The organism is Nocardioides pyridinolyticus, assembly GCF_054653575.1.
Genome location: NZ_BAAIFY010000004.1, coordinates 171,502 through 227,224, shown reverse-complemented (window position 1 = coordinate 227,224; position 55,723 = coordinate 171,502). Strand labels below are relative to the sequence as shown.

Annotated in this window: 56 protein-coding genes and 1 pseudogene (2 of these 57 running past the window's edge); 18 read left to right on the top strand and 39 right to left on the bottom strand. The window is 72.2% G+C overall.

The features are described from left to right. Both ACYQ0U_RS05880 and ACYQ0U_RS05875 read left to right on the top strand, forming a co-directional pair. Positions 1-1,183 carry the 3' portion of a M14 family zinc carboxypeptidase gene (locus tag ACYQ0U_RS05880; RefSeq protein ID WP_459970429.1) on the top strand. It extends 941 nt beyond the left edge of the window, so 1,183 of the gene's 2,124 nt are visible here — the last part of the coding sequence; its start codon lies off the left edge, out of view; it ends in the stop codon at positions 1,181-1,183. Between the two features lie 72 nt (positions 1,184-1,255). Then, a complete protein-coding gene (locus ACYQ0U_RS05875) occupies positions 1,256-1,705 on the top strand; it encodes a hypothetical protein (RefSeq protein ID WP_459970427.1) in 450 nt (149 codons plus the stop codon). Positions 1,706-1,731: 26 nt separating this feature from the next. Here ACYQ0U_RS05875 and ACYQ0U_RS05870 read toward each other — a convergent pair whose 3' ends face one another. Continuing rightward, entirely contained in the window at positions 1,732-2,373 is a 642-nt protein-coding gene (locus ACYQ0U_RS05870) for a TrmH family RNA methyltransferase (RefSeq protein WP_459970454.1), read from the bottom strand. A 94-nt stretch (positions 2,374-2,467) separates the two neighbouring features. On the opposite strand from ACYQ0U_RS05870, the gene ACYQ0U_RS05865 reads away from it, so the two are divergent. Continuing rightward, positions 2,468-3,220 (top strand): DedA family protein, encoded by a 753-nt coding sequence (locus ACYQ0U_RS05865; RefSeq protein WP_459970424.1) that lies wholly within the window; start codon positions 2,468-2,470, stop codon positions 3,218-3,220. Here the strand turns inward: ACYQ0U_RS05865 and ACYQ0U_RS05860 are convergent. Together ACYQ0U_RS05860 and pyrE are read right to left on the bottom strand one after the other, a co-directional pair. Continuing rightward, the gene (locus ACYQ0U_RS05860; RefSeq protein ID WP_459970422.1) at positions 3,180-3,836 is read right to left on the bottom strand and encodes a DedA family protein; all 657 of its coding nucleotides are present in this window, start codon (positions 3,834-3,836) and stop codon (positions 3,180-3,182) included. The genes ACYQ0U_RS05865 and ACYQ0U_RS05860 overlap by 41 nt on opposite strands. Positions 3,837-3,840: 4 nt before the next feature. Next, the gene (pyrE, locus tag ACYQ0U_RS05855) at positions 3,841-4,377 is read right to left on the bottom strand and encodes an orotate phosphoribosyltransferase (protein ID WP_459970420.1); all 537 of its coding nucleotides are present in this window, start codon (positions 4,375-4,377) and stop codon (positions 3,841-3,843) included. A 33-nt stretch (positions 4,378-4,410) separates the two neighbouring features. On the opposite strand from pyrE, the gene ACYQ0U_RS05850 reads away from it, so the two are divergent. Next, positions 4,411-5,568: a pyridoxal phosphate-dependent aminotransferase gene (locus ACYQ0U_RS05850; RefSeq protein ID WP_459970418.1), complete on the top strand. Its 1,158-nt coding sequence runs from the start codon at positions 4,411-4,413 to the stop codon at positions 5,566-5,568. A gap of 21 nt (positions 5,569-5,589) precedes the next feature. Here ACYQ0U_RS05850 and ACYQ0U_RS05845 read toward each other — a convergent pair whose 3' ends face one another. After that, a complete protein-coding gene (locus ACYQ0U_RS05845; protein ID WP_459970416.1) occupies positions 5,590-6,555 on the bottom strand; it encodes a hypothetical protein in 966 nt (321 codons plus the stop codon). Between the two features lie 13 nt (positions 6,556-6,568). Then, on the bottom strand, positions 6,569-9,163 hold the full coding sequence (gene clpB, locus ACYQ0U_RS05840) for an ATP-dependent chaperone ClpB (RefSeq protein WP_459970414.1): 2,595 nt from the start codon (positions 9,161-9,163) through the stop codon (positions 6,569-6,571). Between the two features lie 138 nt (positions 9,164-9,301). On the opposite strand from clpB, the gene ACYQ0U_RS05835 reads away from it, so the two are divergent. The 3 genes from ACYQ0U_RS05835 to ACYQ0U_RS05825 are packed head-to-tail and all read left to right on the top strand — an operon-like array spanning position 9,302 to position 11,901. Beyond that, complete coding sequence (locus tag ACYQ0U_RS05835) at positions 9,302-9,967, top strand: hypothetical protein (RefSeq protein ID WP_459970412.1); 666 nt, start codon at positions 9,302-9,304, stop codon at positions 9,965-9,967. Next, positions 9,968-10,558 carry a hypothetical protein gene (locus tag ACYQ0U_RS05830; RefSeq protein ID WP_459970410.1) on the top strand — a complete coding sequence of 197 codons (591 nt, stop codon included), beginning with the start codon at positions 9,968-9,970 and terminating at the stop codon, positions 10,556-10,558. After that, positions 10,555-11,901 (top strand): response regulator, encoded by a 1,347-nt coding sequence (locus ACYQ0U_RS05825; RefSeq protein ID WP_459970408.1) that lies wholly within the window; start codon positions 10,555-10,557, stop codon positions 11,899-11,901. Before ACYQ0U_RS05830 ends, ACYQ0U_RS05825 begins: the two co-directional genes overlap by 4 nt. Positions 11,902-11,916: 15 nt before the next feature. Here the strand turns inward: ACYQ0U_RS05825 and ACYQ0U_RS05820 are convergent, their stop codons facing one another. The 4 genes from ACYQ0U_RS05820 to dnaK form a co-directional block, all read right to left on the bottom strand. Beyond that, the gene (locus ACYQ0U_RS05820) at positions 11,917-12,345 is read right to left on the bottom strand and encodes a heat shock protein transcriptional repressor HspR (protein WP_459970406.1); all 429 of its coding nucleotides are present in this window, start codon (positions 12,343-12,345) and stop codon (positions 11,917-11,919) included. A 162-nt stretch (positions 12,346-12,507) separates the two neighbouring features. Beyond that, positions 12,508-13,689: a molecular chaperone DnaJ gene (dnaJ, locus tag ACYQ0U_RS05815; RefSeq protein ID WP_459970404.1), complete on the bottom strand. Its 1,182-nt coding sequence runs from the start codon at positions 13,687-13,689 to the stop codon at positions 12,508-12,510. Between the two features lie 20 nt (positions 13,690-13,709). Beyond that, positions 13,710-14,267 (bottom strand): nucleotide exchange factor GrpE, encoded by a 558-nt coding sequence (gene grpE, locus ACYQ0U_RS05810; RefSeq protein ID WP_459970402.1) that lies wholly within the window; start codon positions 14,265-14,267, stop codon positions 13,710-13,712. Further along, entirely contained in the window at positions 14,264-16,126 is a 1,863-nt protein-coding gene (gene dnaK, locus ACYQ0U_RS05805) for a molecular chaperone DnaK (RefSeq protein ID WP_459970400.1), read from the bottom strand. The genes grpE and dnaK overlap by 4 nt, the downstream gene beginning before the upstream one ends. Before the next feature lie 200 nt (positions 16,127-16,326). Between dnaK and ACYQ0U_RS05800 the strand changes: the two genes are divergently transcribed. Beyond that, a complete protein-coding gene (locus tag ACYQ0U_RS05800) occupies positions 16,327-17,172 on the top strand; it encodes an aldo/keto reductase (RefSeq protein WP_459970398.1) in 846 nt (281 codons plus the stop codon). Positions 17,173-17,274: 102 nt separating this feature from the next. Here the strand turns inward: ACYQ0U_RS05800 and ACYQ0U_RS05795 are convergent, their stop codons facing one another. After that, complete coding sequence (locus ACYQ0U_RS05795) at positions 17,275-17,769, bottom strand: MarR family winged helix-turn-helix transcriptional regulator (RefSeq protein WP_459970395.1); 495 nt, start codon at positions 17,767-17,769, stop codon at positions 17,275-17,277. 39 nt (positions 17,770-17,808) lie between these two features. Here ACYQ0U_RS05795 and ACYQ0U_RS05790 point away from each other — a divergent pair, with 39 nt between their 5' ends. Next, positions 17,809-18,726, top strand: coding sequence for an EamA family transporter (locus tag ACYQ0U_RS05790; protein ID WP_459970393.1), 918 nt, complete (start codon positions 17,809-17,811; stop codon positions 18,724-18,726). An 85-nt stretch (positions 18,727-18,811) separates the two neighbouring features. Here the strand turns inward: ACYQ0U_RS05790 and ACYQ0U_RS05785 are convergent, their stop codons facing one another. Beyond that, positions 18,812-19,390, bottom strand: coding sequence for a hypothetical protein (locus ACYQ0U_RS05785; protein WP_459970390.1), 579 nt, complete (start codon positions 19,388-19,390; stop codon positions 18,812-18,814). 179 nt (positions 19,391-19,569) lie between these two features. Between ACYQ0U_RS05785 and ACYQ0U_RS05780 the strand changes: the two genes are divergently transcribed. The 4 genes from ACYQ0U_RS05780 (at position 19,570) to ACYQ0U_RS05765 (ending at position 21,452) form a co-directional block, all read left to right on the top strand. After that, on the top strand, positions 19,570-19,947 hold the full coding sequence (locus tag ACYQ0U_RS05780; protein ID WP_459970387.1) for a sulfotransferase: 378 nt from the start codon (positions 19,570-19,572) through the stop codon (positions 19,945-19,947). A 41-nt stretch (positions 19,948-19,988) separates the two neighbouring features. Beyond that, the gene (locus ACYQ0U_RS05775; protein WP_459970385.1) at positions 19,989-20,750 is read left to right on the top strand and encodes a tyrosine-protein phosphatase; all 762 of its coding nucleotides are present in this window, start codon (positions 19,989-19,991) and stop codon (positions 20,748-20,750) included. 175 nt (positions 20,751-20,925) lie between these two features. Next, positions 20,926-21,129 carry a cold-shock protein gene (locus ACYQ0U_RS05770; protein WP_459970382.1) on the top strand — a complete coding sequence of 68 codons (204 nt, stop codon included), beginning with the start codon at positions 20,926-20,928 and terminating at the stop codon, positions 21,127-21,129. An 89-nt stretch (positions 21,130-21,218) separates the two neighbouring features. Further along, on the top strand, positions 21,219-21,452 hold the full coding sequence (locus ACYQ0U_RS05765) for a hypothetical protein (RefSeq protein ID WP_459970380.1): 234 nt from the start codon (positions 21,219-21,221) through the stop codon (positions 21,450-21,452). Between the two features lie 15 nt (positions 21,453-21,467). On the opposite strand, the gene ACYQ0U_RS05760 is transcribed toward ACYQ0U_RS05765, so the two are convergent. After that, positions 21,468-21,830, bottom strand: coding sequence for a YciI family protein (locus ACYQ0U_RS05760; RefSeq protein ID WP_459970378.1), 363 nt, complete (start codon positions 21,828-21,830; stop codon positions 21,468-21,470). Between the two features lie 111 nt (positions 21,831-21,941). Between ACYQ0U_RS05760 and ACYQ0U_RS05755 the strand changes: the two genes are divergently transcribed. Then, complete coding sequence (locus tag ACYQ0U_RS05755; protein ID WP_459970375.1) at positions 21,942-22,199, top strand: hypothetical protein; 258 nt, start codon at positions 21,942-21,944, stop codon at positions 22,197-22,199. On the opposite strand, the gene ACYQ0U_RS05750 is transcribed toward ACYQ0U_RS05755, so the two are convergent. From ACYQ0U_RS05750 to ACYQ0U_RS05650, 21 genes and pseudogenes are all read right to left on the bottom strand, one after another. Next, the gene (locus tag ACYQ0U_RS05750; protein ID WP_459970373.1) at positions 22,189-23,742 is read right to left on the bottom strand and encodes a SpoIIE family protein phosphatase; all 1,554 of its coding nucleotides are present in this window, start codon (positions 23,740-23,742) and stop codon (positions 22,189-22,191) included. The genes ACYQ0U_RS05755 and ACYQ0U_RS05750 overlap by 11 nt on opposite strands. Next, entirely contained in the window at positions 23,739-25,079 is a 1,341-nt protein-coding gene (locus tag ACYQ0U_RS05745) for an ATP-binding protein (protein WP_459970371.1), read from the bottom strand. Before ACYQ0U_RS05745 ends, ACYQ0U_RS05750 begins: the two co-directional genes overlap by 4 nt. Continuing rightward, a complete protein-coding gene (locus tag ACYQ0U_RS05740) occupies positions 25,076-26,089 on the bottom strand; it encodes an ATP-binding protein (protein ID WP_459970369.1) in 1,014 nt (337 codons plus the stop codon). The genes ACYQ0U_RS05745 and ACYQ0U_RS05740 overlap by 4 nt, the downstream gene beginning before the upstream one ends. Continuing rightward, positions 26,086-26,499, bottom strand: coding sequence for an anti-sigma regulatory factor (locus ACYQ0U_RS05735; protein ID WP_459970367.1), 414 nt, complete (start codon positions 26,497-26,499; stop codon positions 26,086-26,088). The genes ACYQ0U_RS05740 and ACYQ0U_RS05735 overlap by 4 nt, the downstream gene beginning before the upstream one ends. Continuing rightward, entirely contained in the window at positions 26,480-26,875 is a 396-nt protein-coding gene (locus ACYQ0U_RS05730) for an STAS domain-containing protein (protein ID WP_459970365.1), read from the bottom strand. The genes ACYQ0U_RS05735 and ACYQ0U_RS05730 overlap by 20 nt, the downstream gene beginning before the upstream one ends. Then, positions 26,875-27,726 (bottom strand): STAS domain-containing protein, encoded by an 852-nt coding sequence (locus tag ACYQ0U_RS05725; RefSeq protein WP_459970363.1) that lies wholly within the window; start codon positions 27,724-27,726, stop codon positions 26,875-26,877. Before ACYQ0U_RS05725 ends, ACYQ0U_RS05730 begins: the two co-directional genes overlap by 1 nt. A 162-nt stretch (positions 27,727-27,888) precedes the next feature. Continuing rightward, on the bottom strand, positions 27,889-29,352 hold the full coding sequence (locus ACYQ0U_RS05720) for a protein adenylyltransferase SelO (RefSeq protein ID WP_459970361.1): 1,464 nt from the start codon (positions 29,350-29,352) through the stop codon (positions 27,889-27,891). A 27-nt stretch (positions 29,353-29,379) separates the two neighbouring features. After that, on the bottom strand, positions 29,380-30,405 hold the full coding sequence (locus tag ACYQ0U_RS05715) for a YihY/virulence factor BrkB family protein (protein WP_459970359.1): 1,026 nt from the start codon (positions 30,403-30,405) through the stop codon (positions 29,380-29,382). Between the two features lie 35 nt (positions 30,406-30,440). Continuing rightward, entirely contained in the window at positions 30,441-31,673 is a 1,233-nt protein-coding gene (gene dinB, locus ACYQ0U_RS05710; RefSeq protein WP_459970356.1) for a DNA polymerase IV, read from the bottom strand. 323 nt (positions 31,674-31,996) lie between these two features. Then, positions 31,997-33,070, bottom strand: a pseudogene (locus ACYQ0U_RS05705) (integrase core domain-containing protein); the annotation flags it as partial. A 181-nt stretch (positions 33,071-33,251) separates the two neighbouring features. Then, positions 33,252-34,412, bottom strand: coding sequence for an acyl-CoA dehydrogenase family protein (locus ACYQ0U_RS05700; protein WP_459970354.1), 1,161 nt, complete (start codon positions 34,410-34,412; stop codon positions 33,252-33,254). Beyond that, a complete protein-coding gene (locus ACYQ0U_RS05695; RefSeq protein ID WP_459970351.1) occupies positions 34,409-36,283 on the bottom strand; it encodes an acetyl/propionyl/methylcrotonyl-CoA carboxylase subunit alpha in 1,875 nt (624 codons plus the stop codon). The genes ACYQ0U_RS05700 and ACYQ0U_RS05695 overlap by 4 nt, the downstream gene beginning before the upstream one ends. Beyond that, positions 36,280-37,830: an acyl-CoA carboxylase subunit beta gene (locus ACYQ0U_RS05690; RefSeq protein WP_459970451.1), complete on the bottom strand. Its 1,551-nt coding sequence runs from the start codon at positions 37,828-37,830 to the stop codon at positions 36,280-36,282. The genes ACYQ0U_RS05695 and ACYQ0U_RS05690 overlap by 4 nt, the downstream gene beginning before the upstream one ends. Positions 37,831-37,859: 29 nt before the next feature. Further along, entirely contained in the window at positions 37,860-38,312 is a 453-nt protein-coding gene (locus ACYQ0U_RS05685; protein WP_459970348.1) for an SRPBCC family protein, read from the bottom strand. Next, the gene (locus ACYQ0U_RS05680) at positions 38,309-39,424 is read right to left on the bottom strand and encodes an acyl-CoA dehydrogenase family protein (protein WP_459970343.1); all 1,116 of its coding nucleotides are present in this window, start codon (positions 39,422-39,424) and stop codon (positions 38,309-38,311) included. Before ACYQ0U_RS05680 ends, ACYQ0U_RS05685 begins: the two co-directional genes overlap by 4 nt. After that, positions 39,421-41,112: an acyclic terpene utilization AtuA family protein gene (locus ACYQ0U_RS05675; RefSeq protein WP_459970339.1), complete on the bottom strand. Its 1,692-nt coding sequence runs from the start codon at positions 41,110-41,112 to the stop codon at positions 39,421-39,423. The genes ACYQ0U_RS05680 and ACYQ0U_RS05675 overlap by 4 nt, the downstream gene beginning before the upstream one ends. After that, the gene (locus ACYQ0U_RS05670) at positions 41,109-41,903 is read right to left on the bottom strand and encodes a TIGR03084 family metal-binding protein (RefSeq protein WP_459970337.1); all 795 of its coding nucleotides are present in this window, start codon (positions 41,901-41,903) and stop codon (positions 41,109-41,111) included. Before ACYQ0U_RS05670 ends, ACYQ0U_RS05675 begins: the two co-directional genes overlap by 4 nt. Beyond that, positions 41,900-42,532, bottom strand: a complete 633-nt coding sequence (locus ACYQ0U_RS05665) for a TetR/AcrR family transcriptional regulator (RefSeq protein ID WP_459970335.1) — start codon at positions 42,530-42,532, stop codon at positions 41,900-41,902. Before ACYQ0U_RS05665 ends, ACYQ0U_RS05670 begins: the two co-directional genes overlap by 4 nt. Positions 42,533-42,589: 57 nt before the next feature. Then, positions 42,590-45,229 carry an FtsX-like permease family protein gene (locus tag ACYQ0U_RS05660; protein ID WP_459970333.1) on the bottom strand — a complete coding sequence of 880 codons (2,640 nt, stop codon included), beginning with the start codon at positions 45,227-45,229 and terminating at the stop codon, positions 42,590-42,592. Further along, positions 45,226-45,948, bottom strand: a complete 723-nt coding sequence (locus tag ACYQ0U_RS05655; RefSeq protein WP_459970331.1) for an ABC transporter ATP-binding protein — start codon at positions 45,946-45,948, stop codon at positions 45,226-45,228. The genes ACYQ0U_RS05660 and ACYQ0U_RS05655 overlap by 4 nt, the downstream gene beginning before the upstream one ends. Beyond that, entirely contained in the window at positions 45,945-46,541 is a 597-nt protein-coding gene (locus ACYQ0U_RS05650; protein ID WP_459970329.1) for a PadR family transcriptional regulator, read from the bottom strand. The genes ACYQ0U_RS05655 and ACYQ0U_RS05650 overlap by 4 nt, the downstream gene beginning before the upstream one ends. Before the next feature lie 65 nt (positions 46,542-46,606). Here ACYQ0U_RS05650 and ACYQ0U_RS05645 point away from each other — a divergent pair, with 65 nt between their 5' ends. Next, positions 46,607-47,359 (top strand): SDR family oxidoreductase, encoded by a 753-nt coding sequence (locus ACYQ0U_RS05645; RefSeq protein WP_459970326.1) that lies wholly within the window; start codon positions 46,607-46,609, stop codon positions 47,357-47,359. Here the strand turns inward: ACYQ0U_RS05645 and ACYQ0U_RS05640 are convergent. Then, a complete protein-coding gene (locus ACYQ0U_RS05640; protein WP_459970324.1) occupies positions 47,356-48,024 on the bottom strand; it encodes a histidine phosphatase family protein in 669 nt (222 codons plus the stop codon). The two genes, ACYQ0U_RS05645 and ACYQ0U_RS05640, sit on opposite strands and share 4 nt — an antisense overlap. A 70-nt stretch (positions 48,025-48,094) precedes the next feature. Between ACYQ0U_RS05640 and ACYQ0U_RS05635 the strand changes: the two genes are divergently transcribed. Then, positions 48,095-48,691, top strand: coding sequence for a hypothetical protein (locus tag ACYQ0U_RS05635; RefSeq protein WP_459970321.1), 597 nt, complete (start codon positions 48,095-48,097; stop codon positions 48,689-48,691). A 56-nt stretch (positions 48,692-48,747) separates the two neighbouring features. Here ACYQ0U_RS05635 and ACYQ0U_RS05630 read toward each other — a convergent pair whose 3' ends face one another. Together ACYQ0U_RS05630 and ACYQ0U_RS05625 are read right to left on the bottom strand one after the other, a co-directional pair. Next, on the bottom strand, positions 48,748-50,970 hold the full coding sequence (locus tag ACYQ0U_RS05630; RefSeq protein ID WP_459970319.1) for a 3-hydroxyacyl-CoA dehydrogenase NAD-binding domain-containing protein: 2,223 nt from the start codon (positions 50,968-50,970) through the stop codon (positions 48,748-48,750). Positions 50,971-50,985: 15 nt separating this feature from the next. Next, positions 50,986-52,197: an acetyl-CoA C-acetyltransferase gene (locus ACYQ0U_RS05625; RefSeq protein WP_459970317.1), complete on the bottom strand. Its 1,212-nt coding sequence runs from the start codon at positions 52,195-52,197 to the stop codon at positions 50,986-50,988. A 50-nt stretch (positions 52,198-52,247) separates the two neighbouring features. Here ACYQ0U_RS05625 and ACYQ0U_RS05620 point away from each other — a divergent pair, with 50 nt between their 5' ends. Both ACYQ0U_RS05620 and ACYQ0U_RS05615 read left to right on the top strand, forming a co-directional pair. Next, complete coding sequence (locus ACYQ0U_RS05620) at positions 52,248-52,946, top strand: MerR family transcriptional regulator (RefSeq protein WP_459970315.1); 699 nt, start codon at positions 52,248-52,250, stop codon at positions 52,944-52,946. A 37-nt stretch (positions 52,947-52,983) separates the two neighbouring features. Continuing rightward, positions 52,984-53,871, top strand: coding sequence for an NAD(P)H-binding protein (locus ACYQ0U_RS05615; protein WP_459970449.1), 888 nt, complete (start codon positions 52,984-52,986; stop codon positions 53,869-53,871). Here ACYQ0U_RS05615 and ACYQ0U_RS05610 read toward each other — a convergent pair. The 3 genes in view from ACYQ0U_RS05610 to ACYQ0U_RS05600 are tightly spaced (at most 46 nt apart) and all read right to left on the bottom strand, a layout consistent with a single transcriptional unit that may run on beyond the window. After that, positions 53,848-54,531: a CPBP family glutamic-type intramembrane protease gene (locus ACYQ0U_RS05610; protein ID WP_459970312.1), complete on the bottom strand. Its 684-nt coding sequence runs from the start codon at positions 54,529-54,531 to the stop codon at positions 53,848-53,850. The two genes, ACYQ0U_RS05615 and ACYQ0U_RS05610, sit on opposite strands and share 24 nt — an antisense overlap. Positions 54,532-54,571: 40 nt before the next feature. After that, positions 54,572-54,766 (bottom strand): CsbD family protein, encoded by a 195-nt coding sequence (locus ACYQ0U_RS05605; RefSeq protein ID WP_459970310.1) that lies wholly within the window; start codon positions 54,764-54,766, stop codon positions 54,572-54,574. Between the two features lie 46 nt (positions 54,767-54,812). Then, positions 54,813-55,723, bottom strand: the 3' portion of a protein-coding gene (locus ACYQ0U_RS05600) for a DEAD/DEAH box helicase (protein ID WP_459970308.1). Its footprint extends 550 nt past the window's final position; only the last 911 of its 1,461 coding nucleotides appear in the window; its start codon lies beyond the right edge, outside the window — the gene reads right to left on this strand; it ends in the stop codon at positions 54,813-54,815.

The window sequence follows — 55,723 nt, the reverse complement described above, 5'->3', positions numbered from 1 at the left end:
GGGCGGCCCCGGCGCGGCCGGCAGCGACCCGGACCCGGCCGCCGTCGAAAGCGGCGTGCTCGACCCGACGTACCGCGGCGCGGAGCCGTTCTCGGAGCCCGAGACCCTCAACATCCGCGACCTGGTCGCCAGCCGCCAGGTCACGATGCTCATCAGCAACCACACCTTCGGCAACCTCATCCTGCGGCCGAACGGCGTCGCGCCGACGACCATCGGCCACGACGGCAAGCCGGTCGGCGACGCGCCCGACGAGGTCGAGCTGAAGCGTCTCGGCGCGCGCATGGCCGCCCAGAACGGCTACTCCAACCAGCACGGGTGGCAGCTCTACGACACCACCGGCACCACCGAGGACTGGTCCTACAACGCGACCGGCGGGTTCGGCTACACCTTCGAGATCGGGCCGGACGAGTTCCACCCGCCCTTCGAGGACGTCGTCGACCAGTACCGCGGCGCGGGCGAGTACGCCGGCAAGGGCAACCGCGAGGCCTACCTGATCGCGCTCGAGCACGCGGTCGACACCTCGATGCACGGCGTACTCACCGGGAAGGCGCCACGGGGCGCGGTGCTGCGACTGCACAAGTCGTTCGTCACCCCGACGTGGGAGGGCGGCTTCGAGGACGGCGTCGACAGCTCGATCCGGGTGCCGGCGAACGGCTCCTTCCGCTGGGTCGTGAACCCGTCGACCCGGCCGGTCGTCGCCTCGCACACCTACCTCGCCGGGCTCGACGAGCCGAGGAGCGCCGAGACGTTCGAGGGCACCGCGCCCCCGGCGGGCTCCTCCGACCACGAGTTCCAGATCCAGGAGCAGGCCGACCTCTGGCGCACCACGCTGACCTGGCCGACCCCCGACGACCTCGACCTCGAGGTCTACCGCAAGGCCGCCGACGGCACGCTGACCGAGGTCGGCTCCTCGGGCAACCTGCCCGGCTCCGACGAGGTCGTCGAGCTGACCGACGCCCAGCCGGGCACCTACGTGCTGCGCGTGATCAACTACGCCTCGGTCTCGCCGAGCTACACGCTGACCACCGTGCTGTTCGACGGACGGGTGGTCCGGACCGAGGGCAAGCGTGAGCAGTACACGCTCACCTGCTCGGTCGGTCGCAACGTCCGGCAGACCATGAAGGTGTTCGTCGACCGCGGCCAGGTCCGCAGCCTCGACCTGCGGGCGTGCCGCAAGCGCTGACGATCCGCGAGGAGCCGGACCGGTCCTTCGGGACCGTCCTGGGACTCGCCGACCGACGACCTGCTCGCCGAGATGGACAGCGTGTGCTGGTCGCAGTTCCGCAGCAAGTACGCCACGAACCAGCTCCACCTCTACCGCTCGCAGCACGGCGTCGCCTACTTCAGCGCGAACGCCGACCAGCGGGCCGCGGGTGCCCGGTGGTACTCCTGCCACGCCATCGTCGTGAGCGTGGGCGCCCTGGCTCAGCTGCCGCACCCGCTGCCGCGACTGAGCAGCAAGCTGCCGGACTCGGTCGCCAGCTGCCTGACCTCCGGCTCCGTCCACACGATCTGTGCCGCCGCGCACAGCTACCGCTCGACCTACGCCTTCTACGGCTCCGGGACGTCGAGCGAGGCCACCTTCCGCGCCGCCGCCCAGAGGACCTGCCCGCGGTACGTGTCGAGCAAGAAGTGGTACTACACCTGGCTCGACCTGCCCGGCACGAAGTTCATCCTCGGCTGCTTCACCAAGACGACCCGCTGAGGCCCCGCTGACGACGCCTGGCGCGGTCACTGGCCGCGCCAGGCGTCCTCGCCGCTGAGATCGGCGTACTGCCGCACCCACGCGTGCATCGCGATGGCCGCGGCGGAGGAGGCGTTGATCGAGCGGGTCGACCCGAACTGCGCGATCGAGAACGTCCCGTCGCAGGCCGCGCGGGCGCCGTCGGACAGCCCCGGCCCCTCCTGGCCGAAGAGGAAGCACACGGCCCGCGGGAGCGTCGCCGTCTCCAGGTGCAGCGATCCCGGCAGGTTGTCGATGCCGAGCAGCGTCACGTCGATCGTGTGGAGGTACGCCGCCAGGTCGGCGACGGTCGCGTGGTGCCGGACGTGCTGGTAGCGGTCGGTGACCATCGCGCCGCGGCGGTTCCACCGGCGGTTGCCGACGATGTGCACCTCGGCGGCGAGGAACGCGTTCGCGGTCCGCACGATCGTCCCGATGTTGAAGTCGTGCTGCCAGTTCTCGATGGCCACGTGGAAGCCGTGCCGGCGGGTGTCCAGGTCGGCCACGATCGCCTCGACCGTCCAGTACCGGTAGCGGTCCACGACGTTGCGGCGGTCCCCTTCGGCGAGCAGCGCGGCGTCGTACTGCTCCCCCTCGGGCCAGGGCCCCACCCAGGGGCCGACACCCACCTCGGGCGCCCCGTGCGGCATCGGGTCGTACGGCGCCCGCTCCTCGTCCCCGTCCACGGACGAAACGGTAGGGGAAGGTCCCGCGGGGTTCACGGTCGGCGGGTACCGTGAACGCGTGGACGCCAGCCTCACCCTGCAGCCGTTGCTGCTGGGCATGGACTGGATGGACCCCAACTGGCTGCTCGACCAGTTCGGCGGGGCGTTCTACTGGGTCAGCCTGCTGATCATCTTCATCGAGTGCGGGCTGTTCTTCCCGTTCCTGCCGGGCGACACCCTGCTGTTCGCGCTGGGCCTGTTCCTCAACTCCGGGCGCATCGACGTCTTCGGCACCGCCCCGGTCATCGAGCTGATGATCGCGTTCGTCCTGCTCACCGCGGCGGCGTTCCTCGGCAACGTGATCGGCTACGAGATCGGCCGCGCGATCGGGCCACCGCTCTACCAGCGGAACGGCCGGATCCTCAAGAAGAAGTACTTCGACCAGACGCACGCGTTCTTCGACAAGCACGGCAACAAGGCGCTGGTGATCGGCCGCTTCGTGCCGTTCGTCCGGACCTTCATCACCGTGGTCGCGGGCGTCACCCAGATGGACCGGCGTCGGTTCTTCTTCTGGAGCTTCGTCGGTGCGGTGCTCTGGGTGGGCAGCATCCTGCTCCTCGGCTTCACCCTCGGCGAGGCCTTCCCCAGCCTGGGCGAGAACATCGACAAGGCGCTCGCCGTGATCCTCGCGTTCACCGTCGTCCCCATCGCCTACGAGTGGTGGCGGCACCGCCGGACCGGGAGCAAGCAGGCCGACGACAACGACCACGACGGCGTGCCGGACCTCGACATCATGGGGATGCCGACGACCCACCAGCACGACGGCTCCTGAGCCGGCGGACCACCCACCAGGCGAACGCGCCGCCGACCGCGGCCAGCACCACCCACTGCAGCCACCCGGCCGCCGCCTCGACCCGGTGCCACTCGTGGCCGAGCAGGTAGCCGCCGAGGATGAACGTCGTGTTCCAGATCGCGCTGCCGATCGTCGTGAGCACCACGAACGTCGGCAGCGGCATCCGCTGGACGCCCGCCGGCACCGAGATCAGGCTGCGGAAGATCGGGAGCATCCGGCCGAGGAAGACGGCCTTGCGGCCGTGCCGGGCGAACCACTCCTCGGTGCGCACGAAGTCTCGGTCCTCGACCAGCGGGAGCCGCCGCCACAGCGCGAACGTCCGGTCCCGGCCGAGCCGCGCGCCGATCTCGTAGAGCAGCAGCGCGCCGGCGAGCGACCCGACGGTCGACCAGATCAGCGCCGAGGCGAGCGACAGGTGCCCCTGGCTGGCGGCGAACCCGGCCAGCGGCAGCACGAGCTCGCTGGGCAGCGGCGGGAAGACGCTCTCGGCGGCGATCAGGATCCCGACGCCCGGCCCGCCGATCGCCTCCATGACGTCGACGACGAGCTGGCCGACCGTTCCGAGGTCGTCGCCGGTCGTGGTGAGGGAGTACACCGCGTCAGCCGCGCGCGGCGTCCAGCTGGGCCTTGGTCAGCACCGGCCGCACCTCGAGGCCGACGTCCGCGAGCGGGTTCTCCCCTGCCGGGCTGCGGTCGATCGCGCACACGACGACCTCGACGGTCGCGCCGGCCTCGCGCAGCGCCCGCGTCGCGTCGCGGACCGCGCCCCCGGTGGTGATCACGTCCTCGATCAGCGTCACGCGCCGCCCCGCGACGTCCGGGCCCTCGGCGAGCTTGCAGGTGCCGTACTCCTTGGCCTGCTTGCGCACGAACAGCGCCGGGCGGCCGGTCAGGCTGCTCACCATCGTCGCGATGGGTACGCCGCCCAGCTCGAGCCCACCGAGGAGGTCGGTGTCCTCGGGGAGGAGTGCCACCATCTCGCGGGCCACCCGCAGCAGCAGGCCGGGGTCGGCCTCGAAGAGGTACTTGTCGAAGTACTCGGTGGCCTGCTGCCCCGAGCGGAGCGTGAACTCCCCCGTCAGGCGGCAGATGGCGTCCACATCATGGGCCAGGCCAGCGGCCAGCGTCTCGTCCACGGGGCCGAGCCTAGCGACGGTAGCGTCGGGCCCATGCTCGCGCATCGACTCGACGGCATCCCGCCGACGATCTTCACGGAGATGTCGGCCCTCGCGGTCCGGACCCAGTCGGTCAACCTCGGGCAGGGGTTCCCCGACGTGGACGGGCCGCCCGAGGTGATCGCCCGCGCGGTCCACGCGCTCCAGAGCGGCCTCAACCAGTACGCGCCCGGGCCGGGGGTGCCCGCGCTCCGTCAGGCGGTCGCCGCCCACCAGCTGCGCCACTACGGGATCGAGCTCGACCCCGACTCCCAGGTCGTCGTGACCACCGGGTGCACCGAGGGCATCGCGGCCGCGCTGCTCGGGCTGGTGAACCCCGGCGACGAGGTCGTCGTGCTCGAGCCCTACTACGACTCCTACACGGCGATGATCCAGATGGCCGGCGGCGTACGCCGCGCGGTGACCCTGCGTGCTCCGGACTTCCGCCTCGACGCCGACGAGCTCCGGGCGGCCGTGACGCCGCGGACCCGGTTCGTGCTGCTGAACTCGCCGCACAACCCGACCGGCACCGTGCTCACCCGGGCCGAGCTCCGGGCGGTGGCGGACGTCGCGATCGAGCACGACCTCGTCGTGATCACCGACGAGGTCTACGAGCACCTGGTGTTCGACGAGCACGAGCACGTGCCGATGGCGACCCTGCCCGGCATGTTCGAGCGGACGCTCACGCTCTCGAGCGCGGGCAAGTCCTATTCGTTCACGGGCTGGAAGGTGGGCTGGGCGACCGGACCGGCCGAGCTGGTCGGCGCGGTGCTGGCGGCCAAGCAGTGGCTGACGTTCACCTCCGGCTCGCCGCTCCAGCCCGCCGTCGCGCACGCGCTCGACCACGAGGCGGACTTCCCGACCCAGCTCGCCGCGGACCTCCGGGAGCGCCGCGACCGGCTCTGCTCGGGCCTCGCCCGGATCGGCCTGGAGGTGCGGGTGCCCGAGGGCACCTACTTCGCGACCACCGACGTCTCGGGGCTGGGCTGGCCGGACGGCGACGGCTTCTGCCGGGCCCTGCCCGACCGGGCCGGAGTCGTCGCGATCCCCCTGAAGGGCTTCTACGACTCCGACGCCGGCCGGCACCTGGTGCGGTGGGCGTTCTGCAAGGAGGTCGGCGTGATCGAGGAGGGGCTCCGCCGGCTGGCGGCCGCCGACCTCAGCGCCCCGTGATCCGGTCGGTGATCCGGTCGGTCACGTCGTCGGTGGGCGCGCCTGGAACCAGGCCCGCACCTCGGGCCGGACCAGGAGCACCACCGCCATCACGCAGGTGAGGAGGGTGAGGGCGAGGAGGACGGCACCGAGGACGGAGCCGAGGAGGAAGACCGCGGCTGCCGTCGACGCGCTGACCACCAGCGTGATCCGGGCCCACTCCTGGCCGCGGAGCACGAAGATCGCGACGACCGCGGCCGCGACCGCCCAGGCGACGAAGCCGGCGAGCATCGCGAGCGTGACCCCGATCAGCAGCTCGTCGGAGACGCCCTGGCCCTCGAGCTCGGGGCTCTGCTGGTGGACCTCGTCGAGGAGGACCTCGGGCCGCATCGCGAGGAGCACGCCGGACGCGATCGCCCCGAGCGCGGTCAGGCCGCTGCCGGCCCAGGTGAGGAGGCACGCCCAGGTGACCGCGGAGGGTCGCGCGGCCGTCGGTGCGTCGACCGCCGGCCGGCCGGGCGTCGCGGCAGCAGGCACCGGGGCCGGTGCTGCCGCGGGCGCCGGGGCCGGCTGCCGGGTGATCCCGTCGAACCAGTCGCGGGCCGGCTGGAGCCAGAGCATCACCGCGGACGCCGCGACCAGCGAGGACACGAAGCCGCCGGTGACCATGCCGGCGACGAGGAGCGGCACGGCGAGGATCGTGAGCCCCAGGCGGGCGCTGCGACTGCGCTGGAGCACGTGCCACCCGAGGATGGCCGCCGCGGTCGCGCAGCCGCCCGCGACCAGCGCGAGGGTGCGCATGATCGAGAGAATCCCGTCGACCCCGACCCCGAGGTCGCTGCCGGGCGGCTCGGCCAGGAACCGCTCGACCGACTCGCGGGTCTCGATCGTGTGGAGGCCCGAGACCCGGTCGAAGACCAGCAGGACCACGAAGACCGAGCCGAGCATCGTCAGCCAGCCGACCATGGTGACCTGGCGCGGCCGGGGGTTCGGGGAAGGCTCGCTCACGCGGCCTATTTCATCACGTGGCGGTCAGCACCAGCCCGTCGCCGTCGGCCGACCGGTCGACGGCGACCGCCGAGCCGTCGGTGACCTCGCCGGCGATGAGCATCCTGGCCAGCGGGTCGCCGATGGCCGTCTGGATCAGGCGACGCAGCGGGCGGGCGCCGTACGCCGGGTCGTAGCCGGTCTCGGCGAGCCACCGCTTCGCCTCGTCGGTGACGCTGATCGCGATCCGGCGCGCGGCCAGCCGCTTCTCGAGCAGGCCGAGCTGGAGGTCGACGATGTGGGTGAGTTCGGGCAGCGTGAGCGCGTCGAACAGCACGACCTCGTCGAGCCGGTTGAGGAACTCCGGCTTGAACGAGGACCGCACCACGGCCATCACCGAGTCGCGCTTCTTCTCCGGGTCCAGCAGCGGGTCGACCAGGAAGTTCGAGCCCAGGTTGCTGGTCAGGATCAGCAGCGTGTTGCGGAAGTCGACCGTGCGGCCCTGGCCGTCGGTGAGCCGGCCGTCGTCGAGCACCTGCAGCAGGATGTCGAAGACCTCCGGGTGCGCCTTCTCGACCTCGTCGAGCAGGATCACGCTGTAGGGGCGACGGCGCACCGCCTCGGTGAGCTGTCCGCCCTCGTCGTACCCGACGTAGCCCGGAGGGGCGCCGACCAGGCGCGCGACCGAGTGCTTCTCGGAGTACTCGCTCATGTCGATGCGGACGATCGCCCGCTCGTCGTCGAACAGGAAGTCCGCGAGCGCCTTCGCGAGCTCGGTCTTGCCGGTGCCGGTCGGGCCGAGGAAGAGGAACGAGCCGATCGGGCGGTTCGGGTCGCTGATGCCGGCACGCGAGCGGCGCACGGCGTCGCTGACGGCGTTGACCGCGGCCCGCTGGCCGATCAGCCGCTCGCCGACGACCTGCTCCATCTCGAGCAGCTTGGCCGTCTCGCCCTGGAGCATCCGGCCCGTGGGGATGCCCGTCCAGGCCTCGACGACCTCGGCGATCTGCTCGGCGCCGACCTCCTCGCCCACGAGGGGGTCGAGGGTCGACTCGGCCGTCTCGGTCGCCTGGGTGAGCGCCTTCTCGAGCTCGGGGATGCGGCCGTAGAGGATCTCGCTGGCCTCGTCGAGCCGGCCCTCGCGCATCAGCCTGTCGGCCTGGACCCGGACGGCGTCGAGCCGGCGGCGGAGCTCGCCCTCGCCCTCGAGCGCGGACTTCTCCTGCTCCCAGCGGGCCTCGAGCGCGCGGAGCTCCTCCTCGCGGTCGGCGAGGTCCTTCAACAGCACGCCGAGCCGCTCCTTGGAGGCCTCGTCGTGCTCCTTCTGGAGCGCGAACTCCTCCATCTTGAGCCGCTCGACCTGGCGCCGGAGCCGGTCGATCTCCTCGGGCGAGGACTCGATCTCCATCCGCAGCCGGGACGCGGCCTCGTCGATGAGGTCGATCGCCTTGTCGGGCAGCTGGCGGCCGGTGATGTAGCGGTCGGAGAGGGTCGCGGCGGCGACGAGCGCGGCGTCGGTGATCCGGACGCCGTGGTGCGCCTCGTACTTCTCCTGGATGCCGCGCAGGATCTGGATGGTGTCCTCGACCGACGGCTCGCCGACGAAGACCTGCTGGAAGCGGCGCTCCAGCGCCGGGTCCTTCTCGATCCGCTCGCGGTACTCGTCGAGCGTGGTGGCACCGATCAGGTGCAGCTCGCCGCGGGCCAGCATCGGCTTGAGCATGTTGCCGGCGTCCATGGCGGAGTCGCCGCCGGCGCCCGCGCCGACGACCGTGTGCAGCTCGTCGATGAACGTGATGACCTGGCCGCCGGCGTCCTTGATCTCCTCCAGGACGGCCTTGAGCCGCTCCTCGAACTCGCCGCGGTACTTCGCGCCGGCCACCATCGCGGCCAGGTCGAGGCTCAGCACACGGCGGCCCTTGAGGGAGTCGGGGACGTCGCCGGCGACGACGCGCTGGGCGAGCCCCTCGACGACGGCGGTCTTGCCGACGCCCGGCTCGCCGATGAGCACGGGGTTGTTCTTGGTACGCCGGGACAGCACCTGCACCACGCGGCGGATCTCGGCGTCGCGGCCGATGACGGGGTCGAGGCGACCCTCCTCGGCGGCCTGGGTGAGGTCGACGCTGTACTTCTCGAGCGCCTCGTAGGTCGACTCGGCCTCCTGGCTGGTCACCCGGCGGTTGCCGCGGACGGCGGTGAGGCCCTCCCGCAGCCCGGCCTCGGTGAGGCCCGCGTCGGTCAGCACCCGCTGGGCGGAGCTCTCGACGCCCGCGATCGCGATCAGCAGGTGCTCGGTCGCGACGTAGTCGTCCTTCATACCGGCGGCGAGGTCGAGCGCGGCGGCGAGGACCCGGGTCAGGCTGGCCGATGCGGCCGGCTGCTGGACGGTCGCGCCGCTCGCGGTGGGCAGCGCGTGCAGCGCGGCCTCGGCCCGGGCGGTCAGCGCGGCGGCGTCGACGCCGGCCTTGGCGACCAGGTTGCGCGTCGTCCCGTCCTCCTGGCGCAGCAGCGCCACGAGCAGGTGGATGGGCTCGGTGTGGGTGTTGCCCGCGGTGGTCGCGGACAGCTGGGCGGCCTCGATCGCCTCGCGGCTGCGGGTGGTGAACCTCTCGGCCCCGAACTGGCTCATGTCGTCATTCTCCTGTGCACGTCACTGACCGGACACTCTGTCGTTCCTAACGCGGTCAAAGTTGAGTCTGTTCCACTCAACTCTGGGAATTTTCCGCAGCTTCGTCCGTGGGTGTCCGCGAAGCCCTAGCCTTCGGGAATGGTGGCGCACGCAGTGCACCTCGTGCTGGTGGCGGCCGGCCTCGCAGGACTCGGGGCGCTGCTGGCCCCGACCCTCGCGCCGCGACCGCGCGCGAACTCCCCGCGCGACCTCCACGAGCAGCGCGTCGGCAGCCTGCGCGCCGCGCTGGAGCGGTACGCCGCCGGCGCTCCCGTCGCCGCGCTCGCCGGCGTCCCGGCGCGGCCGGTGACCGCCCCCGCCGGCTCGGTGCTGCTGCTCCCGCTGGCGGTGTCGAGCGCGCTGGTCGCGGCCGGCGTGCACGCCGCGATGGTCCTGCCGCACGCCCGCGAGGGCCTCGCTGTCGCGCTGTTCTTCCTCGGCTGTGCGCTCGCCCAGCTCGGCTGGGCGGACCGGGCGCTGCGCCGGCCGACGCCGACGTGGCTGGTGCTCGGCGCGGCCGGCAACCTGGCGGTCGTCGCAGTGTGGGCCGTCTCCCGCACGGTCGGCCTCCCCGGCCGCGAGGCGGTCGGGGCCTGGGACGTCACCGCCGTCGCCTGCGAGCTCGTCGCCGCGGCGGCGTGCCTGCTCGCGGTCCGGGCCGGCGTTCGGCGTACCGCGCCCTGGGCGGAGTGGCACCCGGCCGCGCACGCGTGGCTCGCGCTCGGCACCACGCTGCTCGTCGTCCTCTCGCTGGGGGGTGGGTGAATGTCGTGGCAGGTCGGGATGGTGGCCAACGCGGTGATCGCGCTGGCCTACCTCCTCATCGCGCTCGCCATCGTGGTGCCGCTCGCGCGCAGCCAGCAGCTGCGCACCAACCCGCTCGGCGCCGCGACCGCGGCGATCTTCTTCACCTGCGCGGTGCACCACGGCACGCACTCGGTGCACATGCTGCTGCCGTCGTTCGGCATCGACGACCCCGACGGACTCGCGATGCGGGAGGCGTGGGGCTGGCCGCTGGCGACCTGGGACGTCGTCGGCGCGATCGTGGCGGCGTACTACTGGACGCTGCGGCGCAGCTACGGCTCGCTCATGCAGGGCGCCAAGCTCTTCGAGGACCTGCGGGCGCGCGAGCAGCAGGCGCTCGAGCTCAACGACAGCGTGCTCCAGGGCCTGGTGGTCGCGAAGATGGCGCTCGACCTCGATCAGCCCGAGCGCGCCCAGGAGGCGCTGACCACGTCGATCGACTCCGCCAGCCGGATGATCACCGAGCTGCTGGGCAGCGACCACTACTCGATGCACCTGCTGCGCAGCACCCCGGCCGCGGTGACCACGGAGCCCGAGGAGGACCCGCAGTGACCGCTCCCCGGGTGGTCCTGGTCGACGACACCGCGGACCTGCGCAACCTCATGCGCATCGCGCTCAAGCGCGCCGGCTGGGAGGTCGTCGGCGAGGCCGGGGACGGCGCCGCCGGCATCGAGGTCGCCCGCTCGGCGGACCCCGACCTCGTCGTGCTGGACCTGTCGATGCCGGTGATGGACGGGCTCGAGGCGTTGCCGCACATCCGCACGTCCTGCCCGGACGCGACCATCGTCGTGATGTCCGGCTTCGGCGCCACGCAGATGACCGAGCGGGCGCTGGCCAGCGGCGCCGACGGCTACCTCCAGAAGGGCGCACCGCTGGCCACCGTCGTCGACTACCTCGGCGCCGCGATGGCCCGCCGCGGGGCGCCGCCCGCGCCCGCCGCTGCCCTCGCCGCCGGCCACGGGACCGGCTCCGACCTGGTCGAGCTCGCACCGGTGCCGATCCTCGAGCTCGCCGACGAGGGCGGACTCGCGATCCGCTACGCCAACGCCGCGGCCCGCAGCGTCCTCGGCGACGACGCGGTGGCGGGCACGCCGCTGGCGCGGGTGTCCGGCGAGCTGGCGTCGTTCGTGGACGCCCACCGCGCCGGCACCGAGGCGGCCCGCGACCTCACGGTCGGCGACGTACCGGTGCAGGCGACCCTGCGCCGCGGCAGCTCCTCGCTGCTCCTCTACCTCGACGTCGGAGCGGCCGACGTCGCCGCGCTGCGCCGGGCGGTCGCGACGACCGCGCACGAGCTCCGCGGCCCGGTCGCGGTGATCTGCGGCACCGCGGAGACCCTGGACGCGGTCAGCGAGCTCGAGCCCGAGACGACGGCCGAGCTGATCGACGCGATGGCCCGCCAGGCCCGCATCCTCGACGGCATCACCACCGACCTGCTCACCACCGCGCAGGCCCGCCGGGGCTCCCTGCTCATCCAGGTGCGCGACGTGGCGGTCGGCGACGTGGTCCGCCGCGTGGTCGCGCAGCGGTACGACGCGACCGTGGACGTCGAGGACGACCGCCGCATCCGCGCGGACCCGCTGCGGCTGGAGCAGATCGTCTCGAACCTGCTGTCCAACGCCGGCAAGTACGGCCGGCCGCCGGTCACCGTGCGGGTCCGTCCCGCGGGGTCGTTCGTCGCGATCGACGTGGCCGACCACGGACCGGGCGTGCCCGAGGAGTTCCGCGACCGGTTGTTCCGCGAGTTCAGCCGCGCCGCCCGGGACGCCGTCCCCGGCACCGGCCTCGGCCTCCACGTGGTCCGCACCCTCGCCGCCGCCCAGGGCGGCTCGGCGTCGTACTCCCCCGGTCCCGAGGGCGGCGCGGTGTTCACCGTGGAGCTGCCGGCCGTCTGACGCGCCGGGTCGGCGTCAGCGGCCGCGCCGCCAGACCACGACCGACTGGCCCGGGTCGGGGCCGCGGAGCACCGGCAGCTTGTTGCCGTCGGGGGTACGCCGGACGCTGAGGGCCTGGCGGAGGGCCTCGCGGGTGGCCGCGAGCTCGGCGGCGAGCTCCTCGTTGCGGGCGGCCAGGGCCTCGATCCGGTTCTCGAGCTCGAGGATCCGGCGGACGCCCTCGATGCCGATGCCGGACGAGGTGAGCTCCGCGATCGAGCGCAGCAGCTCGATGTCGCGCGGGGAGTAGCGGCGACCGCCTCCCCCGGCGCGGCCGGGCGTGATCAGCCCGAGGCGCTCGTAGGTGCGCAGGGTCTGCGGATGCAGCCCGCTGAGCTCCGCGGCCACGCTGATCACGAAGACCGCGGCGTCCGGCCCGGGAGGCTCGAAGGGCGGTCGCGGCATCAGGCCATGCCTCCTCGCCCTCGGCCGTCGCGCGCGGCGCATCCACGGGATGCCTCGCAAGGCGGAGGAAGGAGGCGGGACGGAGTCCCGGCGACTGACGACAACGCCGCGAGGCGCCCGTGGGGCGTCGCGCAGCAGGCCAGTGGGCGAGGAGGCATGGCCCTAGCTCTCCTCGAACAGCTTCGTGCGCAGCGGCTTGTCGGCCATGGCGGCACGATAGGCCTCGATGCCGGCCTTCGCCTCGGACGAGAGGTGCGCGGGCACCTGCACCTCGACGGTCGCGAGCAGGTCGCCGCGGCTGCCGTCGGCCTTCGGGGCGCCCTTGCCGCGGACCCGGAAGGTCCGCCCGTTCGGCGTACCGGCCGGGATCTTGAGCGTGACCGGCGCGCCGCCGAGCGTCGGGATCTTGATCTCCGCCCCCAGCGCGGCCTCGTCGAAGGCGACGGGCACGTCGAGGGTGAGGTTGTCGTCCTTGCGGCCGAAGATCCGGTGCGGGGTGACCTTCACGGTGACGAACAGGTCGCCCGCGGGTCCGCCGCTCTCACCGGCGCCGCCCTTGCCCCGCAGCCGGATGCGCTGCCCGTCCTTCACGCCCGCGGGGATGCGGGCCTGGATCGTGCGGGCGGACGTGCCGCGGCCGCTGCCGTGGCAGGTCGGGCAGTTCTCGTCGTAGACGAGCTGGCGGCCACCGCAGACCGGGCAGGTCTCGTTGATCGAGAACGCCCCGCCGGCGGAGGAGACCACGAAGCCCGCGCCCTCGCACTCGGGGCACACGTGCGGCTTGGTGCCGGGCTTGCCTCCGGTCCCGTGGCAGTCGGGGCAGGCCGCGTCGGAGGTGAGGCGCAGCGAGATCGTGACGCCCTCGAGGGCGTCGGTGAAGCTGATCGTCGCCGACGTCTCGACGTCCTGGCCCTTGGTCGGGCGGGCCCGCTGCTGGCGCCGGCGACCGGCGCCGCCGCCGAACAGGTCACCGAACATGTCGCCGAAGCCGCCGCGCTGACCGGCCTGGTCGCGGAGCAGGTCGTCGAGGTTGAACCCCCCGGCCGGACCGCCGCCACCACCGCCGAAGCCACCCCGGAAGCCGCCGGACGCGTAGAGCTGGCGCATCTCGTCGTACTTCTTGCGCTTCTCGGCGTCGCCGACGACGTCGTACGCCTCGGCCACCGCCTTGAACTTGTCGTGCTTGGCGGTGTCACCGGGGTTGGAGTCGGGGTGGTTGGCGCGCGCGAGCTTGCGGTAGGCCTTCTTGATGTCGTCGGCCGACGCGTCCTTGGCGACGCCGAGCTCGCGGTAGAAGTCCTTCTGCGCCCAGTCGGCCCGGAAGCCGTTGTCAGTGGCACTCATCGCGCACCTCCTTCCCTCGTCTAGCTGGTGGCAGGATCGACGACCAGCACCTGCGCGGCGCGGACGACGCGCTCGCCGATGCGGTACCCCGCCTTGGCGACCACCTTGCAGGTGGTCACCTCGACCTCGGGGTCCTCGCCGATGTGACTCAGGGCCTCGTGGATGGTCGGGTCGAACGCGTCGCCCGGCGCACCGAACTTCGCGAGCCCGACGCCCGCCACCACGCGCTCGAGCTGGTCGGCCACGGCCCGGAAGCCGGGGTCCAGGTCGCCGTGCTCGCGAGCGCGGTCGACGGTGTCGAGGACCTCGACGATCGGGGAGAGCGCGGCGTACGTCGCGTTCTCCTTGACCAGCTCGCGGTCCCGCTCCACGCGGCGCTTGTAGTTGACGAACTCGGCCTGCAGCCGCTGGAGGTCGCCGGTGCGCTCCTCCAGCTGGCGGCGTACGGCGGTGAGCTCGTCCTCGGTCTCGGCAGCCCCCTCGCCCGGGCCGTCGGCCTGAGGAGCAGGGGTCTCCTGCTCCTCAGGCGTCAGGCCAGGGCTGGGAACGAGCTGCTCGTCCTGGGACGGCTCGGTCACTTGGTCTCGCCCTCGGACCGGTCGGTGGTGTCCTCGTCCACGATCTCGGCGTCGACGACGTCGTCGTCGGCCTCGCCGGTCGAGCCGTCCGAGCCGCCGGCGGCGGCCGCGTCGGCCTCGGCGGCGGCGTACATCGCGGCCCCCATCTTCTGGCTGGACTCACCGAGCTTGGTGATGCCGGCGTTGAGCTCGTCGGCCGTGGCCTCGGAGTTCTCGAGCGTGGCCTTGAGGGCGTCGACGTCGGCCTGCACCTCGGTCTTCACGTCCTCGGGGAGCTTCTCGCTGTTGTCGGCGAGGAACTTCTCGGTTGTGTAGACGAGCTGGTCGGCCTGGTTGCGGACCTCGACGGCCTCGCGCCGCTTGGCGTCCTCCTCGGCGTACTGCTCGGCCTCCTTGACCATCCGGTCGATGTCCTCCTTCGACAGCGCGGAGCCGCCGGAGATCGTCATCGACTGCTCCTTGCCGGAGGCCTGGTCCTTCGCGGTCACGTGCACGATGCCGTTGGCGTCGATGTCGAAGGTGACCTCGATCTTCGGCACGCCGCGCGGGGCCGGCGGGAGGCCGGTGAGCTCGAAGTTGCCGAGCGGCTGGTTCTGCGACCACATCTGACGCTCGCCCTGGGCGACCTTGATCTCGACCGACGGCTGGTTGTCGTCGGCGGTCGTGAAGATCTCGGACCGCTTGGTCGGGATGGTGGTGTTGCGCTCGATGAGGGTGGTCATCACGCCGCCCTTGGTCTCGATGCCCAGCGACAGCGGGGTCACGTCGAGCAGGAGGACGTCCTTGACCTCGCCCTTGAGGACGCCGGCCTGGAGGGCCGCGCCGACGGCGACGACCTCGTCCGGGTTCACGCCCTTGTTGGGCTCCTTGCCGCCGAGCAGCTCCTTGACCAGGTCGGTCACGGCCGGCATCCGGGTCGAGCCGCCGACGAGCACGACGTGGTCGATCTTGCTCACGTCGACGCCGCCGTCCTTCAGCACCGACTGGAACGGCGCCTTGGTGCGGTCGAGCAGGTCCGCGGTGAGCTTCTGGAACTCGCTGCGGGTCAGCTTCTCCTCGAAGTGCAGCGGGCCGGACTCACCGTGGGTGATGTACGGCAGGTGGATCGTGGTCTCGCTCGAGGAGGAGAGCTCGATCTTCGCCTTCTCCGCGGCCTCCTGGAGGCGCTGCTTGGCGATCTTGTCGGCGCCGAGGTCGACGCCGTTGTTGTCCTTGAACTTCTTGATCATCCAGTCGACGATCCGCGCGTCCCAGTCGTCGCCACCGAGGTGGTTGTCACCGGAGGTCGCCTTGACCTCGACCACGCCCTCGCCGATCTCGAGGAGGGACACGTCGAAGGTGCCGCCGCCGAGGTCGAAGACCAGGATGGTCTGGTCGTCGCCCTTGTCGAGGCCGTAGGCCAGCGCGGCCGCGGTGGGCTCGTTGACGATGCGCGAGACGTTGAGGCCCGCGATCTCGCCGGCCTCCTTGGTGGCCTGGCGCTGCGCGTCGGAGAAGTACGCCGGGACCGTGATCACCGCGTCGGTGACGGTCTCGCCGAGGTAGGCCTCCGCGTCGCGCTTGAGCTTCTGGAGCACGAAGGCGCTGATCTGCTGCGGGGTGAACGACTTGTCGTCGATCTCCTGCTTCCAGTCGGTGCCCATGTGCCGCTTGACCGACCGGATGGTCCGGTCGACGTTGGTGACGGCCTGGCGCTTGGCGACCTCGCCGACCAGCACCTCTCCGTTCTTGGCGAAGGCGACGACCGACGGGGTGGTACGGGCGCCTTCCGCGTTCGCGATGACGGTGGGTTCGCCACCCTCGAGGACGGCGACGACGCTGTTCGTCGTGCCGAGGTCGATGCCGACCGCACGTGCCATGTCTGTGTTACCTCCGGTGTCGAGTCTCGTTCTGGGCCATCGTGCCGCGACCCGCGGCCCCGACCCAAACTAGTTGAGTCCAGCCGACTCAACTTCTATCACCCGACTCAACGCAGCCCAAGGGCGGGGTTGTTCCCGAGCGGGTCCATGCGCCCCCTGATCGGGGAATGATCCGGCCCCCCATCGGAGATGACACAGGTATGACCGTTCCGAGCATCACCCTCAACAACGACACGACCATCCCGCAGCTCGGCTTCGGGGTCTTCCAGGTGCCGCCGGCGGACACCGCCGAGGTCACCACGAAGGCGTTCGAGGTCGGGTACCGGCACATCGACACCGCGGAGATGTACCAGAACGAGGAGGGCGTCGGCGCCGCGATCAAGGCCTCCGGCCTGCCGCGCGAGGAGCTCTACATCACCAGCAAGCTCAACAACTCCTTCCACCGGCCCGACGACGCGCGCCGCGCGTTCGACGAGACGCTGCGCAAGCTCGGGCTCGACCGGATCGACCTGTTCCTCATCCACTGGCCGCTGCCCACGCAGTACGACGGCGACTACGTCTCGACCTGGCGCACGCTCGCCGAGTTCGTCGAGGACGGGCGCGCCGCGTCGGTCGGCGTCTCCAACTTCCAGCCGGCCCACCTGGACCGGATCATCGAGGAGACCGGCGTGAAGCCCGCGGTCAACCAGATCGAGGTGCACCCCTACTTCACCAACGAGGCTGCCCGCTCGGCCTCCCACCGCCACCAGGTCGCCGTGGAGTCCTGGTCCCCGATCGCCCAGGGCGCGGTCCTCGATGACGAGGTGATCGGCCGGATCGCCGCCGCGCACGGCAAGACGCCGGCGCAGGTGACGCTGCGCTGGCACGTCGAGCGGGGCGACATCGTGTTCCCGAAGTCGGTCAACGAGCAGCGCATGCGCGAGAACTTCGAGATCTTCGACTTCTCGCTCACCCCCGACGAGGTGGCCGCGATCAGCGCGCTCGACAAGGGCGAGGACGGCCGCACCGGCCCGAACCCGGACACCTTCGACTGGATCCCCAGCTGACGCCGACCTGTCACTTCTGGTCGCTGGATCACCGCTGAGCTGTCACTTCTGGATGACCAGAAGTGACGGCTCAGCGACTTCCGGAGAGCCAGAACTGACAGGTCAGCCCAGGGCCCGGCCCCACTTCTCGAGGAGGTGGGCGAGCCGGGCCCTCTCCATCTCGTCGAGCATCCCGACCAGGCGGTGCCCGTTGGCGATGTGGGCGGTGAACGCCCGGTCGATCACGTCGAGGCCGGACGGGGTCAGCCCGATCACCCGGCCGCGCTGGTCGCCCTCGCTGACGCGCCGCGTCACCCAGCCCTGCTCCACGCAGCGGTCGACCCGCTTGGTGATGGCCCCGGACGAGACCATCGTCCAGCGGGCGAGCTCGCCCGGAGCGAGCTCGTACGGCGCGCCGGCCCGGCGCAGCGTCGCCAGCACGTCGAACTCGCCCTCGCCGAGCCCGTACTCGGCGTACACCACCACGAGCTCCTCGGTCAGCCGCTGGGCCAGCCGGTGCAAGCGGCCGATCACGCCCTGGGGTGAGACGTCGAGGTCGGGGCGCTCGGCGCCCCACTGGGCCATGATCCGGCCGACGTGATCGAGATCGCTCTCCACAGCCGGAATATATCTCACTCGGAAACTATTGTGCTTTCCGTGGAAAATAGTTGGCGGACCCTCGCGCTCACGGCGCTCGCCCCGGTCGCCTGGGGCTCGGGCTACTACGTGACCGAGACGTTCCTGCCGCCGGACCGACCGCTCTTCGGGGCGATGGTCCGGGCCCTGCCGTTCGGCCTGCTGCTGCTGGCGTTCCGACCCCGGCTGCCGCAGGGCATCTGGTGGTGGCGCTCGCTGGTGCTCGGCACCCTGAACGTCGGCGCCTTCTTCGTGCTGATCTTCGTGGCGGCGTACCGCCTCCCCGGCGGCCTGGCCGCCACTCTCACCGCGACCGCGCCGGTCATGATGATGCTGCTCGCCTGGGGACTGATCCGCGAGAAGCCGGCGGTCGCCTCACTCGTCGGCGCGGGCATCGGCTTCGCCGGCGTCGCGCTCCTCGTCCTCCAGGGCGGTACGACGGTCGACCCGGTCGGCGTGGCCGCGTCGTTCGGCGCCGTGGCGATGTCGTCGCTGGGCTACATCCTCGTCAAGCGGTGGCACCCGCCGGTCGAGCTCCCGACCTTCACGGCCTGGCAGCTCGTGGCCGGTGGCCTCGTGCTGCTGCCGGTCGCCCTGCTCGTCGAGGGCGCGCCCCCGGCCCTCGACGCGCGCGCGATCGGCGGCTTCCTCTACCTGGGCCTGGTCGCGACCGCGCTCGCGAACCTGCTGTGGCTCCGCGGCCTGCGCCAGCTCCCGGCCGCCGCGGTCTCGCTGGTCGGCCTGCTCAACCCGGTCGCCGGCACGCTCATCGGCATCGCCCTGGCCGGCGAGGCGTTCGGCCTCACCCAGGGCCTCGGCATGCTCCTGGTGCTCGGCGGCATCCTGCTCGGCCAGCCGGCCGTGATCGCCCGGCTGCGGCGTACGCCGGTCACCGTGCCGCCCCCCGAGCCGCAGCGGGAGCTCGCCCGCGCCGCCTGACCTCTCGTCGCGACACCCCGAACGGCCCCTGAGAGCACCCTCCGGGGGCCGTTTCTGGTGTCTCGACGCCCCGCGGCGGAGCCGCTCAGCCGATGGTGATCCGGATCTCGTTGGACTCCAGCTGGGTGTCGGAGTCGACCACCCGGAAGCGGTTCACGCCGGGCTGGCTGGTGTAGATCGGGATCTGGAAGGTGCCGCCGCTCACCGAGCCGGTCGCGTTGAAGTCGGCCCAGGCGCCGCCCTCGAAGCGCTGCACCTGGAGGATCGCGCCCTCGCCGCTCGGGTAGACCCCGGTGAGGTCGAACTGCTCCATGGGCGCCGAGGTCGTGGTCGACGCCGACAGCGTGATCTGCTTGCGGGGCGACGCGGACTCGGTCGGCTTCGAGGAGGGCTTCTGCGTCGGCGTGTGCGAGCCACCCTCGACCGGGGCGAGCGTGTACTGCGGCGCGGTCTCGGTCGGCGTCTTCTGCGGCTTGGGCAGGTACATCGACCGCTCGGACGTCGAGGTCGAGGCCTCGCCGTCACCGCCGAGGCCGAGCACGCTGGTGCCGGCGGCCACGACGAGGCCGAGCACGAGCCCGACCACCACCGCCACGCCGGCCAGGGCGGCCAGCCCGGCCAGGATCGGGTGTCCCTCGGAGTTCTCGGGGAGCTGCTCGGACATGGCCCCATTGTGCGTCAGCGAGGGTCACGCACCACCACGGGCGTCTCACGGTCGGCCGGAGCCGACGTCACATCCACCGCTTCCAGACGATCTCCTCGTGCAGCTTGCGACTGCGCCAGCCGTCCGGGGTGCGCCGGAACGTGTGGTGGTAGAGCCCGCCGAACTCGACGACCAACTCCTTGCCCTGTCTACCCGGACGCGCTGATCGTCTACACGCACCGCGACCCGGCCACCTGCCTCGCCTCGTCCTGCTCGCTCTCGGCCGGACCCAGCTCGACCTGTGTTCGCGGGCCTTCCACGCGTTCCACGACGCGCGGCCGAGGTACGACCGGGACCAGTTCGTCGAGATCGCGTTCGAGGACCTGGTGACCGACCCGCTCGCGGCGACCCGCCGGGTCTACGACCGGTTCGATCTCGACTGGACGCCCGAGGTGCAGGCCGCGATCGAGGAGATCGACCACGAGTCCAAGCAGGGCAAGGCCAGGCCCTCGCACACGTACACGCTGGAGGACTACGGGCTCACCGAGGCCGGCGTCCGGGCGGCGTTCGACCGGTAGTCACCACTGCGGCGTTCGGGGACGGCCCTATCCTGCGAGGCGTGACCGACCCGTCCCACGAGCTGCTCCGGCTCGCGTCCGCCGACAACTTCCGCGACGTGGCCGGGCCGGGCCACCCGACGCGCGACGGTGGACGCGTGCGGCGCGGCGTCTTCTACCGGTCGAACGAGCTCCAGCTCACCGAGGAGGACGCCGCCTCCCTGGCGGGGCTGGGGATCCGGGCGATCCACGACCTGCGCGGACAGCTGGAGGTCGACGCCCACCCGGACGTCGAGGTCCCCGGCGCGACGTGGGAGCACGCGGAGATCTCCGGCATCCCGACCGAGATGGTGGACGGCCTCGCGGACAGCGACGCCGCGCACCGGGTGATGCGGGAGGTGTACGACGCATTCGTCCGCTCGGCCGACTCGCGGGCGGCGTACGCCCGGCTGCTGACCTCGCTCGCGACCCGCGACCTGCCGCAGCTCTTCCACTGCACGGCAGGCAAGGACCGCACCGGCTGGGCCGCCGTGCTGCTGCTGGAGATCGCGGGCGTCGACCGCGACACGATCCTCGCGGACTACCTCCTCACCAACGAGGTCTCCTCGGCCACGCGCGAGAAGTATCTGGCGCTCGTCGGCGAGCACCTCGGACCCGAGAAGGTCGAGGTCTACGAGCCGACGATGGTCGTCGAGGAGGAGTACCTCCAGGCGGCGTACGACGCGGTCGACGCCGACTACGGATCGATCGACGGCTACCTGCGTGACGGCCTCGGGCTGGGCGACGAGGTCCTCGACGCCCTGAGGATCAGACTCGTGGGCTGACGCGGTGATACCGTGGCGGTGTTGGAGGGAGCTCGCTGCTCTCGGCCGCCAGAGAAACGGCGGCGCATCTCTTGTAGTTCTTGGTCTTCGGTTCAGCTGGACATCAGGCGTCAGCGGGTGGCTCTGGCGGGCGTGGGCACAGTGTCCGCGCCATAGTGATCGAAGGAAAAGAAACATGGCTCAGGGAACCGTCAAGTGGTTCAACGCCGAGAAGGGCTTCGGCTTCATCGCGCAGGACGGCGGCGGCGCCGACGTCTTCGTCCACTACTCGGCGATCACGGGTCAGGGCTACAAGTCCCTGGACGAGAACCAGAAGGTCGAGTTCGACGTCACGCAGGGCCCCAAGGGCCCGCAGGCGGAGAACGTCCGCGCCCTCTGAGGTCGCACGGCTCAACGGGTGCCCCGGACGTCTCCACGTCCGGGGCACCTGCGCATTCGGGGAAGTCCCATCGATCAGGACGGTGACCCATGGCGGAGCAGGAACAGCTCTCGGCCCACCTGCGCGACATCTCGGTCGCCCGAGAGCGGCTGGACGAGGCGCGCCGGGTCGGGGCCCGCAGCACCGAGGTGAACCCGCTGCGCGCCGACCTCCTCGCCGCGCTCGAGGGGTACGCCGCCGCCATCACCCGGCTGGGCGCCCCGGTGCCGCACCGGATCCACTCCGAGATCGAGCTGTACCGCCGGCTCCACGGCCGGAGCTGACCCGACCGCGCCGCCTCAGGCGAGACCGTCGAAGGGCCGGACCTCGACCGGACCCCGGCAGGCCTTCGAGCCCTCGGCCGCGAGCCTCAGCGCCACGTCGAGGTCGGGGGCGTCGATGACCCAGAAGCCGCCGATGTGCTCCTTGGTCTCGAGGTAGGGGCCGTCGGTGATCAGCGGCTTCTCGCCCCGGCCGTCGACGACGGTCGCCGTGGTCGACGGCTGGAGGCCCCCGGCGAACACCCAGTAGCCCTGCTCCTTGAGCCGCTCGTTGAAGGCGCCCGTGTCGGCGAACGCCTGCTCCATCTCCTCGCGCGAACCGTAGCTGCCGAACTCGCCGCCGTCGGCCGGGCCGTGCACGGACATCAGGTAGTGCGTCATGTCGGTCTCCTTCGCGGTGGACGGTCCCGCTGACCATCCTCATCCTCTCCACGAACCGCACCCGACGGATACGACAGCCGCCTCGACCTCGCACGGTGCGAGACTCGACGCGTGCGCGAGATCCGGACCGTCCCCGACCGCCCCGCTCCCCGCTGGGGGTACGGCGCCCTGGTGGGCCTCCCCGCCGGCCTCCTCCTCGGCTGGCTCTGGACCGACGCCGCCCGGGACGCCGCCCTCGCGGTGTCGTTCGTCTTCGCCGGGCTGGTCGCCGCGGTGGCCGGTGGCTCCCACGCGTGGCGGTCGTTCGCGCTCGGGATGCTCTCGACCGCCGTCCTGCTGGCGGTGGCGCTCGTGTGGCTCAGCTCGTGATGTCGACGACGAGGAGCGCCACGTCGTCCGGGCTGTCGCCCCAGGTGGCGAGGAGCGCGTCGGCCAGCCCGTGGGGGCTCCCCCGGAAGGCGCCCACCTGATCGACGAGGCGCTCGGTGTTGGCGATGAGGTCCTCGCCGCGGCGCTCGACCAGGCCGTCGGTGTAGAGCACGAGGCGGTCGCCCGGTGACACGTCGCGGACCGCGGCCTCACGACCCCGGATGCCGGCGCCGAGCAGGGGGCCCCGCTCCTCGATCAGCCGCGGCACACCGGCCCGGACCAGGATCGGAGCCGGGTGGCCCGCGGTCACGACCCGCAGCTGTCGCCGGCTGCGGTCGAGCACGAGGATGCACACCGTCGCGATCAGCTCGGAGCCGGAGCGGTCCAGGAGGTCGTCCAGGAGATCGGCGATGACCGTGGGGTCGTGGCCCTCGAAGGCGTACGCGCGCAGCGAGTAGCGCAGCTCCGCCATCACGACCGCCGCCTCGAGGGAGTGCCCCTGGACGTCGCCGATCACCAGCATGCACTCGTCGTCGACCTCGAAGGCGTCGAAGAAGTCGCCACCGATCTCCACGCGTTGCTGCGAGGCGCGGTACCGCGCCGCGAGCCCGACACCGACCGGCTCGGGCAGCACGCTCGGGAGCAGGCTCCGTTGCAGGGTGAGGGCCGTCCGGTGCTCGAAGGCCAGCGTGCGCAGGTTCTCGATCGCGACCGCGGCGGCCTGGGCGAGCCGTTGGAGCAGCACGGCCTGGCCGTCACGGTCGTCCGGCGATCCCACGGGCACCGTGACCACGCCGACCAGGGCGGTGTCGATCCGGATCGGGCAGACCAGCCAGTCGCCGTGCGCGGCCGGCAGGTGCTCGCTCCACCCGGACTCGGGGTCGACCACCTCCACGTCCGCACCGAGCTGCGCGAGGAGGGGTGCGGTCTTCTCCTGAGGCACCACGCCGGAGGTGACGGTCCGCTCGCTCCCGGTGGCGGTGGCCCACCAGGCCTCGCCCTGCTCGTCCAGGTGAAGCGCCACGGCCGGCGCATCGAGGACCTCGTTGGCGGCGCGGGCCGTCGCCTCGACCAGGCGCAGGATGCTGGCCGCGACGTTGAGGCGGACAGCGGCCCGGTTGAGGCGCGCCAGGCGGGTGGCCAGCAGCTCCGCGTCCCTCCGGGCGCTCGAGGAGCGCAGCAGGGCGCGCACGGTCGAGATCATCTCGTCCGGCTCGATGGGGTCCACGAGATAGGCGTCCGCGCCCTCGTCCAGCGCCGTGACCTTGTCGACGAGCTCGCGGGCCACGGCGGAGACGTGGATGACCGGCGTCGAGGCCAGCGCGGCGTCGGAGCGGATGGTGCGGGTGATGTCCAGGCCGCTGCCGTCGGGGAGGTGCACGTCCAGGACCGCGAGGTCGATCGTCTCGGTCTGGAGCAGCGCCACGGCCTCGCCGGCGGTGGCGCACTCGAGGACCGCGAAGCCGGCACGCCGGAGCCAGCTCGTGAGGACGTACCGCTTCGCCGGGGTGTCGTCGCAGACGAGGATCCGGGGCGTGGTCACGCGCTCGTCTCCTCGGGCCGGCGGGGCAGGCGGATCGTGAACCGGCTGCCCTCCCCTAGGGTGCTCCGGAGCTCGATCGCCCCCTGGAGGGCCCGGGCCACGCGCTGCGCGAACGGGAGGCCCAGCCCGGTGCCCTTCGCCGTCGCGTGGAGGGAGGTCCGGGCCTGGAAGAACTCCTCGAAGACCCGCGCCTGGTCCTCCTCGCTGATGCCCAGGCCGGTGTCGGCGATGCTGAGGAGGGTCTCGTCCTCGTCCTGCTCGATCTCGACGCGCACGGAGCCGTGGGTCGTGAACTTCGCCGCGTTGCTGAGCAGGTTGCGCGTCACGTGGCGCAGCAGGTCCGGGTCGGTCCGCAGCACCATCCCGGGCGGCACGTCCTCGATCAGCAGCTGCACGCCCTCGCGCAGGAGCGGGCTCGCCAGGCTGCGGAGCTCGTCGCACAGGACGTCCACCGGCAGGTCCTGGAACACCGGGTCGAGGCGTCCGGACTCGGCCTTGGCCAGGTCGAGCAGCTCGTTCACCAGGGTGAGGAGGTCCGCGGCGCTCGCGCGGATGAAGTCGATCTGCTCGGTCTGCTCCGGCGTCAGCGGTCCGGCTCCCGGATCGGTCAGCAGCCTGGTCAGGCCGAGCACCGAGTTGACCGGCGTCCGCAGCTCGTGGCTGATGCTGCGGAGGAAGCGACTCTTGGCCTCGCTGGCCGCCGTGAGCTGCTCGTTCTTCTCGTCGATCTCGGCGTAGAGCGCCACGACCCCCTGGTTCGTGCGCTCGAGCTCCCCGGACAGCTCGTTGTAGAGCGCCATGACCCCGTGGTTGGTCTCCTCCAGCTCACGGTTGAGCCTCTCCAGCTCGGCGTTCTTCGAGCGCACGGTGTCGAGGAGAGCGACGAGCTCCTCGTTCTGCTGTCGCATCTCCTCGATCGGGTTCGCCGGTGACTGGCTGGCGACCACCGTCCGCAGCCGGTCGAGGTCGGCGGTTGCCAAGGGGGCCGCGGCGGACTTCGCCAGCTCCACGACGGCTCCGCCGTCGGCCTCGGCATAGGTCAGGGAGTCCACCAGCCGCTCGGCGGCCCGGATGCTCGCGGCGTGGCGAGGCAGCCGCGTGTGCGTCAGCGTGACGACCAGATCGGTCCCGCGGCGTACCGCGAACGAGAGCCGGGCGCCGCCCGCGCCGGCCGCCTCCCGGGCGAGCTCGCTGATGGCGGTCGCCCACCGGGTGGCGTCGATCCGGTCGAGTCCCACCTCGGTCGCCAGCTCGCGCCCGACCTGACGGGCGGCGAAGACGTCGGCGTCCTCGCCGAGGGTCATGACCAGCAGCGCCTCGGGCTCTCCGGAGCTCACGACGTCACTCGCAGGGCCAGGACGCTCGCGTCGTCCCTCCGCGTGCCCGCGTCGCGCAGCAGCACCGCCGCGCACACGGTGGCGCCGTGACGTCCCGGCACCGGGAGCGTGGCCGCGTCCCACTTCTCGGTCAGTCCGTCGCTGTGGAGCACCACGAGGTCGACGTCGTCGAGCTGGTGCCGGTTCTCCACGACCCGCGGCAGGCGATGCCCGACGATCCCGGGCTGGGAGATGAGCGTCCGCGGGCGCTGACCCGCGCCGACCAGCCGACCGCTGATGTTGCCGACGGCCGCATGCGTCAGGACCCCGCTGTCCAGGTCCACCCGGCTGACCGCCACCGCCGCTCCGCGCGTGCCTCCGAGTGCGGAGTGCATCCGCTGGACGAGATCGCGGGGATCCTCCGACACGGACGACTCCAGCACGACCGCGGCGCGTCGAGCCGGCTCGGCGGCGAGCGTCCCGTGCCCCAGCCCGTCGGCGACCATGAGGAGCCACCCGCGCGCGGTCCTCCGGGTCGCGATCACGTCGCCGCAGACGGTCTCGCCCCGCAGCGTCCGCACCAGCCGCCCCACCGGGTCCTCGGCCTCGTCCGCACCGGCGATCTCGGCCACGACGACCGCCCCTCGGGCCGGTTCCGCCCAAACCCGGAGCCTGGTCGCCAACCGGCGCACCGCGCCCAGGCCGACGCCCAGGGTGCCCGCGGTCGAGACCCCGTCGTCGATCAGCGCCTCGAGGTCCCGGGTGCCGGGACCGGAGTCGATCGCCAGCAGCTGGACGCCGCCGCTCGGGGTCGAGCGGACGACCAGGTCGCCGCCCCCGGCGTGCTTGACCAGGTTGGTCGCCAGCTCGCTCGCGACGATCTCGACCTCACCGACCCGCTCCTCCGGGAGGCCGAGCGCCGCCGCGACCGTGGCCGCACGTCGTCGTGCCGTGGCGACCGCTGCACCCTCGTCGACGGCGACCCAGACGTCGTCGGCATGACGGGGGCCGATCTCGGCGGCGGATGTCACCGCCGCCACTTGAGGATCCGTACCCGGGTGCCCTGACCGGGCGAGGTGTCGATCTCGAACTCGTCGACCAGCCGCCGGGTGCCCGAGAGACCCAGGCCCATGCCGTTGCCGCTGGTCCATCCGTCGGTGAGCGCGAGCTCGACGTCCGGGATCCCCGGCCCGTCGTCGCTGAAGACCAGCTCCACCCCGGTCCGGCCGGCGCGTTCCACCCGGGCGGCGAGCACCTCGCCGCCGCCGCCGTACACCAAGGTGTTGCGGGCGAGCTCGCTGGTCGCGGTCACGAGCTTGGTCTGGTCGACGATCGAGAGCCGCGCCTCGACCGCCAGGTCGCGCGCCGCCTGTCGGACCTTCACCACGTCGGCGTCGCTGGCGACGACCAGCGGTGTCGCGTTAGCCGTCGCGCCGGTCATCGCCGACCACGGGTCGTGCGTTCGCCGAGGAGGACGCCAGGATCGCCAGCCCACGGTCGACGTCGAGCGCCGTACGCACCCCGTCGAGCGTCAGCCCGAGCTCCACCAGCGTGATGGCCACCGCGGGCTGCATGCCCACGACGACCGTCTCGGCGTCGAGCACCCGGGACACCGCGGCGGTCGTCGAGATCATGCGTCCGACGAAGCTGTCGACGATCTCGAGGGCGGAGATGTCGATGAGCACCCCCTTCGCGCCCGTCTCGACGATCCTCTCGCTCAGGTCGTCCTGGAGCTGGATCGCGATGTGGTCCTGGAGGTCGATCTGGATCGACACCAGCAGGACGTCGCCGATCCGCAGGACCGGGACCCGCTCCATCAGCGGCCGGCCCGGTCGATGGCCACGACGTCGACGCCGGAACGGCGGAGCGCCAGCAGCATCGCGTCGGCCAGGTTGGCCTTCGTCTGGATGTCCCCGAGCTCGATCCCGAGGGCGACGACGGTCTGCGCGATCTGCGGACGGATGCCCGAGATGATGCACTCGGCACCGAGCAGGCGGGCCGCCTGGACGGTCTTGAGCAGGTGCTGGGCCACCTGGGTGTCCACGGCAGCGACGCCGGTGATGTCGATGATCGCGTGCTCGGAGCCGGTGTCGACGAGCGCCTGGAGCAGCGCCTCCATCACGACCTGCGTGCGGGCCGAGTCGAGCGTGCCCACGAGCGGCAGCGCCACGATGCCGTCCCACAGCTTCACGACGGGGGTGGACAGCTCGAGCAGGGTCTCGGCCTGCTCCGCGATCACGGCCTCACGCGCCCCGGCGTACGTCTCGAGCATGAAGAGGCCGAGGTCGTCGACCACGCGGGAGAGGTCGGCGAAGGCGCGGTAGTCGTCGCCGTCACCGCTCCCCTCGATCACCTCGAGCACCGCGTCCTTGAGCGCGAAGACGCTCACCGCGGTCTCGGTCGGCGTGAAGCCCTGCCGGGCCCGGGCCCGGGCGAGATCGCTGAGCAGGGAGCGGAGCCCGTCGAAGGACGTGCCGCGGACGTCGACCTGCCCGGAGGCGGAGGCTCCCTCGACCAGACCGTCGAAGATCTCGCCGATGTCGTGGGCGGACTCGGCTGCCGTCATCCGCCCCGCGAGGGACCGGCCGACGATCTCCTGCCACTCCGACACCACGGCCTCTCGATGCTCTCGCAGGAGTTCGGGCCATCCGCTCGTCGCACTCTCCACCAAGACACTCCTCATCGCTTGCTCCGAGACGGACGTCGATCGACCCACGCCGCGAGGCATCGGCGACACAGGACGCTACTGGTCGCGGCCACGACATGCGCATCCGGTCGGGCGATCCCACCCGTGCGGGTGAGGCCTCGTCACCGACCCTCGACGACGTGGTCAGGTGCCGCAGTACGTCGTGTACCGCCCGAAGTCGTCGGGGGCAGGGGCGGCGTACCGCTCCAGACCGGGCCGCTCGGCGTACGGCTCCCGGACGACGTCCACGAGCGACGTCACCGGCCCGAGGTCCCCGGCGGTGGCGGCGTCGAGGGCCTCCTCGACCAGGTGGTTGCGGGGGATGTAGACGGGGTTGGTGCGGACCAGCAGGGCCGGGTCGGGCGCGAGGGCGCGCCAGCGGGCGAGCCAGGCGTCGATGGCGGGCAGGTCGAGGAAGCGTTCGCGCAGGGGCTCGGCGTCGCCGCGGGCGGCCGGGGCGAGGGCGCGGAAGGTGCTGGTCCAGTCGGCGTGGCTGGTGCGCATGAGCTCGAGCAGCTCGTCGGCCAGGGCGTCGGCCAGGTCGTCGGCGGGCCCAGGCGTGCCGAGGCCGAGCTTGGCGCGGAGGCCGGCGGACCAGGCGGCGGAGTAGCGGGCGCGGAAGGCGCCGAGCGACTCGGTGGCGAGGGCGACCGCCGTCTCCGGGTCGCCGGAGAGCAGCGGGAGGAGCGTCTCGGCGAAGCGGGCGAGGTTCCACTCGGCGACCATCGGCTGGTTGCCGTAGGCGTAGCGGCCGCCGGTGTCGATCGAGCTGTAGACCGTGGCCGGGTCGAACGCCTCCAGGAAGGCGCACGGGCCGTAGTCGATGGTCTCGCCGGAGATCGTCATGTTGTCGGTGTTCATCACGCCGTGGACGAAGCCGACGAGCATCCACTGCGCGACCAGCTCGGCCTGCGCGGCGACCACCGACTCGAAGAGAGCGAGGTAGCGGTTCGCGGCGGACGCGGCGGCCGGGTGGTGGCGCTCGATCGCGTGGTCGGCGAGGCGGCGCAGCAGGTCGGCGTCACGGGTCGCGGCGGCGTACTGGAACGTGCCGACCCGCAGGTGGCTGCTCGCGACCCGCGCCAGCACCGCACCGGGCAGGACGGTCTCGCGCTGCACCCGCCGGCCGGTGGCGACGACGGCGAGCGACCGCGTGGTGGGTACGCCGAGGGCGTGCATCGCCTCGCTGACCACGTACTCGCGCAGCATCGGGCCGACGGCCGCACGACCGTCGCCGCCGCGGGAGAACGGGGTGCGGCCCGACCCCTTGAGGTGGAGGTCGCGCACGCGGCCCTCGCGGTCGGTCAGCTCGCCGAGCAGCAGCGCCCGGCCGTCGCCGAGGCGTGGCGCGTAGCCGCCGAACTGGTGCCCGGCGTACGCCTGCGCGACGGGGGTCGCGCCGGGCGGGACCAGCGTGCCGGTCAGCAGGCGCACGCCGTCCGGGGTCCGCAGCGCGTCCGGGTCGAGGCCGAGCTCGGCGGCCAGCGCATCGTTGACCACGAGCAGCTGCGGGTCCGGCGTCTCCTCGGCCTGCCACGGCAGCGCGAGGTCCGCGAGCTCGGTCGCGTAGCGGGTGCCGAGCCGGAGGGCCTCGAGAGTCGTCGTCACTCCGTCGAGCGTACCGAGGGTGCGTTCCTACGGCGCGTGATCGGCGTGGTCGTCCTCGATGTCGAGCCGCTTGAGCTTCTGGGTGTCGGTGAAGGTGACCTCGACGGTCTCGAAGCCCTTGTGGCGCTGCGCCCGCGCGTAGCCGGCGTACGCGCGACGGTCGGCATCGGTGAGCGCCACCCGGTCGGTGAACGGCGTGAGCAGGGCGCGGGGCCAGAGGCGGCGCTCGAGGACGACGTTCACCTCGATGCCGAGCACGCCGATGACGGCGGTGAGCCAGAGGAGGCCGATGAGGCCGAGGACCAGGCCGAAGGTCTGGTTCATCGCGCTGGTCTCGGTGAGGACCTTGGTGACGTAGAGCGTGCCGAGGCGCTGGAGTCCGACCCACAGCAGCGAGGCGGCGAGGGCGCCGGGCACGGCACCCCGCCAGAGGTCGTGGCTGCGGGCGGCGCCGACCCGGAAGAGCGCCGTGAGCACGACGGTGTTCACGACGACCGTGAGCAGCGTGATCGGCCAGCGGTAGGACGACAGGGTGTCGCCCAGGACCTCGGTGTTCGCCGCGAGGGTCGACAGGATCGAGATCGCGAGCACGGCGACCCCGGCGGTGACGAGCAGGAAGAGGCTCTTGAGCCGGAGCAGGATCGGGTTGGGGCGGCTGTTGCGCGGGACCGACCAGGCGACGTTGAGCGCGTTCTGGAGGGCCTGGCCCAGGCCCATCGCGCCGTAGAGCGCGACGAGACCACCGATGACGATCGCGGGGGTCGAGCCGGTCAGCCCCTCCGGTCGGCCGAGCTGGTCGCCCACGATCGGGAACTGCGCGAGCGCCGAGTCGATCAGGTCGTTCCGGAGCTCGTCGTTGCCCTGGAGGATGAAGCCGAGGATCGAGGAGCCGAGCAGCAGCAGCGGGAAGATCGCGATGAACGCGTAGTAGGTGATGATCGAGGCGAGGTAGTTGCCCTGGTCGTCGAAGTACTTGTAGATCACCGCGAGCGGGTAGCCGAGCACGGACCACCGCTGCTGAGCGCGATCCGCTCCGTCGAGGACCCTTCCCACACGATCACGCTAGCGGGGATCGTCCTCCACCACGGTCAGGTTGCCGTCGGCGTCGGGGGGCCGGGGTCGGGCAGCGTCGGCATCTCCAGGCCGGTCCGCCGGCCGACCAGCACCGCCCGGGTGACCGAGGAGGAGCCGAACCTGTCCCGCACCCGGTCGAGCGCGGCGTCGAGGCCCACCTCGTGCACGTCGTGCTGGAACAGCGGGAGCTCGAGCTGCTGCGACCGCCCGTCGGCCAGCCCGGAGATCGTGACGCCGAGCAGCGTGCAGCCCTTCTCCTCGATCAGCGGCCAGGCCGCCGCGAGCAGCCGGCGGCCGGTCTCCAGCCAGGTCGCGGTGGTGGCGGTCGAGTGGGCCAGCGTCGCCGAGCGCGTCGCCCGCGTGAAGTCGTCGAAGCGCAGCCGCAGCGTGAACGTCTGCCCGATCCGCTCCCCCGCACGCAGCCGCCGCGACACCCGGTCGACCAGGCCGGCGAGCAGCGCGTCGAGCTCGATCCGGTCCTTCTTCCTCCCCGGCCGCCCGATCGCGCACTGCGACCCGATCGACCGGCGCCGTCGGCCGACCTCGACCGGCCGCGGGTCGAGCAGGTTGGCCAGCGCCCACAGGTGCCGGCTGGCCGCCTTGCCGACGGTCGCGCTCAGCTCGACCTCCTCGCGCGCGGCCAGCTCGCCGATCGTGCGGATGCCGTCGGCGTGCAGCCTGGTCGCGGTCACCGCGCCGACCCCCCAGAGCCGCTCGACCGGCAGCGGGTGGAGGAACGCCTCCTCGCCCTCGGGGGGTACGGCGAGCAGCCCGTCGGGCTTGGAGACCGCGCTCGCGACCTTGGCGAGGTACTTGGTGCGGGCGATGCCGACCGAGATCGGGAGACCGACCTCGTCCTTCACCCGCACGCGCAGGTCGTGCGCGATCTGCTCGGGCGGCCCGACCAGCCGGCGCAGGCCGCCGACGTCGAGGAACGCCTCGTCGATGGAGATGCCCTCCACCAGCGGCGTGGTGTCGTCGAAGATCTCGAAGACGCGCTTGCTCGCCTCGACGTACGCCGAGAAGCGCGCCGGCACCACGATCGCCTCCGGGCAGAGCCGCCTCGCCTGGCGCCCGCCCATCGCGGACCTCACCCCGCACGCCTTGGCCTCGTAGCTCGCCGCGAGCACGACCCCGCCCCCGACGATCACCGGCCGCCCGCGCAGGCTCGGGTCGTCGCGCTGCTCGACCGAGGCGAAGAACGAGTCGAGGTCGGCGTGCAGGATCACCCGCTCATGATCGAACACATGTTCGATTGAAGGCAAGTGTCCCGGCCGCTGTAACGTGTGATGTCTCAGGACATGGGTGACAGTTCTGCATCAGGACTTCGGTGACACCTGATGTGTCAGGACTTCGGTGACACTTGGGGGTTCTTCGGACGTGTTCCGGGTGGTCGGCCGTTGCCGACGTAGCTGATCCCGACGGCGGGTCGGACGTGTTCGGCGAGGATCTCGCCTTGCAGGTCGGTGATGGTGATCTTGTCTCCGGGCTGAGTGCCCTCGGTGATGACGAGGACCTGTTTGAAGGCGTGGTCGACGTCGATCTTGTAGAAGACCTTGTCCACGTGAACGGTGCCGCCGGTGCTGACCTTCCGGATGCGGGTGTCGGCTGGCAGCTCGGCCGGCGGGGGTGGTTGCGGGTGCATGTACCGCTGCGGCACGGGCCGCTCGAACCATGGCTTCTGATCAGTGCTGGGGCGGGGCGGGTTGGCCTTCGGTGTTGCTTCCCATGCCGCCAACGGTGTGACGCGGCCCGGTAGCCCTTGGTGCGGACGTTCGGTGTTGTAGATGTGGTCGAAGGCGTCGACCTGAGCCTGCAGCTCGGCCAGCGACTCGGCAAGCGGCTGCTTGTCGAGGTAGCGGAACAGAGTCTGGTGGAAGCGTTCGTTCTTGCCCTGGGTGGTCGGCTTGTACGGCTTCCCGGTGATCGGCTCGACCCCAAGCCGCGACACGTGGTCGACGAGTTGGCCCAGGTACCCGCGCCGCGAGGGGTTGAGCGCGAGTCCGTTGTCGGACAGCAGCCGTTGCGGGACACCGTGGGCGGCGATGGCCTTGTCGACCACCTTGATCGCGTCCATGACGGTCTCGCCCCAGGCGACGTGGGACGCCACGGCGTAGCGGGAGTGGTCGTCGATGAGCTGGAAGATCACACACTTGCGGCCACCGGTCAGGACGTACTCGGTGGCATCCAGTTGCCAGCACGCGTTCGGGGCCGGGTAGACGAACCGCCGCCAGGCCGAGCGAGGTCGTTTCTTCGGCTCGAGTCGGGCAACGCCAGCCTCGCGGAAGATCCGAGCCAGCGACGCGACCGAGGGCACCACGTCCAGGCCCATCGCGTGCATCTTGTCGTGCACGCTGATCGGCCCGTGGTCCAGCCCGGACGCCTCGAGCGCCGCGCGCACCTGAACCGCTTGGGCCTTGACCGCCTCGGTCAGCTTCGAGGGGCTCGTCTTCGGTCGGCGGGTGCGGGGCTCGAGCACCGCGGCCGGTCCCTCGGTCTTGGCGCGCTTGCGCAGCTCGTAGAACGACTTGCGGGAGATGCCGTGCTCGGCACAGAACGTCGAGACCGCCCCGCGCGGTGCGTCATCGGGCCACTGGGAGATCGCGAGACGGACACGGGGATCGATGGGTTCACTGGCTGCCACCGCCGAAGCCTCGGGGCAGAAGTGTCACCACCAAGACGATTTAAAGTGTCACCGATGTCCTGATGGAGATTCGTCACCGATGTCCTGCGACATGACACCGGCCGCTGTAACGCCGGGTTACCTGCTGTTCCCACGGGCTTGCACCGGGGTGGGTAGAGCGAACAACCCGGCGTTACAGCGGTCAGTAGGACTTGGGCAGCCCGAGCGAGTGCATCGAGACGAAGTTGAGGATCATCTCGCGGCTCACCGGCGCGATCCGGCCGGCCCGGGTCGCGACCAGCAGGCCGGCGACGCCGTACTCCTGGGTGATGCCGTTGCCGCCGTGGGTCTGCACCGCGACGTCGGCCGCGTGGCAGGCGGCCTCGGCAGCGGCGTACTTGGCCATGTTGGCGGCCTCGCCCGCGCCCATGTCGTCGCCGGCGTCGTAGAGCGCGGCGGCCTTCTGGGTCATCAGCCGGGCCATCTCGGTCTCGATGTGCGCCTGCGCGATCGGGTGCGCGATCGCCTGGTGGGAGCCGATGGCGTCCTTGAACACCGTGCGCTCCTTGGCGTACGCCGCCGCCTTGTCGATCGCGTGCCGCGCGAGCCCGGTGGAGAACGACGCGGCCATGATGCGCTCCGGGTTCAGCCCGGCGAACAGCTGCACGAGGCCGCCGTCCTCGTCGCCGACGAGCGCGTCGGAGGGGAGCCGGACGTCGTCGATGAACACCTGGAACTGCAGCTCGGGGCTGACGATCTCCATCGGGATGGCCGTGAACTCGAAGCCCTCGGCGTCGGTGGGGACGACGAACAGCACCGGCTTCACCTTGCCGGTCCGGGCGTCCTCGGCCCGGGCGACGACGAGCACGTTGTCCGCCTCGTCGACGCCGGAGATGTAGATCTTGCGGCCGTTGAGCACCCACTCGTCGCCGTCGCGACGCGCCGTCGTGGTGATGTTGTGGGTGTTGGTCCCGGCGTCGGGCTCGGTGATCGCGAAGGCCATTGTGCCGGTGCCGTCGCAGATCCCCGGCAGCCACCGCTGCTTCTGCGCCGGCGTCCCGTAGCGGGTGATGATCGTGCCGCAGATCGCCGGGCTCACGACCATGAGCAGCAACGGGCAGCCCTGGGCCGCCAGCTCCTCGCACACGGCCGCGATGTCGCCGATGCCGCCACCGCCACCGCCGTACTCCTCGGGGATGTTGATGCCGAGGTAGCCGTTCTTTCCGATCTCCAGCCAGAGCTCGGTGGTCTTGCCACCGGAGCGGGCCTTCTCGGTGAAGTACTCGCGGCCGTACTTCCCGGCCAGCTTGGCCACGGCCTTGCGGAGCTCCTGGCGCTCCTCGGTCTCGCTGAACGCGTTCACGCTTCCTCCACCACTGCCAGAACCTCTCCGGCCGCGACCTGCGCGCCGGGCTTCACGTCGATCTCGGACACCACGCCGGCGTGCGGCGCGCTGACCGTGTGCTGCATCTTCATCGCCTCGAGCACGAGCACCGGCTGGCCCGCCTCGACCTGCTGTCCCGCCTCGACGGCCACGCTGACGACCGTGCCGGGCATCGGTGCCAGCAGGCTGCCGCTCGCGACCTGCGCGGCCGGGTCGACGAACCGCGGGACCCGCGTGAGGCGGACGTGCCCGCGGGGGCTGTCGACGTCGACAGCGGCTCCGTCGACACTGATGCGGTACGTCGTGCGCACCCCGTCGGTCTCCAGCGTCACGGCGTCCCGGCCCGCGGCGACCACGGCGTGGCCGTCGACGCGGTAGCCAGCGGAGGCGCCGTACCACTCCACCGTGCACTCCTCGAAGACCGTGCGCTGCGGCTGCGACACCACGTTGCGCCACGCGACCGGGATGCCGCGCTGGACCGTGCGCGCCTCCTGGGCCCGCTCGGCCAGCGCGATCGCCGCGGCGACCGCTGCGCCCTCGTCCTGTGCCTTACTCACCGTGTAGTCGGACAGGAAGTCCGTGCTGACGTCGCCCGCCAGGAAGGCCGGGTCCCGCAGGACCTGCACCAGCAGGTCCCGGTTGGTCACCAGCCCGTGGATCCGCGCGCGGCTCAACACCGACGCGAGCTTGCGGGCCGCGGCCTCGCGGGTCGGCGCGTGCGCGATCACCTTGGCCAGCATGGCGTCGTAGTGCGTCGACACCTCGCTGCCGGTCTCGAAGCCGGCGTCCACGCGGATGCCGTCCTCGAGGGGGATCTCGAACGTCGTCAGCCGGCCGCTCTGCGGCTGGTAGTCGGCGGCCGGGTCCTCGGCGTACAGCCGGACCTCGATCGCATGGCCGTCGGGGTTCCGAGACGGTTGCAGGGCAACCTCCTCGACCACCGACAGCTGCGCCTGCACCAGGTCGACGTCGTGCACCAGCTCGGTGACCGGGTGCTCGACCTGGAGGCGGGTGTTCATCTCCAGGAAGAAGAATCGCTCGGTGGTCGGGTCGTAGAGGAACTCGACCGTGCCGGCGCCGCGGTAGTCGACCGCCTCGGCGGCCTTCCGCGCCGCGTCGTGGAGCGCGGACCGGACCTCCTCGGAGAGCCCCGGCGCAGGGGCCTCCTCGACGACCTTCTGGTGCCGGCGCTGGAGCGAGCAGTCCCGCTCGCCGAAGACGCGGGTGCCCACCACCTGCACCTCGACGTGGCGGCCGTGCTCAACGTACGGCTCGACGAAGACCGTGCCGTCGCCGAACGCCGACGCGGCCTCGGCCTCGGCGGCCGCGATCTCGCCGGCCAGGTCCTCGAGCCGGCGGACGATCCGCATGCCGCGGCCTCCTCCACCGGCGGAGGCCTTCACCAGCAGCGGCAGGTCGGCCGCCGTCGGGTCCGCGGGCGCCTCGAGCACCGGGACGCCGGCGGCACGCATGATCTCCTTGGCCCGGATCTTCGAGCCCATCGCCTCGATCGACTCGGGCGCCGGACCGACCCAGACCAGGCCGGCGTCCTCGACGGCACGGGCGAAGTCGGCGTTCTCCGAGAGGAAGCCGTAGCCCGGGTGGATCGCGTCCGCGCCGGAGCGGCGGGCCGCGTCGAGCACGAGGTCGATGCGCAGATAGGTCTCCGCGGGCGTGTTGCCGGGGAGGCGTACGGCGGCGTCCGCCTCGCGCACGTAGGGCAGGTCCGCGTCGGCGTCGGAGTGGATCGCCACCGTCTCGATGCCCAGGGTGCGGCAGCTGCGGAAGACCCGCGACGCGATCTCGGCCCGGTTGGCCACGAGCAGGCGACTGATGGTGCGCTTGGTCATGGCCGGAACACCCCGAATCGGTCCGTGCCGACGATCGGCAGGTTCTCGATGACGGACAGGCAGATGCCCAGGATCGTGCGGGTGTCGCGCGGGTCGATGACGCCGTCGTCGTACAGCATCCCCGAGAGGAAGTACGGCATCGACTGCTCCTCGATCTGGGCCTCGACCAGGTCCTTGATCCCCTGGAAGCCCTCGGCGTCGAACTCCTGTCCGTTGGCCTCGGCCGACTGGCGCGCGACGATCTCGAGCACGCCGGCGAGCTGGGCCGGGCCCATCACCGCGGACTTCGCGGACGGCCAGGTGAACAGGAAGCGCGGGTCGAAGGCGCGGCCGTTCATGCCGTAGTTGCCGGCGCCGTACGACGCGCCCATGATCACGCTCAGGTGCGGGACCGTGGAGTTGCTGATCGCGTTGATCATCATCGCGCCGTGCTTGATGATGCCGCCCTGCTCGTAGTCCTTGCCGACCATGTAGCCGGTGGTGTTGTGCAGGAAGAGCAGCGGGGTGTCGGTCTGGTTCGCGAGCTGCACGAACTGCGTGGCCTTCTGGGCCTCCTCGGAGAACAGCACGCCCTGGGCGTTGGCCAGGATGCCGATCGGCCGGCCGTGCAGCCTGGCCCAGCCGGTGACCAGCGAAGTGCCGTAGAGCGGCTTGAACTCGTCGAAGACGGTTCCGTTGGTGTCCGACACGCCGTCGCAGATCCGGCGGATGACCTCGCGCGGGTCGAACGGCTCCTTGAGGTCGGTCGGGATCAGGTCGAGCAGGCCCTCGGGGTCCTCGTCGGGCTCGGCCCAGGAGGCCGGCGCCGGGGTCGCCTTGCGCCAGTTCAGCCGCGCCACGATGCGCCGCCCGATCCGGATCGCGTCGAGCTCGTCCTCGGCGAGGTAGTCGGCCAGGCCCGAGGTGCGGGCGTGCATCTCGGCGCCGCCGAGCGACTCGTCGTCGGACTCCTCGCCGGTCGCCACCTTCACCAGCGGCGGGCCGCCGAGGAAGACCTTCGCCTGCTCCCGGACCATCACGGTGTAGTCGGACATGCCGGGCACGTAGGCCCCGCCGGCCGTGGAGTTGCCGAAGACCAGCGCGATCGTCGGCTCCTTGCGAGCACTCGCGCGGGTGATGTCGCGGAAGAGCTTGCCGCCCGGGATGAAGATCTCCTTCTGCGTCGGCAGGTCCGCGCCGCCGGACTCGACCAGGGAGACCGTGGGCAGCCCGTTCTCCTCGGCGATCTGCGAGGCCCGGAAGATCTTCTTCACCGTCCACGGGTTCGAGGCGCCGCCCTTCACCGTGGGGTCGTTGGCGGTGATCATGCACTCGACGCCCTCGATGACACCGATGCCGGTCACCACGCTCGCGCCGACCGGGAAGTCCGAGCCCCACGCGGCCAGCGGCGACAGCTCCAGGAAGGCCGAGCCCTCGTCGACGAGCAGCTCGATCCGCTCGCGCGGGAGCAGCTTGCCGCGGGCGTGGTGGCGGTCGACGTACTTCTCGCCTCCGCCCGCGACGGCCTTGGCGTGCTCGGCGTCGAGGCTCGCGACCTTCTCCAGCATCGCCTCGCGCCGAGAGATCGGCTGGGCGCTCACCTCTCGACCACCTGCTTCATGCGCTCGAGGGTGGTGCGCATGCCCTGCTCGTTCGTGCGGCCGCGCAGCCGGCCCAGGACCGCCCAGTAGAGGCGCATCGGCAGCCGCGGCTCGAGGCGGAAGTACTCGGTGACCAGCGAGCCGTCGCCGTCGGCCGCGATCCGGTAGCCCCAGTTGTTGACGGCCACGTCCTCGGTGCCGACGAGGAACTCGAAGACCTCGTTCGGCACGCACTTCGTGACCTTGCAGGGCGTCCAGTACGTCGGGCCGACGCCGTTCCGCTTCACGTGGCCCTTGAAGTAGGCGCCCACCTCCGGGCCGGTCGAGCCGCGGGTCCACTCGGCCTCGAAGGTCTCCGGCGAGAACTCGCCGACCCGGGTCACGTCGGACACCAGGGCCCAGACCTTCTCCGGCGGTGCGTCCATCCGGACGGTGACTTCGCCCTTCACGCGTAGCCCAGCAGCTTGGCTGCGAGATCGGTCAGCACTTCGCTGGCCCCTCCTCCGATCGGCAGGATCCGGGCGTCGCGGTAGTGCCGCTCCACCTCGGTCCCGTGCATATATCCCGTCCCGCCGTGCAACTGGACGGCCTGGTCGCAGACGTAGGTCGCACAGTCGACCGCGGTCTGTTTCGCCAAGCAGGCTTGGGCGATCACGTTCTCGCCGGCCACGTGTCGCTCGGCGACGGAGCGGGTGTAGGTGCGCGCGACCTCCACCTGCCGGTGCATCTCGACGAGCTTGTGGCGCACCACCTGCCGGCTGGCCAGCGGCGTGCCGAAGGTGTCCCGGTCGCGGCAGTACGCCGCCGTGAGCGCGAGCGAGCGGGCGGCGATGCCGTAGCCGTGGACCGCCAGCGCGAGCCGCTCGACCACGAACTGCTCGGCGATCTGGAGGAACCCGCTGTTCTCCTCGCCGACCAGGTTCGCGACCGGCACGCGCACGTCGACGAACGACAGCTCGGCGGTGTCGGAGCAGTGCCAGCCCATCTTGCGCAGCGCTCGGTCGACGGTGAAGCCGGGCATCCCCTTCTCGATCACCAGCAGGCTGACGCCGCCCGCTCCCGGGCCGCCGGTGCGCACGGCGGCCGTCACGAAGTCGGCGCGGACCCCGCTGGTGATGAACGTCTTGGCGCCGTTCACGACATAGTGAGCGCCGTCCCGAACGGCGGTGGTGCGGAGGCCGCCGACGTCGGACCCGCCGCCGGGCTCGGTGATCGCCAGCGAGCCGATCTTCTCGCCGGCCAGCGTGGGGCGCACGAACCGGTCGACCAGGTCGGCGCTGCCGTGGGCCGCGATGTGCGGGAGCGCGATGCCGCCGGTGAACAGCCCGGCCATCAGGCCGCTGGACGCGCCCGCCTCGAACATCCCCTCCTGGAGGTCGACGGTGTCGAGCACGTCGCCGCCCTCGCCGCCGACGGATGCGGGGAACGCGACCCCGAGCAGCCCCTGCTTCGCCGCGGCCCGGTGGAGCCCGCGCGGGATCTCGCCCGTGTCCTCCCAGTCCTGGAGATGGTCGACGACCTCACGGCGGGTGAACTCGGCGCCGAGCTCGCGCAGGCTCATACGAGGTCCTCCTGCACGTGGACGTAGCGCGAGCGGACCCATTCGCCCAGGCCCTTGGCCTGCGGGTCGAACCGGGTCGACGCGGCCACGCCGTCGCCGAGCAACCCGTGGACGACGACGTTGACGCCACCCAGGTTGGGCAGCACGTAGACGTCGACCTCGAGCGCCGCGGCCTCGGGCACCAGCTCCCGCACCTTGCGCGGGGTGATCAGCTTGGCCAGCCAGGTCACGCGGTCGGCGTACTTCTCCGAGCCGTCGTTGACGACCCAGAGACCGATGTTGGCGTCGCCGCCCTTGTCGCCGGACCGCGCGTGCACGAACGTGCCGAGCGGCATCCGGCGGGTCACCTGGTCGACCGGCGCGGGGTACGGCGACGGCCGCCGTCCCTCGGCGGGGTCGGGCTCGGAGAACGCGGTCGGGTCGGCGACGACCTCGCGGCGGCCGTCGGCGTGCACGACGGTGTGGGTGACGGCCGAGCGGTCGACGTACTCCGGGCGGTACACGCCGAACGGCGACGGCTGGGCCGGCGGCCCGGTCATCGTGAAGCCGGGGTACGACGCCAGCGCGAGCTCGACGGCCGGGCCGGTGAACGCGCGGCCGACCGGCTCGGGCTTCGGGTCCTTGACGATGCAGCGCAGGAGCGCGGACGCGCCCTCCTCGGTGTCGGCGTCCGGGGCCGGGGTGGCGGCCAGCGTCCAGGTCACGTCGGCGGCGGTGAGGCGCGGGCCGAGCTGCTCGCGCACCCAGTCGGCCTTGGCCTCGATGTCGAGGCCGGTGAGCACGAACTCCGCGGTGTTGCGGAACCCGCCGAGCTCGTTGACGCAGACCTTGAGCCGCTCCGGCGGGGCCTCGCCGCGGACGCCGGTGATCTCCACGCGGTCCGGGCCGACCTCGCGCAGCCGCACGCTGTCGAGGTGGGTGGTGACGTCGGGGTTGAGGTAGCGCGTCGACTGGACCTCGTAGAGCAACTGGGCGGTGACGGTGTCGACCGTGACGGCGCCGCCGGTGCCGTCGTGCTTGGTGATCACGCTGCTGCCGTCGGCGGCGATCTCGGCGAGCGGGAAGCCCAGCGGCGTCAGGTGGTCCGGCAGCGAGCGGAACCCCGAGAAGTTGCCGCCGGTGGCCTGGGTGCCGCACTCGAGCACGTGCCCGGCGACGACGGCACCGGCCAGCTCGTCGTACTGCTCGGGGGTCCAGCCGTGGTGCGCGACCGCGGGGCCCACGACGAGGCTCGCGTCGGTGACCCGGCCGGTGACGACCACGTCGGCGCCGCCGCGCAGGGCGGCGGCGATGCCGAAGCCGCCGAGGTAGGCGTTGGCGGTGAGTGCCCCCTCGAAGCTGAGCGCACGGAGGTCGTCGCCCTCGACGTGCGCGACGTTCACGTCGAGGCCGAGGCCCTGCGCGACCTCCCGGATGCGGTCGGCAAGGCCCGCCGGGTTGAGGCCCCCGGCGTTGCTGACGATCCTGACGCCGCTCTCGAGCGCCAGGCCGAGGCAGTCCTCGAGCTGGCGCAGATGAGTCTTGGCATAGCCCAGCGACGGGTCCTTCAGGGTGTCCTTGCCGAGGATGAGCATGGTGAGCTCGGCGAGGTAGTCACCGGTCAGGTAGTCGAGCCGGCCACCCTCGAGCATCTCCCGCATCGCGGAGAGCCGGTCGCCGTAGAACCCGGAGCAGTTGCCGATCCTCACTTCTGGGCCCGCCCCTCACCGGCCGGGCCGGCGAACGCCTGGGCGATCGTCAGCCACGTCTCGGCGTCCGCGCCGGTGGCGACCAGGTCGGTGTCGGCGCGGTGCACGCGCTGGCTCACCAGCAGGCAGAAGTCCACCGCCGATCCCCCGACGCGTTGCTCCGCGGCGTCCGGGCCGAAGGTCCAGAGGTCGCCCGAGGGCGCGCTCAGCTCGATGCGGAACTCCTCGGCCGGCGCCTCCAGCCCGTGCACCGAGAACGCGAAGTCCCGGGTGCGTACGCCGAGGTGCGCGACGTGCCGGATCCGGTCGGTGTGCTCGGCGGCGATGCCGAGGGCGTCGTACACGTCGAGCGCGTGGGCCCACGTCTCCATGAACCGCGCGGTCGCCATCGAGGCGGGCGACATCGGCGGGCCGAACCACGGCATCTTCTGGCCCTCGGGGTACTCCCGCAGCGCGCGCGGCAGCGCCTCGCGGGCCTGGCCCCACCGGGCGAGCAGCGCCACGGGCGCGAGCCGGGCGACCTCGTGCGCCTGCTGGTCGACGAACCCGAGCGGATCCTCGAGCGCCCGGAGGACGAGCGCGTCCCAGGCGTCCTTGCCTTCGGGGGAGTCGGTGGCGGCGACGGCCGCGACCTCGTCGGTCCAGAGCAGGTGCGCGACCTGGGTCGCGACGGTCCAGCCGGTGGCCGGGGTCGGCGTCGCCCAGCCGTCCTCGTCGAGCCCGGAGACGGTGTTCCAGAGCCGGTCGCTCTCGGCCTTGAGGTCGTCGAGCAGGTCGTCGAGCAGCGTCATGACAGCTCCTTGCTGATCTCGGCGCTGATCTCGGCGTCGAGCACCTCGGCCCAGCGGTCCAGGATGTGACCGCGGCGCCGGGCGTCGTCGGTGATCGTGTCGGCGAGGCCCAGCCCGCGCACCAGGTCGAGCGTCGCCTGCACCAGCTCGCGGTTGCCCGCTGCGGACTCGTCGAGGCCGAGCAGCTCGACGGTGAGCCGGTGGGTCTCGCGGCCGATCCGCTGCTCCAGCGGCGCGACGGCCTCCAGCAGGGCGGCGTCGGTGCGGGCGGCGACCCACAGCTCCAGCGCGGCGCTGAACACCGGCCCGGTGAAGTGGTCGGCGAGCATGTCGAGCACGGCGCGGGTCCGCCGTCGCCCGTCCGGCAGCCGCGCCGCGGCCGCGGCCAGCTCCTCGCCCCGCTTCGCGGCGAGGTGCTCGACGGCGGCCACGACCAGGTCGTTCTTCGTGGGGAAGTGGTGCAGCTGCGCTCCGCGGCTGACTCCGGCGCGCTCGGAGACCAGCGTCGTCGACGTCCCCGCGAAGCCGCGCTCGACCAGGCAGTCGACGGTGGCCTCGAGGAGCCGGGCGCGCATCAGCCGGGTGCGCTCCTCCTGGGGGACGCGTGAGCTCCCGGCCGTCGCAGTCACGCGCCCAGCATGGCTCGATCGGCAACAAACAGTCAAGCCTGATTGTTTCTTTACCGGTCAGACGAGCCGGGCCACCAGGGGCAGCCGGGACCGCACCGTGAGCGCGACGATCGCCGCCGTGACCAACGGGAGCGCGACGACCAGGCCCCCGATGAGCAACCAGGGGATATCGAGGAACGGACCGGCGTCCGACCAGCTCGGCGACGTCAGCGGGTAGGTGATCGCGATGCCCGGGATGAAGCCCACGGCGGCCCCGAGCACCGCCCCGACGAAACCGACGACCAGCGCGTAGCCCGCCGCGATCCCCCGCCGCCGGCGCGGCGAGGCGCCCACCGCCGACAGGGTGGCCAGGTCAGGACGGGCGTCGGAGAGCGCGAGGAAGGTCGCGGTCAGGGTGCCGCCGAGCATCAGCACCGCACCCAGCGTCCCCAGCACCAGCTGAATGATCACGGCCTCGTCGTCGGCCCGGTAGCCGCGCTCGACGTAGAAGCCCGCCTGGCGCGACACGGCCGTGACCGCCTCGCTGAGGTCGGTGGCCTGCCGGTCGGTGAGGTCGGCGCCGTCGACGAAGAGCGAGACCGTGCGGGCGTCGACGCCCAGCCCCTCGACCTGCTCAGGTGTGATGACCGCCCGAGGCGCGACCTGGTGGGGCTCGATGCGGACGAGGTACGCCGGGGTGTCGACGTGCGTCGTGGACTCGATCCGGCCGCGTCGGTCGTGGGTGGTCGCCTGGATCCGCACGTCGTGCGGACCCGTGGCGTCGTCGTTGGTGAACACCAGCGCGCCGCCGGCCGCGAGCGTCTCCTGGGCACCCGCGAGACTGGCCTCGTCGATCATCGGCAGCGCCGACAGCCCCGAACCGTCGTCGACGAGGACGCCGGCGCCGATCGCCCCGCCGACGTAGTCGATCCGCAGCGGCTCGCCGTCCAGCTCCACCGCGGTGTCGACGTAGCCACCGCCGGGGACGGCGTCCACCACGCCGACCAGCTCGGTCACCCGGGCGGCCGGCACGTGCTGCGCGACAGCGGCGCGGAGCGCCGGCCAGTCGGCCCGGGCGCGGTCGTCGGTGACCGACGCGGTGCCCATCGGGAGCGCCTGCTCGTAGGTGCCACGGTTCTCGGCCTCGTCACTGGTGATCGCGATGCCGAGGGTGACCACGCCGGCGACGGTGGCGGCGACCGCCGCCACGGCCGGCACCGTGCGGGTCCGGTGGCGAGCCGCGTCGCGGGCGGCGTACCGCCCCGAGAGCGGCAGCGGCGCCGACAGCCTCGCGACGAGCACCACCACGACCGGGACCAGCAGGATCATGCCGAGGATGGCGAGCACCGCGGACCCGGCGATGAAGAACTCCCCGTTCTGGTGCGCCGTGGCGCCGTACGCCGCTCCGGCGACGCCGAGGCCGAGCAGCACCAGCCCCAGGATCGGCGAGCGCACCGACGGGGGCCGGTCGGCCCGCCGGCCGGCGAGCACCGCGACGACGTCCTGGCGCGACGCGATCCACGCGGGGACGAGGGTGGCCAGCAGCGCGCTGAGCAGGCCGAAGCCCGCCACGCCGAGGACGTGCAGCCAGGGCACCTCGACCGGACCGAACCACGTGTCGGACCAGCGCTGGAGGACCGGGCGGAGCGCGATGCCGGCGCCGATCCCGGCAAGCACCCCAACCGCGGCCGCGACCCCGCCGAGGACGACGCCGTTGGCCAACACGACCCGGCGGCTCTGCGCCGGGGTGCCGCCGCTCGCGGCCATCAGGGCGAGGCTGCGGGCCTGGCGCCGGGCACCGACCGCGAAGGCGGGGCCGGCCAGCAGCACGACCTCGAGCAGCGCCATCGCGACGACCAGCACGATCACCGCGATGGTGGCGTCGTCGGTGCCGCCGGCGCTCCAGGCCTGGATCTCCTCGGGGATCTCGGACGGCGGCGGCGGGTCCTCGACGACGGCGCGCGAGAGCACGGTCGCGCCCAGCGCGTTCAGCGCGCGGACGGTGTCCCAATCGACCGGACCGCCGCCGACCAGCCAGGTCGGCGAGGCGCCGAGGGCGTCGGGGAGGCCGAGGCTGCCCACCGGGCCGGCCGCGAAGGGGTAGGAGCGCACCGCGGCGGACTCCGCGACGCCGACGATCATCGGCTCCGGCGCGTCCTTGCCGCGGACCTTGAGGCGCTCGCCGACGGCGTACCCCTTGTCGAGCAGCGCCCGGTTGACGACGACCTCGGCGGCGCTCTCGGGCAGCCGCCCGGACGTCAGGCGGACCAGCCCGTCGGCGAGCGGGTCGTCGAGGTCGACCTCGAGCACCTCGGCCCAGCCGACGCCGGCGTCGGTGTGCAGGTCGACGCCGCCGGTCCGCTGCGGGAGCAGGCGGACGCTGCCCCCGGACGACGTCAGCGCGGCGGCGAGGTCGTCCGCGGTCGGGGCGGACTCCGGCCTCTTGCCGACCGCCGCGCTGGCGTCGCCCGGGTCGACCCCCTGGACCATCGGCCGGCCCTGCGCAGGGACCTGGACCTGGGCGGTGGCCGTGCCGAGCCGGCGGTCGAGCGACTCGACCGAGCTGACGTCCTGGGTCTGGATCAGCACGTCGGCGGCCGTGACGGCGAGGACGGGCAGGGCGATCATCACGATCGCCAGGACCGAGCGCCCGCGGGCGCGCAGCGCCTCGCGCCTGGCGAGGCGGAGGGCCAGCCGCCAGGAGGCGAGCCGGCTCATCGGGAGGAGCCCGACTCGAGCAGCACCTCGGCCGGGTCGGCGCCGGTCTCGTCGACGACGACGCCGTCTCGGAGGAAGACCACCCGGTCGGCCCAGGCCGCGTGGCGGGCCTCGTGGGTGACGAGGACACCCGCGGCGCCGGCGTCGCAGCGCGCGCGCAGCAGCCGCAGGATGTCCTCGCCCGTCTCGCTGTCGAGCGCCCCCGTGGGCTCGTCAGCGAGGATCAGCCGGCGCTCGCCCACCACCGCGCGGGCGATCGCTACGCGCTGCTGCTGGCCACCCGACATGTGGTCGGGGAAGCGGTCCGCGAGGTCACCGATCCCGACCTCGCGAAGCGCCTCGCGCGCCGCGGCTCGCGCGGTGCGGCCGCGGACGCCGTCGAGCTCCATCGGGAGCGCGACGTTCTCGGCGGCGGTGAGCGCCGGGATCAGGTTGAAGTCCTGGAAGACGTAGCCGATCGACGTACGCCGCATCCGGGCGCGTCCGGCGTTGCCGATGCTCGCCAGGTCGACACCCTCGACCGCGACGGACCCGGAGGTCGGGGCGTCCAGGCCGCCCGCGAGCGTGAGCAGGGTCGACTTGCCGGAGCCGGACGGGCCCATGACCGCGACCAGCTCACCGGCGCCGACCCGGAAGGACACCTCCCTGAGCGCGCGCACCTCCGTGGCGCCCTCGCCGTGCACCCGGGTGACGCCGTCGAGGCGCAGGACCGCGCTCATCGGGCGACCTCCTTGTCGACCGGGGAGGCGACCGGGGAGGCGGCCGGAGAGGCGACCGGGGCGGGCGCCGCCGCCCGCGCCTCGACAGCGGCACGGCGCACCCGCGCCTCGCAGTGGTCGAGCCAGCGGATCTCGGCCTCGGCGGCGAAGACCAGCGAGTCCAGCACGAGGCTCCACGCCAGGTCCGCGGCGCCCTCGCGCTTGAGGCGGGTGTAGTCCTGAAGCGCCGACATGGTCGCCGTGCGCTGCTGCTGGATCACCGTCCCGACGTCGACGCCCGGCATGGTGACCGCGAGCGCGAGCTTGATCGCGAGCTCGTCGCGGGGCGGCTGGGTCCGGGCCACCGGCGTGGTGAACCACGCGGCGACCTCCGCACGCCCGGCGTCGGTCACCCGGTACACCACGTGGCCCTCACCGTCGGACCCGGCGCCCTCGACCAACCCGTCGCGCTCGAGCCGGGTGAGGGTCGTGTAGACCTGCCCGACGTTGAGCGGCCAGGTGGCGCCCGTCCGCTGCTCGAACTCCACTCGGAGCTGGTAGCCGTAGCGCGGCCCCTGCTCGAGCAGGGCCAGCAGTGCCTGCTTGACCGACATGTCGCCTCCCGGACTCGACTGGATACCGAGTATGTATACCACGTATGCATGCCAGACTCCCCCTCATGACGAGGACGATCCTGATCACCGGCGCGTCGTCGGGTCTCGGCGAGGAGATGGCCCGCCAGTTCGCGGCGCGCGGCTACGACCTGGCGCTCTGTGCCCGCCGGCTCGACCGGCTCGAGGAGCTGCGCGCCGACGTGCTCGCGGCCCACCCCGAGCGCCGCGTGGAGGTGCGCACGCTCGACGTCACCGACGACGACGCGGTGTTCACGACCTTCCGCGCGCTGCACGAGGAGCTCGGCCGGATCGACCGAATCGTCGTCAACGCCGGCATCGGCAAGGGCGCCCCGCTCGGCACCGGGCGCCACGACGCCAACCGCGAGACCGCGATGACCAACTTCGTCGCCGCTCTCGCCCAGGCCGAGGCCGCGATGGAGGTCTTCCGCACCCAGGGCACCGGCCACCTCGTGCTGGTCTCGTCGATGGCCGCCCTGCGCGGGCTGCCCAAGGCCCAGACCACGTACGCCGCCACCAAGGCCGCGCTCTCCAGCCTGGGCGAGGGGCTGCGCGCCGAGCTCTACGGGAAGCCGATCAAGGTCACCGTGCTGCACCCGGGCTACATCGTCTCCGGGATGAACGACGTCACCGAGGAGGAGCGGCCGCGGCTGATGGCGCGCACCGACGACGGCGTCCGCGCGATGGTCGAGGCGATCGAGAAGGAGAAGCCGTCGGCGTACGTCCCCGGCTGGCCGTGGGCGCCGCTCTCCGTAGTGATGAAGCACGCGCCGGTGCCGGTGTTCCGCAGGCTCGTCTAGCGGTAGGTCAGGTGCTCGCCCTCGAGGTGCGGGTGCTCGTTGAAGGTCAGGAGCCGGGCGCCGGTGGAGCCGACGACGACGCGGGTGAACGAGGAGTTCACGATCGTGGTGTTGAAGCGGCTCCACAGCCGGCCGAAGGTCGCGTCGTCGGCGCCGGGGTCGACCAGGGCCGCGCACGCGGCGGCGATCGGGCCGCCGGAGGTGACCACGACCGCGGTGCCGCCCGGGCCGGCCTCCTGCTGGGCCTTCTCCAGCGCGGTCGTGACCCGGGCCCGGAACGCGGACCACGGCTCGTCGTACTCGGACTCGTGCTCGCCGGCGTACCACCGCGCGGTCGCGAGCTCGAAGACCCGCTGGAACTCCCGGTTGTCGAGGGCGCCCTCCGGGCGGTCGGGGTACGCCGCCACCACGGCCAGGTGGTCGAACTCGTCCCACCCGGGGTCGGTCTCGGCCGCGTCCCACCCGGCCGCACCCTGCTGCATCGCCTCGCAGGTCTCGCGATGGCGGCGCATGGAGCCGCGGATCATCGCGGTCGGCACCACGTCTCGCTCGCGCAGCCACTGCCCGAGGCGGCGACCCTGCTCCCAGCCGACCTGCGACAGGACGTCGTAGTCGTCGGCGCCGAACGAGGCCTGCCCGTGGCGGACGAGGATCACCACACCCATGCCGGGAAGGCTAGACGGATCCCCTATCCGGGGCATGCCGCCCCCCGGACGACGCCACTAGCGTCGAGAGATGTTCATCCAGACCATCCAGGGCAGATGCACCCGGCAGGACGAGCTGCGCGCCGTCCTCGACCGGTGGACCGAGGAGCTCGGGCCGGGGGCCGACGGCTGGCTCGGCGGCACGTACGGGTTCACGGACGACGACTACTTCGTCGCCGTGGTGCGGTTCGAGGACCGCGGGGCCGCGATGGCCAACTCCGACCGGCCGGAGCAGGGCGCCTGGGCCGAGAAGATGATGGCGGCGTTCGACGGGCCGGTGGAGTTCCACGACTCCGACGACGTCACGCTGCTCTTCGACGGCGGCTCCGACGAGGCCGGCTTCGTCCAGGTCATCCAGGGCCGGGTCGACGACCCCGAGCGGCTCCGCCGCCTCATCACGGCCGACCAGACCGAGCTGGCCCAGGCCCGCCCGGAGATCCTCGGCGCCACCCTGGCCCTGGAGCCCGACGGGTCGTTCACCCAGACCGTGGCGTTCAGCGACGAGGCGACCGCCCGTACGGGTGAGGAGACCCAGCCGCCGCCCGCCCACATCCGGACCGAGCTCGAGTACGTGATGGACGGCGCCACCTACTACGACCTGCGCCACCCCTGGTTCGAGTCGCCGTAGCTCGTCCCACCCGTCGCAGGAATCACCGGTTATCCGGTGAAACCCGCCCGACAGCCTCAGGCCGGGAACGACCCGTGGGAGGCAGCCAGGTCCCGCAGCCACGGCGTGGGACGGAACCGCTCGCCGTACTTCTCGGCCAGTTCGTCGGCGCGGGCGACGAAGGCGCCGAGGCCGATCTGGCCGGCCCGGTTCTCGTAGCCCTGCATGTACTGCGCGGCGCCACCGGTCATGGGCGGGAAGCCGATGCCCATGATCGAGCCGATGTTCGCGGCGGCCGCCGACTCGATCACGCCCTCCTCGAAGCACTTCGCGGTCTCGAGCGCCTCGACGAACAGCATCCGCTCGCGCATGTCCTCGATCGGGATCATCTCCGACGCCACCGGGAACGCCTCGGCCAGGCCGGGCCAGATGTTCTGGCGCTTGCCGGACTCGTCGTACTCGTAGAAGCCGGCGCCCTTGAGGCGCGACGGGCGGCCGAGCTCGATCATCTTCGCGACGACCTGCTCGCCGGCCGACGGCTCCCACACACGACCCTCACGGGACGCGGCGTCGGCGGACGCCTTCTGGATCTTCGCCATCAGCTCCATGTTCAGCTCGTCGCTGAGCTGCAGCGGCCCGACCGGGTAGCCGGCCTGGGTCGCGGCGCGGTCGATCGACACCGGGTGGCAGCCCTCGCCGAGCATCGCCAGGCCCTCCATGACCTGGGTGCCGATGACGCGCGAGGTGTAGAAGCCGCGGCTGTCGTTGACCACGATCGGCGTCTTGCGGATCTGCTGGACGACGTCGTAGGCCTTGGCGAGCGCGACGTCCGAGCTCTCCTTGCCCTTGATGATCTCGACCAGCGGCATCTTGTCGACCGGGGAGAAGAAGTGCAGGCCGATGAAGTCGGCCGGCCGGTCCACGCCCGCGGCGAGCTCGGTGATCGGCAGCGTGGAGGTGTTCGAGCAGAGCAGCGCGTCGGCGTTGACGTACGGCGCGATCTCGGCGAACACCTGCTGCTTGAGCGACGGGTCCTCGAAGACGGCCTCGATCACCAGGTCGCAGCCGGCCAGGCCGGCCGGGTCCGCGGTCGGGGTGATGCGGTCGAGCAGCTCCTGGGACTTCTCCGGAGTGAGCTTGCCGCGGGAGATCGCCTTCTCGTTGAGCTTCTGCGAGTAGGCCTTGCCCTTCTCGGCGCTCTCCTGGGAGACGTCCTTGAGCACGACCTGCATGCCCGCGCGGGCGCAGGAGTAGGCGATGCCGGCGCCCATCATGCCGGCGCCGAGGACGCCGACCTTGGTGGCCCGGAAGGGCTCGATCCCCTCCGGGCGCAGCTTGCCGGCGTTGATCGCCTGGAGGTCGAAGAAGAACGCCTGGATCATGTTCTTCGAGCCCTGGTTGACGACCAGGTTCGTCAGGTAGCGCGACTCGACCCGCGAGGCGGTGTCGAAGTCGAGGCCGGCGCCCTCGACCGCGGCGGACAGGATCGCCCGCGGGGCCGGGTAGACCGCGCCCTTGGTCTGCTTGCGCAGCAGGGCCGGGAACGCCGGCAGGAAGCCGGCCAGCGCCGGCGAGGTCGGCGAGCCGCCGGGCATCTTGTAGCCGGGCCTGTCCCACGGGTTCTGGTGCTCGTCGGGGTTGGCCTTGATCCAGGCCTTGGCGGCCGGGACCAGCTCCTCGCGGGTCGCGACCAGCTCGTCGACCAGGCCCTTCTCCTTGGCGGCGCTGGGCTTGAACTGGGTGCCGGGGAGCAGCACGTCCATCAGCCCGGCCTGGAGGCCGAGGAGGCGAACGACGCGGGTGACGCCGCCACCGCCCGGCAGCAGGCCCAGGGTCGACTCGGGCAGCCCGATCTTCACGCTGTCGTCGTCGACCGCGATGCGGTGGTTGGTGGCCAGGCAGATCTCGAAGCCACCACCGAGGGCGGCGCCGTTGATCGCCGCGACGACCGGCTTGGGGAACAGCTCGAGCTTGCGCAGGGCGGCCTTGATCGCCTCGCCCAGGGCGAACACCGATGCGGCGTCCTCGCGGGTGGCCTGCACCATGCTCTTCAGGTTGCCGCCGGCGAAGAAGGTCTTCTTCGCGCTGGCGACCACGACACCGGTCACGCTGTCGGGGTCGCCGGCCAGCTCGTCGTACAGCCGCTGCACGGCGGCGGCCATCGACTCCTGGTAGAGCTCGTTCATGGTGTTCGCGCTCGCGGTCGGGTCGTCGAGCGTGAGGGTGACGATGCCGTCGGCGTCCTCGTCGTAGCGGACGGCGCTGTGTCGATCGGTGGGGCGCTGCTGGGTCTCGGTCATGACTCTCTCTCGTACTCAGACGATCTCGACGATGGTGGCGATGCCCATGCCGCCGCCGACGCAGAGCGTGGCGAGGCCGCGGCGCAGGTCCCGGCGCTGGAGCTCGTCGATGAGCGTGCCGAGGATCATCGCGCCGGTGGCGCCGAGCGGGTGGCCCATGGCGATCGCGCCGCCGTTGACGTTGGTGATCTCGTGGCTGATGTCCAGGTCGCGCATGAACCGCATCGCGACGGCGGCGAACGCCTCGTTGATCTCGAACAGGTCGATGTCGCCGACCTCGAGGCCGGCCTTGGCCAGCGCCTTGCGGGCGGCCGGGGCGGGGCCGGTGAGCATGATCGTCGGGTCGGCGCCGGAGACGGCGGTCGCCAGCACGCGGGCCCGCGGGGTCAGGCCGAGCGAGGTGCCGACCTCCTCGGAGCCGATCGCCATCAGCGCGGCCCCGTCGACGATGCCCGAGCTGTTGCCGGCGTGGTGGACGTGGTCGATCCTCTCGACCCAGTGGTACTTCTCCAGCGCCACGTCGTCGAAGCCCGCTTGGGCGCCCATGTCGGCGAAGCTCGGCTTGAGGCCGGCCAGGCCCTCGGGCGTGGTGTCCGGGCGGATCGTCTCGTCGTGGTCGAGCACGGTGAGGCCGTTGAGGTCCTTGACGGGTACGACGGAGTTCGTGAAGTAGCCGTTGGCCCAGGCCTTCGCGGCGCGGTGGTGGGACTCGGCGGCGTACGCGTCGACGTCCGGGCGGCTCCAGCCCCCGAGGGTGGCGATGAGGTCGGCGCCGATGCCCTGCGGCACGAAGCCGGTCGTCAGCGCGGTGGCCGGGTCGGAGGCCCAGGCGCCACCGTCGGAGCCCATCGGCACGCGGCTCATCGACTCCACGCCGCCGGCGAGGATCAGGTCCTCGAAGCCGCCGCGGACGCGGGACGCCGCCTGGTTGACCGCCTCGAGGCCGGAGGCGCAGAAGCGGTTGAGCTGCACGCCGGCCACGGTCTCGGGGTAGCCGGCCTTGAGGGCCGCGGTCTTCGCGATGTCGCCGCCCTGGTCACCGATCGGGGACACGACGCCGAGGACGACGTCGTCGATGCGCTCCGGGTCCAGGGAGGGGTTGCGCTCCTTGATCTCGTCGAGCAGCCCGACGATGAGGTCCACCGGCTTCACCTCGTGGAGGGTCCCGACCTTCTTGCCCTTGCCACGTGGAGTCCGGATGTGGTCGTACACGAATGCCTCAGCCATGGACCGATTGTGACACTATTACTGTCACCGTCAAGAAGAGGAGTGGTGTGGTGCGGGTCACGGGAGGTGCGATGGACGAGCTGCTGACGCTGGACGAGCTGACGACGCGCGTCGGCATGAGCGTGCGCAACATCCGCTTCTACACGACCAAGGGGCTGGTGCCGCCGCCGATCCGCCGCGGCCGGTCCGGCTACTACAGCGACTCCCACGTGGCCCGCCTGGAGCTGGTGCGCGAGCTCCAGAACCACGGCTTCACGCTGACCGCGATCGAGCGGTACGTCGCCGACATCCCCGACGACGCCTCGCCCGAGGACATCGCGCTGCGGCGCACGATGCTCGCGCCGTGGCAGGCCGACCTCCCGGTCGCGATGTCGCGCGCCGAGCTGGCCCGCCGGGCCGGACGCGACCTCTCCGACGAGGACATCGACACCCTCGTCGCCCTCGGTATCGTCCGCCGGCGCCAGCACCAGCTCGCGGTCGCCGTCTCGCAGCTGCCGAACGGCATGCGGCTGCTCGACCTCGGCTTCCCGGCCGAGGTCGCCCAGGCGGCACGCCAGGTCTTCCTCGCCCACGGCCGCGAGATGGCCGACGAGCTCGAGGCGGTCATCCGCACCCGGCTCGCGCCGGCGTACGACGACGACATGGACGACGCGCGCCTGCGCGAGGTGCTGGAGCGGCTGAAGCCACTCTCCGTCGGCGGTCTGGTCACGGCGTACGAGAACAGCGTCGCCAAGGCCGCCCGCAGGTGAACTCGGCTCACCGGATGGGTACGCCCCTCCGGTGAGCATGACCGTCCTCGTCACCGGCGCCACCGGCTTCGTCGGCCGCCGACTCGTCCCCGCCCTGCTCGAGCAGGGCCACGCCGTGCGCGCGATGACGCGCCACCCGGAGTCCTACGACGGACCGGGTGAGCCGGTCGCCGGCGACGTGTCCGACCCGGGCACGCTGGCGGAGCCGTTGATCGGCGTGGACGTGGCGGTCTACCTCGTGCACTCGCTCGACGACGACGACTTCGAGCGCAAGGACGCGGAGGCGGCCCGGGCGTTCGGCCTGGCGGCCGCGGCGAGCGGCGTGCGCCAGATCGTCTACCTGGGCGGGCTGGGCAAGGACGACGACGACCTCTCGCCGCACCTGCGGTCGCGCCGCGAGGTGGAGCGGCTGCTCGGCGAGGCGGGCATCCCGGTGACGGTGCTGCGCGCGGCGATCGTGGTCGGCGCGGGCGGCATCTCCTGGGAGCTGACCCGCCAGCTGGTGGAGAACCTGCCGGCGATGGTGGTGCCCCGGTGGGCCGAGACCCGGACCCAGCCGATCGCGCTGGAGGACGTGGTCCGCTACCTCGTGGGCGTCATCGGCGTCGACGAGGCGATGGGGCGGGTCTTCGAGATCGGCGGACCGGACCAGCTCGACTACGTCGAGATGCTCCAGCAGGCGGCCGAGGTCATGCACGGCCGCCGGATCCCGCTGAAGACGGTGCCCGTGCTGACACCCGGGCTGTCGTCGGCCTGGATCTCACTGGTGACCGACGTCGACACGACCACGGCGAGCAACCTGATCGAGTCGATGGGGACCGAGGTCATCGTCACCGACTTCTCGATCCGCGACGTGGTGCCGGGCGAGCCGGCGACCTACGTCGACGCGGTCCGGACCGCCCTAGAACAGGGCAGGCAGGGCTAGCAGCATCGTGAGCGACCAGGCGCAGTGGGTGAGGATCGGCGCCAGCACACCACCCGACGCGCGTCGCTCGAGCCCGACCACGACACCGAGCAGGAGCGCGGCGAGGGCGAGCATCACGTTGCCCGTGGCGAGCGTCGCGACGAAGTAGGCGAGGGTCGTCCACGCGACCGGGTGGCGCGGGATCGCGGCGTACGCCGCCCCGCGGAAGAACAGCTCCTCGGCGACGCCGTTGACCGCCGTGATCGCCGCGAGCAGGGGCAGCGACCCCTGGTCGGCGTGGTCGAGCACGTGGCGCACCTGCTCGTCGAGGAACGGCACCTGCCGCACGACGAGAGCGCCGACCACGAAGACCGCGGCCAGCCCCAGTCCGAGCAGGATCGGCACCACCACCGGGCGGCGCAGCTCGTCGCGGACCAGGGCACGGCCCAGGTGCAGCGGGCCGGAGGCGAACGCGCCGCCGGCCCACACCACGGCGAGCCCGAGCGTCGCCGGGTAGAACCACTGGCTGCCCGGCTCGATGCGCAGGGACAGGCCCAGGACGACGCCGCCGACCACGACGAACGCCGCCGTGACCAGCTGGCGCCGCCGGAGGTCGCCCGACTGCTGCCGGTGATCGCGCGGGACGACGTCCCAGAGCGCGCGGCGCAGCCAGTCGACCACCCGACGACGACCCGGCGACTACCCGATGACGACCCGATGACTACTTGGTCAGGCCGTCCTTGATGTCCTTCGCGGCGTCCTTGACGTGCTCGCCGGCGTTCTTCACCTTGCCGGAGGCCTGGTCCGCCTTGCCCTCCGCCTGGAGGTCACGGTCGCCGGTCGCGTCACCGACCGACTCCTTGCCGTGCCCCTTGAGCTCTTCGACCTTGTTCTCTGCCTTGTCCTTGAGTCCCATGTCCGGTCTGTGACCGGTCGGGGCCCTCCGGAAACCTGGGGAGAGCTCAGCGGCGGCCGGAGCTGAAGTTCGCGGCGCTGTGCCGGGACTGACCGCCCGTCGCCGAGGCGGGGCGCCGGCGCGAGCCGTTGCCGCCCCCGGTGGGCTGGGCCGCCTGCTGGCCGCCGCCCGACTGCTTCGCCGCCGCCGGCTTGCCCCCGCGACGACCGCGGGAGCGGTTCCGGCCCCCCTTGCCACCACCGTTGCCACCACCGTTGCCACCGCCGTTGCCGCCGCCCGAGGGGCGCTGGCCCTGCGGGGCCGCCGGCGTCTCGACCACGAGGCCGCCGGGGACGATGACCCGCTCGCCGGGGGCGAGCTGGGCGAGCACCGGGTGCTGGGCGTCGTGGACGCGCGTGGTGGTCGGCTTGATGCCGGCCGCGCGGGTCAGCTGGCGCACGTCGCGGACCTGGTCGTCGGTCATCAGCGTGACCACGGTGCCCTTGGCGCCGGCGCGGGCCGTACGGCCCGAGCGGTGCAGGTAGGCCTTGTGCTCGACCGGCGGGTCGGCGTGGACGACCAGCGCGACGTCGTCGACGTGGATGCCGCGGGCCGCGATGTCGGTGGCGACCAGCGTGGTGGCCCGGCCGCTGTGGAACGCGTCCATGTTGCGGGTCCGGGCGCCCTGGCTGAGGTTGCCGTGCAGCTCGACGGTCGGCACGCCCCGGCTGTTGAGCTGGCGGGTCAGCGCCTTGGCCCCGTGCTTGGTGCGGGTGAAGACCACCGTGCGGCCCGGCGCGCTGGCCAGGTCGACGAGCACCGGCACGCGGTGCTCGCGGGCGACGTGCAGGACGTGGTGGTCCATCGACGCGACCGGCGACTGGGCCGAGTCGGCCTCGTGGGTCACCGGGTTGCGGAGGAACCGCTTCACGAGGACGTCGATCGCGTTGTCCAGCGTCGCCGAGAAGAGCAGCCGCT

Coding starts and splice junctions, on each gene's coding strand:
- ACYQ0U_RS05660 (WP_459970333.1), bottom strand. CDS start 45,229: ATGAGCCGGCTCGCCTCCTGGCGGCTGGCCCTCCGCCTCGCCAGGCGC.
- ACYQ0U_RS05850 (WP_459970418.1), top strand. CDS start 4,411: ATGCTCGCGCATCGACTCGACGGCATCCCGCCGACGATCTTCACGGAG.
- ACYQ0U_RS05625 (WP_459970317.1), bottom strand. CDS start 52,197: ATGGCTGAGGCATTCGTGTACGACCACATCCGGACTCCACGTGGCAAG.
- ACYQ0U_RS05640 (WP_459970324.1), bottom strand. CDS start 48,024: ATGGGTGTGGTGATCCTCGTCCGCCACGGGCAGGCCTCGTTCGGCGCC.
- ACYQ0U_RS05735 (WP_459970367.1), bottom strand. CDS start 26,499: ATGACCGGCGCGACGGCTAACGCGACACCGCTGGTCGTCGCCAGCGAC.
- ACYQ0U_RS05635 (WP_459970321.1), top strand. CDS start 48,095: ATGTTCATCCAGACCATCCAGGGCAGATGCACCCGGCAGGACGAGCTG.
- ACYQ0U_RS05655 (WP_459970331.1), bottom strand. CDS start 45,948: ATGAGCGCGGTCCTGCGCCTCGACGGCGTCACCCGGGTGCACGGCGAG.
- ACYQ0U_RS05670 (WP_459970337.1), bottom strand. CDS start 41,903: ATGACGCTGCTCGACGACCTGCTCGACGACCTCAAGGCCGAGAGCGAC.
- ACYQ0U_RS05785 (WP_459970390.1), bottom strand. CDS start 19,390: ATGTCCGAGCAGCTCCCCGAGAACTCCGAGGGACACCCGATCCTGGCC.
- ACYQ0U_RS05695 (WP_459970351.1), bottom strand. CDS start 36,283: ATGACCAAGCGCACCATCAGTCGCCTGCTCGTGGCCAACCGGGCCGAG.
- ACYQ0U_RS05615 (WP_459970449.1), top strand. CDS start 52,984: ATGACCGTCCTCGTCACCGGCGCCACCGGCTTCGTCGGCCGCCGACTC.
- clpB (WP_459970414.1), bottom strand. CDS start 9,163: ATGAGCCAGTTCGGGGCCGAGAGGTTCACCACCCGCAGCCGCGAGGCG.
- ACYQ0U_RS05730 (WP_459970365.1), bottom strand. CDS start 26,875: ATGGAGCGGGTCCCGGTCCTGCGGATCGGCGACGTCCTGCTGGTGTCG.
- ACYQ0U_RS05870 (WP_459970454.1), bottom strand. CDS start 2,373: ATGCCGCACGGGGCGCCCGAGGTGGGTGTCGGCCCCTGGGTGGGGCCC.
- ACYQ0U_RS05765 (WP_459970380.1), top strand. CDS start 21,219: ATGGCGGAGCAGGAACAGCTCTCGGCCCACCTGCGCGACATCTCGGTC.
- ACYQ0U_RS05650 (WP_459970329.1), bottom strand. CDS start 46,541: ATGTCGGTCAAGCAGGCACTGCTGGCCCTGCTCGAGCAGGGGCCGCGC.
- ACYQ0U_RS05875 (WP_459970427.1), top strand. CDS start 1,256: ATGGACAGCGTGTGCTGGTCGCAGTTCCGCAGCAAGTACGCCACGAAC.
- dnaJ (WP_459970404.1), bottom strand. CDS start 13,689: ATGAGTGCCACTGACAACGGCTTCCGGGCCGACTGGGCGCAGAAGGAC.
- ACYQ0U_RS05690 (WP_459970451.1), bottom strand. CDS start 37,830: ATGCTGGAGAAGGTCGCGAGCCTCGACGCCGAGCACGCCAAGGCCGTC.
- ACYQ0U_RS05835 (WP_459970412.1), top strand. CDS start 9,302: ATGGTGGCGCACGCAGTGCACCTCGTGCTGGTGGCGGCCGGCCTCGCA.
- ACYQ0U_RS05800 (WP_459970398.1), top strand. CDS start 16,327: ATGACCGTTCCGAGCATCACCCTCAACAACGACACGACCATCCCGCAG.
- ACYQ0U_RS05680 (WP_459970343.1), bottom strand. CDS start 39,424: ATGAGCCTGCGCGAGCTCGGCGCCGAGTTCACCCGCCGTGAGGTCGTC.
- ACYQ0U_RS05760 (WP_459970378.1), bottom strand. CDS start 21,830: ATGACGCACTACCTGATGTCCGTGCACGGCCCGGCCGACGGCGGCGAG.
- ACYQ0U_RS05770 (WP_459970382.1), top strand. CDS start 20,926: ATGGCTCAGGGAACCGTCAAGTGGTTCAACGCCGAGAAGGGCTTCGGC.
- ACYQ0U_RS05605 (WP_459970310.1), bottom strand. CDS start 54,766: ATGGGACTCAAGGACAAGGCAGAGAACAAGGTCGAAGAGCTCAAGGGG.
- ACYQ0U_RS05830 (WP_459970410.1), top strand. CDS start 9,968: ATGTCGTGGCAGGTCGGGATGGTGGCCAACGCGGTGATCGCGCTGGCC.
- dnaK (WP_459970400.1), bottom strand. CDS start 16,126: ATGGCACGTGCGGTCGGCATCGACCTCGGCACGACGAACAGCGTCGTC.
- ACYQ0U_RS05630 (WP_459970319.1), bottom strand. CDS start 50,970: ATGACCGAGACCCAGCAGCGCCCCACCGATCGACACAGCGCCGTCCGC.
- ACYQ0U_RS05645 (WP_459970326.1), top strand. CDS start 46,607: ATGACGAGGACGATCCTGATCACCGGCGCGTCGTCGGGTCTCGGCGAG.
- ACYQ0U_RS05820 (WP_459970406.1), bottom strand. CDS start 12,345: ATGCCGCGACCGCCCTTCGAGCCTCCCGGGCCGGACGCCGCGGTCTTC.